Raw genomic sequence first — 55,819 nt, 5'->3', positions numbered from 1 at the left:
GGTTAGTGGTTAGTGGTTAGAACAAAGTAAAACTAATATCATCTATAGCAAGCTTTTTGTTTAATTAAACAAAAATAAAACCACCCTCTCGATCAACTGATATCTAACTTCTGAAATCTAACTACTAAAAACCCCGCTTCGCGGGGTTTTTAGTTATTTTTCTGGAGTTAGCCCAAAATGTAAATAAGCGATGTCTGAAACAAGTCGTCCGCGTGGGGTGCGTTGTATAAAGCCTTGTTGAATTAAAAATGGCTCTATTACATCTTCAATGGTTTCTTTTTCTTCACCAATTGCAGCCGCTAGGTTATCAAGGCCAACGGGGCCGCCCATAAATTTTTCGATAATAGCTAACAGGTATTTTCTATCCATGTAGTCAAAACCGCTTTTATCAACATCAATCATATCGAGGGCTTGCTCTGCAACTGTGGCATTCACTTTACCGTCTGATTTCACTTGGGTGTAATCACGAACGCGGCGTAATAAACGGTTTGCTATGCGCGGTGTACCGCGTGAACGCTTGGCGATTTCTGTTGCACCTTCATCACACATGGTTAAGTCTAAAAAGCTTGCTGAACGGGCAACAATTTTTGATAAGTCTTCAACCGAATAAAATTCTAATCGCTGTACGATGCCAAAACGGTCTCTAAGTGGTGAGGTGAGTGAGCCAGCACGCGTTGTTGCGCCAATTAAAGTAAATGGCGGTAAATCAAGCTTTATTGAACGTGCTGCAGGGCCTTCACCTATCATGATATCCAGCTGATAATCTTCCATTGCTGGATACAAAATCTCTTCGACTTGCGGGCTCAAACGGTGAATTTCGTCAATAAACAGTACGTCACCTTCTTCAAGGTTCGTTAAAAGTGCGGCTAAATCCCCTGCTTTTTCAAGCACTGGCCCCGACGTTGTTTTAATATTAACGTTAAGCTCGTTGGCAACAATGTTTGCAAGTGTGGTTTTACCAAGACCCGGTGGACCAAATATTAATAAGTGATCCAGCGCTTCGCCACGATGGCGAGCAGCCTCAATAAAAATTTCCATTTGCTGCTTAACATGCGGCTGGCCTGTGTAATCGGTTAACAGTTTTGGTCGTATGGCACGATCAACACTGTCTTCGTTACTTTGTTCACTCGCATCTATTAAGCGATCTGCTTCAATCATGGTTTACTCACAACATTGATTTTAGAGCTTCTTTAATTAGAACCTCAGTCGTCATATCTGGTTTGTTCACTGTTTTAACCGCTTTTTGTGCTTGCGGTAGCTTATAGCCTAATGCCACAAGTGCTGATACAGCATCATCAGCAGCATTATTTGCCACTAGGGTATCATCACTTGATGGCTCAATGACGGCATTATCGCTAAATGGTGTAAATAAGTCATTACCCCAATTTTTAAGCCGGTCTTTCATTTCGAGCACTAAACGCTCAGCCGTTTTTTTACCAACGCCCGGCAGTTTGACCAATGTGGTCGCATCTTCATTGTTTACACAGCTTACAAATTGCTGCGCCGACATACCCGATAAAATAGCTAGACCAAGCTTTGGCCCTACACCATTAGCTTTTAAAAGCTCTCTAAATAAAGCGCGTTCGGTTTTGTTGTTAAAGCCAAATAATAGCTGGGCATCTTCACGTACCACAAAATGGGTATAAATAATCGCTTGCTCACCCACTGCCGGTAAATCATAAAAGCAAGTCATGGGCATTTGCACTTCGTAGCCTACACCACTTACTTCGATAAGAATTTCTGGTGGCTGCTTTTCAACAAGTAAGCCATTTAATCGACCAATCATATTACTTCCTTAATCGTCCTCTTACGGTTTTGCTCGCACTGCCCGCAAGTTTTATTAAATTTTGTTCTGAGTGTGCATGACAAATAGCAATTGCTAAAGCATCTGCGGCATCGGCTTGAGGGGTACCTGGCAGCTTTAAAATGTTTTTAACCATATGCTGTACTTGAGACTTATCGGCTCCGCCATTGCCTACAACGGCCTGCTTAATTTGCCTAGCTGAATATTCATAAACTGGCAGCTCTGCCATTGAAGCACCAACGATAGCAGCGCCACGTGCTTGACCGAGTTTAAGCGCTGAGTCTGGGTTGTGTGCCATAAACACTTTTTCGATAGCAAAACTATCTGGTGAGAATTGCTCTACCAATTGACTGATCCCTTGGTAAATCATTTTTAAGCGTATCGGAAAATCGTGATCGGCCAATTTAATGCAGCCACTGCCTAAATAAGTGAACTTAGCCCCTTGGTGAGCAATCACGCCGTACCCTGTTAATCGTGAACCAGGATCAATCCCTAAAATAATCGCCAACTAACTGACTCGTCTATTATCATTATTATCTGCGGTTAATAATGCCAGAGCACTGTATAAATTACCAGTAACCAATTGCAATTCATAAAAAATGCCCGCAATTGCGAGCATTTTATAGTCAACCTTTAATTAAGACATTTACGCGAGCGAGCGTAATAAGCCTTGGGTATTTTTTCGCATTGTGCGGGCTATCATCAAATAACCTAAACATGCCACAAATAAGCCCCCGACTGCTGGGCCAATAACCCAAATATGAGGGTGGAACTTACCTGCTAAATCGAACATTTGTTTTTGCACTATTAACAGAGCGATGTCACTGACAATGGCAGCGACTAAACCTGCAGTAACGCCTAATAATAAAAACTCATATAAGGTGGCATTTTTAATTAAGCGCCCTTTCGCACCTAAAGTTCGCAAAATAACAATCTCTTGCATTCGCTCACCCAAACTTGCTTGTACTTGTGAAATAAGTACTAAAGCGCCACAGGCAACCACAATCGCTAGTACAAAGCCAATCGCTAACGATACTTGCTCTATGGTTGAGCGAATTTGTTTAATGAAGCTTTCAACATCTATCACGTTAACCGTTGGGTATTGACGCATTAGCTCATTAAACTCACGTTTTTTCTCTGCTTTTACATTCACTGAAGAAATATAAGTAGCCGGGAAACTCGCTAGCACATCAGGGCTTAAAATAATAAAGAAGTTAGGTTTAAGCGTGGTCCAATTAACCTTACGTACACTGGTAATTTTTGCGTCAAACGACTGCGCGCCAATTAAGAAAGTAAGCGTATCGCCTATTTTTACATCAAGGCGCTCAAGCATCGACTCTTCGACCGATGCCTCGGCTACTGAGTCTTCACTAAACCATGTACCGTCGATAAGCTCGTTTTGATTTGGTAAGTCTTTACGCCAAGTTAGGTTTAACTCACGGCCAATACCAGAGCGGGCTTCTTCGTCTTTCTTTTCGTTGTCTTCTTGCGATACTTCGCGGGCAACCAACTCACCATTTACGGCATTTACACGGCCACGAACAACCGGATAGAAATCAGACGTTGGCATATCGTTTTGCGCTAAGAAGCTAGTAATAGGCTCTAACTCTTGCTCAGTAATGTTCACTAAAAATGAATTAGGGGCATTTTCAGGAAGCTGCGACTGCCAATCCGAAATCATGTCGTTCTTAAGTACAATTAAAAACAGTAATAGCTTGATAGCCAAAGCAAAGCTAATTAATTGTACCGCATTCACATTGGCACGCTTTTGAATTGACGCAATCGCCAATGACCAACTGTTGCCCGGGCTTAAACCAAGTTTGCGGCCACCACCAAAAATAACCTTTGATAAACCAAATAACACCGCAATTAAAAATGCCGTCGAAAGGAATAAAATTGCACTAATTTTGAGGTTGTTACTAAATAACCACATCAGTAAAAACACAGTAAGCGCCGACATAGTAAGGTGCACTTTACTTACTAATAAACGGTCGCCTAAGTTACGGCGAAGCACACGGAGCGGCGGAATATCAAATAAATCGAGTAGCGGTTTAATTGAAAACATAACCGCACAAATCACACCCGTGCTAATCGCAATGATCCAAGGTTTTGCCGATGCACTTGGCAGTGCTGAACCCATGGTTTGTGCTAAATAATCAGTGGCAATCGCTTGTAAACCATAACCAATCAGTAAACCGACTATCACCGACATTGAACATACAAGGCTCAAATGTAATAAATAGATTTTACGGATCATAGCGCGGCTACCGCCAAGCGTTTTCATCATAGCAACTGGGTCGTACTGACGCTCACAATAACGTTTTGCCGATACCGCAATAGCAACGGCAGCTAAAATAATCCCAAGTAAACCAGCTAGCAATAAATAGCTTTCGGCACGATTTAAACTATTAGAAATAGGTGACTGGCGATCTTTAACACCATACCAACGCTGGTTTTCTTTCATTTGTGGTTTTAACCAAGCATAAAAGGTATCTAAGTTGTCTTTGTCGCCAGCATAAAGTTGGCGGTAAAACACCCGGCTGCCCGGCTGAATTACCTCGGTTACAGCAATGTCTGCTTCATTGATCAAGATCCGCTGGCTGCTCGAAAACACATTAAACGGCGCATCTGGCTCTTCAGCTACAACATGACTAGCCGTAAACGTAGCTGCGCCAAGCTCTACTTTATCGCCCACTTTAATATTCAGCGCATAAAACACCGATTCACTTAACCATACTTCACCACGGCTTGGGATCTCGGTTGTTACTTCTGGTTGGCCAGTCAGGCTGGTTTTTACTTTTAACTCACCTTTTAACGGATAAGTGTTTGATACCGCTTTAACCGAGCCAAGCTGCATTTCGTCACCGGCAAATAACATGGTATCGAAGTAGGTTATTTTTGCGGTGCGTAAGTTTTCTTGGTTGGCTTGTTCTAAAAACTCAGCAGGTAAAGTATGGTTACTTGCTAAAACGCGATCAGCGGCAATAAAGGCACTGCTTTTTTCTTCAATACTTTGACCAATTCGGTCGGTAACCATAGACAGTGTTAAAACAGTGAGAACAGCTAAGGCTATTGCTGCACTGATCACTGTTAATTCGCCACGCTTAAACTCACGTGAAAACAGTTTTAGTGCTAATTTAGCCCACATTCGCTTGCACTCCTTCGTTTTCTTTAACAGTTACTAGCTGCCCTGCTTCAATATGTAAAATTTGCTGGCACTTTTGTGCAAGCTGCTCATCATGGGTTACTAAAATAAGTGTCGTGCCGTGCTCTTTATTTAGTTCAAATAATAAAGACTCAATTAATTTACCGTTTTTGCTATCAAGGTTTGCTGATGGTTCATCGGCAAATAAGATTTTCGGTGTGCCTATAAATGCACGAGCAATTGCTACACGTTGCTGCTCACCACCAGATAATTGCGATGGGTAATGACCCACACGATGGCTTAAGCCTACTTTTTCAAGTAGCTCTAGGGCTTGTTGTTTAGCGTCTTTGCTTCCTGCAAGTTCAGCGGGAAGCATTACGTTTTCAAGGGCTGTTAAGCTTTGTACAAGCATAAAAGACTGAAATACAAAACCTACTTTTTCAGCGCGAAGTGCTGCGCGTGCTTCTTCATCTAATTCGTGTAATGCGGCTCCATCTAAATGGATACTACCACCGGTAGATTGGTCAAGGCCGGCCAATAAACTCAATAAAGTAGACTTACCCGAACCTGAGGTGCCTACTACAGCAACTGAGTCGCCCGACTTGACATTAAAGCTGATGTCACTGAGGATGGTCAGGTCGCCCTCAACCGTGGTGACCGTTTTAGAAAGTCCTTTAACTTGAATGATGTTTAATTGAGAAAGCGCTGACATATGATGCATCCAATCCTACGTTTTATATTCGTTTTACTGTTAGTAATCAAACCACTTACGGCAGCAGCTGACAACACAATTTTAATTTTAGGTGACAGTTTAAGCGCCGCTTACGGTCTTAAACAAGAGCAAGGCTGGGTTAAATTGTTACAAGATAAGTACGATGAAAAAGACCAATCTGTATACCTAGTAAACGCCAGTATTAGCGGTGAAACCACAGGCGGTGCTCTAAGGCGACTCGACGCGTTACTGAGCGAATTTGAACCCACTCATGTACTCATTGAGCTTGGCGGAAACGATGGTTTACGAGGTTTCCCTATTAAACGCCTGCAAGCTAACTTACGTGATTTAATTGCAAAAAGCCAAAAAATTGGGGCGAAAACCGCCATAATGGAAGTACAAATTCCACCAAACTATGGCCCGCGTTATACCAAACTTTTCACCGATAGCTTTAAAACCATTGCCGATGAAACAGATTCTGAGCTCATGCCCTTTTTCATGCTTAGTATTGCAGGCCGTCCAGAACTTATGCAAAACGATAACTTGCACCCTAATGCCGATGCTCAACCATTAATACGCGACTTTATGTACAATACGATCAACGATTGGCTAGATTAACCTCTAGTCCATTGATTTAATACCGATTGCCTGAACAATTAACAAGCAATCGAACAGCGGAGATATTGATTTTTATAAAAAAAGCCGTACTATGGCTTGCAACGTCGGCATATAGCGCAGCTTGGTAGCGCACTGTCATGGGGTGTCAGGGGTCGCAGGTTCAAATCCTGCTATGCCGACCATTTTTCTACACTCTATTCAATAAGTTACTTGAATTTACTTTCCTGTAAGTTTACTTTTTAAAGTATGTTCTCTTCTACCTTGATGTAATTAAACATCAAAAGGTATTTTTCGAGTTAAAATATTAACATTAATAAGACATGTAACCAGTCATCGATAAGTGGAGCAATTAGCCTAAAAGGCTAAGTTGAATGGAATCAATGAAACAAAATCTACATTGGCGTTATTATCTTTCGCTAGAATCAGATGTATATGCAATGTCGCGTTACATTCACTTCACTAGTGATAACTTTAAAACATATTCCATTGAACTAGCTAAGCTCTATTTCGCTATTTGTGCAGAGGTAGAAGTCGTTCTCAAAGAAATATGTAGTATTTGCCCCTCTAAAAAATCTAAAGAAGCAAACATAGCGATTTATCGTGATTATGTAGTTGAAAATCAAAAAGGGCTGATAACTGAAAAAGTACAATCTTTCGAGTTCGAGTTGCAATTTATCCCATGGGAAGATTTTAACGAAGGCAAGTCTCCTCCATGGTGGAGTGACTATAACTGCTTAAAACATGAACGCAGAGAGCATTTTAATAAAGCGAATTTAGGTAACGTGTTACAAGCACTAGCTGGTCTGTTTATAGCAAGTTTATACTTAGGAAAAGTTTTATCAAACAGAGAACAAAATATTGGTTTTATACTTGATATTGAAGAAGTTTACGCTACTTTCCCTAAAGGTAAAAAGCTTTTCCACCCTATAGGAATTCAATCAAGTATTGAAAATCTTCATTACACATTGTAATTGTGTAATATTAGGTAATTAACATTGTGTAAATCAATTTGTGCAGTTTCACTAGCAACAATAATTTAAACATCCAATAAAATGGGAGTCTTGTCTTTAACTCCATTAGAGTCATCTAAAAATTAGTAATTACTAACTGAATATCTTCAACATAGCCAAGTATTAACAGTCAAGTCAATGAAGTATTCTTAAATTTTGAATGCTGCTTAATTTATTAAATCATTACTCCAAACGACAATTGCGGATAGTGGTCAAACTCGATTTCTAAAGCCTCTAATCGAGCTTTACTGTTTTCTAAAGGCGCATATGGTTTAATGCATAGCTATGCCCACAAAAGAATGGTTGATATAAGGTTTAAGGTTAAAGTATGAAACGGCCTATAGACCGTTTCACAAGAGATGGGACATTTTAGACCAGAGATAACTAAAGTCTATCTCGATTCTTGATTGGCCTTTAAGCTCTCCAACTCAAGTTTTAACTTAGTGACTTCAGATTCAAGTTGCCTAATCCTTGAATCTTTTTTATTTTCATGTTTAGGGAGGGTATAAGCCATTTCAAGCTCATCTTTGTAAGGCATTATAGGCTGATATAACCTATGGAATGCGGTTCCTACTGCTCCTCGAAACAATTCAAGGTCAGGTTGATTATCACCTGATTTTAAAATATGAGTAGTGGCAATACCAGGGTACGGGTCAATAAAGTAAATTTTTGAAATACCTAGCTGTGAAGCTTTTTTAGCACATAACTCGCAAGGGCTCGCTGTTGTAAATAAAAAACCACCCTTTACTTTTTGTCCGCCGTACTTAGATATTTGTAGAAACGCATTTTCTTCAGCATGAAGTGATCGTGTGTGAACTTGATTTTTTTCACCTTCAATTTCATTTTGAATATCTTTAAAACAAAAAGATGGATTCATGCCTTCTTTGTCCGCATCATTAATTACATCTATGTATTTAAATTCAATTTTTTCCCTAAAGTTTTTATCATTTTTTTCGTATTCACTATAGGCATTTTTATCAGCACCATTGATCAAATCTTCGGCACTTCTTAAAATGCATGGAACTTGCCCTTGGGCTGTATTATTCCAGCCAACTGATTTGATCGAGTAATGCTCATCTGTAACAGCCGCACCAACTTGTCTAGAAATACAACCGGAGCTTTTTTTTACGCTAAAAGCTATTTGCATACAATTTTCAACTGACGTTGGCATAATTAACCCTGGGTGCATCATAAGTGATACATACCATGCTAGCTGACTTGCCAACTCACTACTTTCAAAATTATCAGCCCTAGGGTTATTAATATGAATATCCGCATTTTCTATACATTTTTGAATGTTTTGAGATATAAACTTGTTGTGCCCAGCTAATTTTTTCGGATACTCTTTTTTATCCAATTCAGTAATCTGTTGATCACTAAACTTATGGCTTTCTCGCAAATGCTTAAGGCGATTTTCATTACTAGTGTTTACTGACATTAGATAAAAATCGGCATACCTTTCTCTTAGGTACATAGCCTCATAAGGGTTCCTTATAGCATCAATAACAATGTAACATGGCCTAGACTCAGTAGTGGCTTTATGTCTTGCCGCCTTTATTACTTTATTTATAGTCTTGGGAAACTTGAAAACCTTTTCGGGATCAAATTCAGCCCTATCAGCTCTACCCGAAGAACGAACATTATCGCCAACTTTTTGATATAACGTTGTATATGCACTTATACTTAAGTTGCCTAAGCTGGCCTTCAACTTTTGCGAAAATTCAGGTAGCATTTTGAAGTAAATATTGTAAGCATGAGTCTTTTTATCTTCCTCTGTTTCACCAAGAAAGGCTACTAACTTTTCATGATACTCCCCATATGTTTCTCGAAAGTCTTCTAGCTTAGTTTTAACTTCTTGCCTATCAATTTTGACTATGTCAGATACTAATTTACAGAACTCAGAATAATTCAATTCCAATACAAAACGGCTTAATACACACCTAACTTGTAGCCATTCAAACTTACTCCATGTTTTATCAATATACTTCTTTACTATTTTATATTTCCTAGCTTCATTACCCTTGAAGTGAGAGTCTAAAGGGGATGGTAGAGGTAACTTGTCTCCACTCAATAGCTTTGCGCATGTCGAACATCCTGAGCCAGTTCGACCAGTTAATCCGATAATGATAAAGTCACTTGACTCTTTTAAAACAGTCTTCAATGCCGAAGAAACAGTATTTTGTTTACTCATTTTTCCCTTGCTTACATTACATATGTTATAGAAGTCGTAATAATCATAAATGACAATAAGCTATTTACAATACTTTCTTTGCCCACTTAGTCAATACAGCTCTTCTTTTATCCATATACTCCTGTAAGTTATAAACCTTTTACATCCCTTCAACTAGTGGATAAGAATCTTCTCAACCACAATCGGGTAAGCGCCAATATCATCAACTAAGCATTTAGCCATAGTTATTCGTAAGTCATAAAGTACAAACTTTGGAACACACAGCTCTTTTTGTTTGTGATTTACTGCTCTTAAAGTGAATGACGAACAATTGGCTGTTCTCCATGACCACTATTGATGCATGGAATGTTCTCTATCATTAATTGGCTTACCAATATTCAGATTGAAACCTAAGAATTCAGTGTCGTTTATTTTAGTAATTTCTCAAGGAATGTTATTTAGTACTGACTCCGTTAATTTTGCTCTGATTGACCCCATTTTTCTTCACACAAACTCCCTTTCAATTATTTATCACTCTGTACTTCAAACTCCTTAAAAATACTGTTCACATTCACTTTTGCGCCTAGCTTTGCAGCGATTAAAAACAGGCCTGCTAGCTTTCTGTGAACGAACAAGGCATCTACTGGTGGTGCGTGCCAATGCTCTGAGGCGGTGCTCATTTTAAGGCCGAGTTCTTTGATACGTTTTGGTAAGTCGCTATTCGCAAAATCATACTCACCTTGGTGGCGCAGTGGCTCGCAGGCGAGCAGAAATATATCGACGACATTATCTATATATTCTTGAGCAAGCCCTTTTTGAAAATAGCCAATGTGCTGTGCAGCTGTAGCCACATCTACTCTGTCGTTATTAATCGCAGCAGATAATAACTGTAAGTAGCCATCACTAATATGCTGAGGTAGTTCGCGGGTGGCGCCAAAGTCTAAAAGCACTAAGCGTTGATTGTCGATTTGATACTGATAATTGGCAAAGTTTGGATCAGTTTGAACTAGTTTAAAGCTAAATAATTCATGTAAAAATAGGCTGAGTAACTGTTCAACCGCTTTATTACGTAAAGCTTGCTCTTTACTTGCCAGTTCATCTAGCTCATGCCCTTCAACAAAACTCATGACTAAAACTTGAGAAGAACTAAGCGAATCAACCACATTTGGAATAAGGTAATTGTCATCACCCTTTAAACACTCGCTGTAGCGTTTTAAATAATTAGCTTCTAACTCGTAGTCAGCTTCGTTTATAAGCTGCTGTTTTGCTTCATCGATAAGAGGCTGTATTTCTACCTTTTTAGGTAATAAGCCACTGAGCTTCAGAAAGTAAGCTAAGTTTTCAACATCACTGGCGATGCCTTTTGCAATACCTGGGTATTGCACTTTAACTGCTAACTTTTCGCCCGATTCTCGATAAGCAATATGCACTTGCCCTATTGATGCCGCAGCAAATGGTCTAAGTTCAAAGTGCGATAATTGCTCTAACCACGCATCGCCCCAATGCTCTCGCATTACTTTAACTAGCTGCTTTTGTGGCATGGGCGTCGCTTCTGAACGTAGCCTTGCTAAAATTGCTGACAGCTCAGGAGTAAGTAATTCGCCACTATCCATGGATAACAGTTGCCCCAATTTCATTGCAGCCCCGCGAAGATTTGCTAGCTGCTCAGCAAAGCGCTGAATATTTTTTGGCTGTAACAATAACTCTTGTCGTGATGTTTGCTTGCCAGTCGCCCATGCTTTTGTGCCTTCAAACAGCATATTACTCGCAACTTTACCTGCTAAAGAACCAAGCCGAGCCGCTCTTGCTAAGCGTGATGTTGGAACAGACTTTTGTTTATCACTCATATTACTTCACACTATTAACTTAATGCTTTGAATACGTTGGTTGTTCGAGTTTAGATCGACTTTAGCTTTACTATCACTTGTCTTCTAGCCAAAAGCAAAAAGCCGCATGGTTAGCTTATTTGCTTCCCGATGCGGCTATTTATTTAATTAACAAGCCAATAAATTGTTTTATTGAGAGTTACTGCTTTCCAGACATCAACTGTTCCATTAGCTGGCTAAAGTCGAAGCTTGCTGCTTTTTGCAGTGGTGGATACTCTGATAGCGATTTTATGTGTTCGCCAAGTAGATGTTGCACAGGCTCATTCAGCCATTGCTTAGCTTGTACTATGTCTGAGCGGTCGGTTAAACCATCAAAGCTTTCAAACGGATCCATACGTATGTTATAGAAAATTGGGAACTTTTGCTTTTCATAAGGAGCATAATAATTTTCGCTCGTTTCAAAGTGCAGCTTCCATTGCTTGTAGCGAATCGCTTTTATACTTGATTCGTAATAGTAGAAAAAGTGATCACGGGCGCTTTGGTCAGTTTTGCCAAGCCAGTAATTCAAGTTATTTACGCCGTCAATCGGTTGCTTATGCTCTTTCAGCGCTTTTTTAGCAATATTAGGTTCACCTGCTGCTGCAGCCAAGGTTGTGTAAATATCCATGTGCGATTGAATACCGTTTAATACTGTATTTGCAGGTACTTTACCTGGCCAGCGAACAATCATAGGCACACGTACACCACCTTCATAGGTCGTCATTTTCTCACCACGGAAAGGCGTTGTACCACCATGTAATCGAGCACTGTGCTCTGGGCCATTATCTGTAGAATAAACAACAATAGTGTTATCAAGCACACCCATATCATCTAGTGCAGCCATTAACTCGCCCACTTGTTGATCATGTTCAATCAGACCACTGCCGTATAAATCATGCTCTGTGGTGTATTCTTCTGCTAAATAACGGCTCTCATCACTTAAACGCGTGTACATATGCATTCGGCTTGGGTTAAACCAAACAAAGAAAGGTTTGTCTGCTTTTTTCGCTCGTTTAATAAAGTCTATGCTTGCGTCCATAAACTCTTTATCAACGGTTTTCATACGCTCACGAGAAAGCTGACCAGTATCTTTAATTTTTTGCTTACCTACTTTACCAAAGCGTGGATCAACTGTTTTGTCATCTACATTTGTGGCGTAAGTATGTAAAACGCCTCGCGTACCATATTTTTTGAAGAATTCAGGATCTTTCGGGTAGTCTCGTTGCTCAAACTCTTCTTGAGTATTTAAGTGATATAAATTCCCGAAAAACTCATCAAAGCCATGCACGGTTGGTAAGTGCTCGTTGCGATCACCTAAGTGGTTTTTACCAAATTGCCCTGTTGCATAACCCTGCTCTTTTAATACCTCTGCAAGGGTATAAGAACCAGCTTTTAAACCAAGCTCTGCGCCAGGTCGTCCCACTGTAGTCATGCCACTACGAATTGGATATTGGCCTGTAATAAGTGCAGCGCGCCCTGCAGTACACGATGGTTGCGCGTAATGATCGGTAAACATTGCGCCTTCGTGGGCGAGTTTATCGATGTTTGGCGTTTTATAACCCATGGTACCAAGTCCATAAGCACTTACATTTTGCCAGCCAACATCATCGGGGAATATAATTAGAATATTGGGTTTGTCTTTAGCAAAAGCGACAGAGCTTGCTAAATATAAAGCAGCGGATGCTACGGCGAGTAGTCTTTTCATAACAGCAGTCCTTCGTGTATTTTAATAAAATACTATGTAGTTTAGTTTTTAAACTTGTAGTACTTTTTTTAGTCTACTAAAAATACTGTGTACCGCAATTATTATTAATGCTAGGCATAAAAAAACCGTATTTTCTGATCAAAATACGGTTTTTAAAACGTTATTAACTTAAACGTTATTTAATAACTTCTAAGCCACCCATGTAAGGGCGTAATACTTCTGGTACAACAATCGAGCCGTCTGCTTGTTGGTAGTTCTCTAAGATTGCTACCAGTGTACGACCAACTGCTAAACCTGAACCATTTAATGTATGAAGTAGCTCTGGCTTTTTCTCACCTTGACGACGGAAACGCGCTTGCATACGACGCGCTTGGAAATCAACCATGTTTGAACATGATGAGATTTCACGATAGGTGTTTTGTGCAGGTAACCATACTTCTAAATCATAAGTTTTTGCTGCACCAAAGCCCATATCACCCGTACATAAAATCACTTTACGGTATGGAAGTTCTAATGCTTGTAAGATTTGCTCAGCGTGACCTGTTAGCTCTTCTAGCGCTTGCATTGAATCTTCTGGTTTTACTAGTTGTACTAATTCAACTTTGTCGAATTGGTGCTGACGAATAAGACCACGTGTATCACGGCCATAGCTGCCTGCTTCACTACGGAAACAAGGCGTATGCGCTGTTAAACGAATTGGTAAGTCGCTTTCGTCGTAAATTTCGTCACGAGCACTGTTCGTAAGCGGTACTTCAGCTGTAGGAATTAAGCTAAAACCTGGTTGTTGCTGACCGTCGTCATCCACTAAACCTAATGTGTGGAATAAGTCACCAGCAAACTTAGGTAATTGGCTTGTGCCGTATAAGCTTGCGCTATTAACAAGGTAAGGCACATACATTTCTGTATAGCCGTTTTGCTCTGTGTGCGTATCAAGCATGAACTGCGTAAGAGCACGGTGCATACGTGCAACTTGACCACGCATAACAGTGAAACGCGCGCCACTGATTTTAACGCCCATTTCAAAGTCTAGGCCGTTTACGTCTTGACCAACATCAACGTGATCTTTTACTTCAAAGTCGTATGACTTAGGCGTACCCCAGGTTGAAATTTCAACGTTTTGATCTTCGTCTTCACCTACAGGAACAGACTCATCAGGTAAATTTGGAATAGCAAGTGCAATTTGCTTAAGCTCTTCAAGTACTGCGTCTTGCTCTGCTTTTACGCTGTCTAGTTGATCGCCAAGGTTACTGACTGAATCAAGCAGTTGTTGTGCTTTTTCGTGCTCGCCTTTCGCTTTTGCTTGGCCGATAGCTTTGGAACTTGCATTACGCTCGCTTTGAAGTTCTTGCGTTTTTACTTGTAATGTTTTGCGTTTTTCTTCAAGTGCAGTTACCGCTGCAGTATCAAGTTCGTAACCGCGTGATGCTAAACGTGCAGCCGCTTGTTCGATATCTTGACGTAAATATTTAGAATCTAACATGTTCGATTTTTAACCTTTTTGCATTACCAGCTGAAGGCCCAGCCAAGCCATAAATATACACACCACCACGTTTAAGGTGATATTGAGGGCCATTTTAAAAAAGTGACCTTGTTGCAAGAGCAACAACGAATCCATTGAGAATGTTGAAAAGGTGGTCAATGCACCTAAAAAGCCAATACCAATTAAGGTTTTAGCGGGGCTAACAGCGATTATTTCTTTTTCAATCAAGCCGTATAAAATGCCCATTAACAATGAACCAAGAATATTAACTGTCAACGTGCCAAAAGGGAATCCCCTACCGAGCAGTTTTAGCATGGTTTCGCTAAGAAAATAGCGTAAACATGCCCCTGAAGCGCCACCCATTGCAATCATCATGTAAAGTTTCAAACTATTCATAACGTTTAATATCACTTTGCTCGTTACGCTGAGTTAAATAGTCCAGCTTTTGTTTTATTTTTTGTTCAAGCCCGCGGTCGGTTGGGAAGTAATACTGGCGATCATTAATTGCCTCAGGGAAATACTTTTCGCCTGCAGCAAATGCACCTTCCTCATTGTGTGCATACCGATATTCAGCGCCATAACCTAAGTCTTTCATTAAGCTGGTTGGTGCATTGCGTAGATGCTCTGGCACCGGGTGGCTCGGCTCATTTTTAGCATCTTGCATTGCTTGATTAAACGCCATATACACAGCGTTACTTTTCGGGGCACTGGCTAAATAAATGGTGGCTTGTGCAATAGCGCGCTCACCTTCACTTGGGCCAACGCGTTGAAAAATATCCCACGCATTGAGTGCGACTTCCATTGCTCGCGGGTCGGCATTACCGATATCTTCTGTAGCAATCGCTAATAAACGCCGAGCTACATAAAGTGGGTCACCGCCGCCAGCTAAAATACGGCAATACCAATATAAAGCGCCATCAGGTGAACTACCTCGCACTGACTTATGAAACGCTGAAATCAAGTCGTAGAACTCATCGCCGCCTTTGTCGTACTTGGCTAAGTGAGTTGGTAAAACTTGGCTTAACACATGTTGATCAACAAGGTATTTGCCCTGCTGCTCAGTGGTTAAGTCAACCGCTTGTTCTAACAGGTTAAGCACTTTACGCGCATCGCCATCACTTGCTTGGCAAAGCGCTTGCTTAGCGTTATCGGCAATATCTATATTTTTTTGGCTGAGCTCTACGTCTTCACGTAAGGCGCGCTCAATTACGTTAAATAAATCAGTTTGCTCAAGTGCTTTTAAAACATATACACGAGCACGAGACAGTATCGCGTTATTAAGTGCAAATGATGGGTTTTCGGTGGTCGCGCCAACAAAAATAAAAGTACCGTCTTCAATATGCGGTAAAAATGCATCTTGCTGAGATTTATTAAAGCGATGCACTTCGTCAACAAACAATAAGGTGCGCTGCCCTCGACCAGCAAGGTTTGCTTTTGCTTCGCTTACGGCCTCACGAATATCTTTGACACCTGCTGTGACCGCCGACATTTGAATAAGGCTGGCATCGGCATGGTTTGCAATAATCTGTGCTAAGGTGGTTTTACCAACGCCTGGCGGCCCCCACAAAATGAGGCTGTGGCATCGACCTGCAAGAATCGCTTGGTAAAGAGGTTTATCGGGGCTTAAAAGGTGCTGCTGACCTATGTAGTCATTGAGTGTTTCGGGTCGCATGCGCGCCGCAAGTGGGCGCACATCAGGACCAAAATTAAATCCGAGATTACTCAAGCCTTAATCACCTTGGCTTTGGTCGTCAACTTCAACGCCTTCAGGAATGGTAAATTCAAAGGTTTGAGTTGCAAGTTCTTCGTTCACTTTAGCCTCTTTAAAGGTAAATAAAGACTGCTGACCAGAGGTATCTAATACTGTCAGTGATGCTAGGCCTTGCTCTTGAGCGTTAAAGCTAATGTCTAACTTTTCAACTTGGCTCTCAACGCCTTTGTTTGGCGTGACGCTAAAACCTGCATCAGTTGCCACAACTTGGTATTTTGCCCACTGCTCTGGATCTTTTGAGGTCAACAATACAAATGGTGTTGAATCAATCAGGCTGTGGGTATTCATAATCGTTACTTGCTCAGCAAAGCTGTCGAAGTAATACGTTTTGTCGCCATTTGATACAAATAAAGTATCGTCTGGACTTTGTTGCTGCCAGCGGATCATCATAGGTTGCTGCAAGGCTATATTCCCCTCACCTTGCATGATAGCTTCGCCTTGCGAATCGGTAACCTGCTGTGAAAACTCTGCTTTAAAACTTTTAATCGCAGCCAGTTGTTGTTGCAACGCTTCGCTGTCGTCAGCAAAACTTTGACCGCTTAATAAACAACCCATAATTAGGGCTAGGTATTTAATTTTTTTCATTAATTTGCTCCACCATTTGGCACTAAGACTTCGCGGGCACCGTTATGTCCTGGTGCGCTAACAATGCCTGATGTTTCCATTTGTTCAACTAAGCGCGCTGCGCGGTTATAACCTACACGAAGCTTACGCTGTACACTCGATACCGACACTTTGCCGGTTTCAATGACAAATGATACTGCTTCATCGTAAAGCGGATCTGACTCTTCATCACCGTCTTCACTGGTTTCTCCTGGTAGTAAAATTTCTTCTGTGGCATCGCCACTTAAAATTTCATCAATATAATTTGGTTTGCCACGTTTTTTCCAATCGTCTACAACCGCATGTACTTCGTGGTCGTCAACAAACGCACCATGCACACGCACTGGCACACTGGTACCCGGCGGTAAGTAAAGCATGTCACCCATACCAAGTAAGTTTTCAGCGCCTTGCTGATCTAAAATGGTACGCGAGTCAATTTTACTTGAAACTTGGAACGCCATACGGGTTGGAATATTCGCTTTAATCAAACCTGTAATTACATCAACCGATGGGCGTTGTGTTGCTAGCACTAAGTGAATACCTGCAGCACGGGCTTTTTGCGCGATACGTGCAATCAGCTCTTCCACTTTTTTACCCACGATCATCATCATGTCGGCAAATTCGTCAATAACCACCACAATACTTGGCAGTTTATCTAGCTCTTCAGGGCCATCGGCCATGCCGTCGGTGTCTTTAAACAGTGGATCTAGAATCGGTTGACCCGCTTCTTTGGCATCCAACACTTTTTGGTTGTAACCTTTTAAGTTACGCACCCCAAGTGCCGACATCAGCTTATAACGACGTTCCATTTCGCCTACACACCAACGCAATGCATTGGCTGCTTCTTTCATGTCGGTCACAACTTCACATAATAAATGTGGGATGCCTTCGTACACAGAAAGTTCAAGCATTTTCGGGTCAATCATGATCATACGAACATCATCAGGGCCCGATTTGTACAGTAAGCTTAATATCATTACATTAACGCCCACTGACTTACCTGAACCTGTGGTACCCGCAACAAGTAAATGTGGCATTTTGCCAAGGTCAGCACATACCGGCTCGCCAGCAATGTCTTTACCTAACACCATAGTCAGTGGTGATGGGTTTGATTCGAACTTAGGCGCGTTAATAACTTCACTTAAGCGCACAATTTCACGGTGTTTGTTAGGCAGCTCTAAACCTACATAGGTTTTACCCGGAATAACTTCTACCACACGTACGCTTACAGCAGACAGTGAACGTGCTAAATCTTTCGCTAGGCCAGTGATTTTAGCTACTTTAATACCCGGCGCTAAATCAAGCTCAAAGCGCGTTACAACCGGACCTGGGTACACACCCACAACCGCAGCTTGAATGTTAAAATCAAGTAGTTTGGTTTCAACTAGACGCGAAATACCATCAAGCTCTTCTTGAGATAATGGGTTTTTCGCTTTATCTGGGCGGTCTAATAAATCAAGAGATGGTAACGGGTTTGCAGGTGGCTGCTCTTCAAGCAGTGCTTCAAACTTTTCTTTTGCCGTTGGCGGTGGCTGGTACGCAGGTTTTGGCTTAGGCATTGGGCGCGCAGGCGAAACAACCGTTGTGACAGGTTTTTCTGGCTCAACAACTGGGCTCTGATCAAGCGCATTCAGTGCCGATACGGTATCGAATGATTCATCATCAAGGGCACTGAAACCAATTTCTTGGTCAAGAATATCGTCTAGTTCATCAAAGCCTTTAAAGTCATCATCGGCTTTTTCAGCAGGCTTTTGCTTAGGCTTAGTAGGCTTTGGTGCTTCTACATCATCGTCATTAAAGCTAATTGCTGGCTCGTTTTCTGGCTCTACAAAGTTAGCGTCTGGCTCTGTAGTGGCGATATCTTTAACAGCTTCTTTTTCACGATGTAACCAAGCAGAAAATTGCTCACGTAAAAAGTAAAATGCTTTCATTACCCACTTACCGACAAAATCGACAAATTGCACCCACGAAATACCGGTTAATAGGGTTAAACCGGCAAAGAAAAAACACAGTAGTAAAATGGAGGTGCCAGTAAAATTAAAGGTTGGCATCATTGCTGTAGCAATAACATCTCCCACTACCCCACCAGATGAGAAGTTATAAATATCATCAAAATTAATACTGCTGATGGCAGTTGCTGAAGTAATAAACAGCGCAAAACCAATAACACGTAAGGCAAGCGTGGTGTAATCAAGCTGGAAAATACGGTGTGGTTGTTTAAATAATAAATAACCGAACAATTGAATAGCAACAGGCACTAAATAAGCAAGCCAGCCAAAAGTGAGTAATAGGATATCTGCAACCCAAGCTCCCGCTGTGCCGGTAATATTCTTAACATTAACAAATTCACCGGTTTGCGACCATGAAGGGTCCGCAGGATCAAAACTGATTAATGCACATAAAATAAATACTGCAGCAAAGGTGCTGATGATTAGCCCCGTTTCTAACAGTCTTTGAACACCATTTAGGCGCATAGCTCCCTATTCCTTATTATTCTTTACTGATCGATTAGCAGTGAAATACCTTAGCAGGAAATGCCGTTTGATGCACTTTATCTTAGCCTTGATGGACTGATAATGAACAAGTTTTTGTTACTCAATGTATATTTTAACAGTTTAGGCAATATATGGGCGAATAATGACCCCTTCTTCACCTTTTACTTCTTCCATTACCACATAAGTTCGGCTTTCACTAACATTTGGTAGTTTTAGTAGAATATCACCCAGTACATTTCGATATTCCGACATATCATTTACCCGCGTTTTTAATAAAAAGTCGAAATTACCCGACACTAGATGGCATTCAATTATTTCGTCGTGCTTTTTAACCGCAGCGTTAAATTCTTCAAAAACATCTGGTGAGGTTTTGGTGATAGTGACTTCTACATAAACCGACAAACCTTGGCCAAGCTTAGCAGGATCCACTACTGCTTTATATCCGAGTATATAGCCCTCTCTTTCGAGCTTTTTTACCCGTTCCAAACAAGGGGTGGCACTTAATCCTACACGCCTTGCCAGCTCTACGTTAGAGATCCGACCATCGAGCTGTAATTCCATTAAAATTTTACGGTCTATTCTGTCGAGTAATTGATGCATAAGCCAAACCAGAGTTTTGCACTGTTTAAAATATATTTTTAGATTATATCACTAGAATACCACTTAAAAAAGGTGAGACACACTGGCTGGTCATGAATATAATAGTCAAAAATTTTATCCCGTTCTATTAAGGCGAAAAACTATGATTATTGGTGTACCTAAAGAAATCAAAAACCATGAATACCGTGTAGGTATGGTTCCTGCAAGTGTTCGTGAACTAGTAAACCATGGCCACCAAGTGTTTGTTGAAACTGATGCTGGTATGGGCATTGGCTTCACTAACGAAGATTATGTTGCAGCTGGTGCTGAAATTTTACCTACAGCAGCAGACGTTTTTGCTAAAGCTGAAATGATCGTTAAAGTAAAAGAGCCACAAGCTGTTGAGCGTGCAATGTTACGCGAAGACCAAATTCTATTTACTTACCTTCACTTAGCACCGGATCTTCCACAAACTGAAGACCTAGTTAAAAGTGGCGCAGTGTGTATCGCTTACGAAACAGTAACTGATTCACGTGGCGGTTTACCTCTTCTTGCTCCTATGAGTGAAGTTGCTGGTCGTATGTCTATCCAAGCTGGTGCACAAGCGCTTGAAAAATCAAACCACGGCCGTGGTATGTTACTTGGTGGTGTACCAGGTGTTGAGCCAGCTAAAGTTGTTGTTATCGGCGGCGGCATGGTTGGTCGTAGCGCAGCGCAAATGGCTGTTGGCCTAGGTGCTGATGTTGTTGTTCTTGACCGTAACATCGACGTATTACGTGCATTAGACGCACAGTTCGGTAATAAAGTTAAAGCTATCTACTCTACTGCTGACGCACTAGAAAAACACGTATTAGAAGCTGACCTTGTGATCGGTGGCGTACTAATCCCAGGTGCAGCAGCGCCTAAACTAGTAACAGCTGAGCACATCAAAGCAATGAAGCCTGGTTCTGCAATCGTTGACGTTGCAATCGACCAAGGTGGTTGTATCGCAACGTCTAAAGCGACAACTCACGCTGATCCTACTTACATTGTTGATGACGTTGTTCACTACTGTGTTGCTAACATGCCAGGTGCTGTTCCACGTACTTCTACGTTCGCACTTAACAATGCAACATTACCGTTCATCATCAACCTTGCTAACAAAGGTTATAAGAAAGCGCTTCTTGACGATGCTAACTTCTTAAAAGGCTTAAACGTAATCAAAGGCCAAATTACTTATAAAGAAGTAGCTGAAGCTTTCAACATGGAATATGTTGACCCACGTACAGCAGTCGAAAATGCTTAATTAGCATTGTGAAACAAAAAAAGCAGCGAAATCGCTGCTTTTTTTATGCCTGTTTGCAAATAAATTAGTTTATCTGCAAACAATTATATTTCTGATTAACGACGCTTAGTTTGTTTAGCGCGTTGATTGTGCTTTTTAACCGCCTTACGGATTTGGTTGATTTTGGCACGTTTGTCTTTACGCTTTTCAGGAATAACCGACAGCTTAGTTTGCGTTTCGCGGCCTAGTTGTACTGTTTTGCGTAAATAGTTAACCGTCTCTAAATCAAGTTCAGCCCAACCACCTTGTGGCAAGCGCTTATCAAGCTCTAACTTACCGTAACGAATACGGATAAGACGCGATACTTCAACATCTTGTGATTGCCATAAACGACGTACTTCGCGGTTACGACCTTCTGTTAAAGTCACATTGAACCAACGGTTGATACCTTCACCACCCATAGGTTTGATGTTTAAGAATTTCGCAGGACCATCTTCAAGCTCAACGCCTTTTGTTAGAGTGCGTAGCGTTTCGTTAGTCACTTCACCAAACACACGAGCTGAGTACTCACGCTCTACTTCGTAGCTTGGGTGCATTAAACGGTTAGCAAGTTCACCGTCGTTAGTAAACAGCATTAAACCTGCGGTATTAATATCTAATCGGCCAACTGCAATCCAGCGTTCGCCATCAACACGTGGTAAACGGTCAAATACCGTACGACGGCCTTCAGGGTCTTTACGTGTACATAACTCGCCTTCTGGTTTGTTATACATAAGTACACGACAAATACGGTCGGCTTTGTCTTCAATTTTTACTACGTGACCGTCAACACGAATTACATCGGTTGCTTCTACGCGGTCGCCTAAACGAGCCACTTTACCATTCACGCTCACGCGGTTGGCATCGATGTATTTTTCCATTTCACGACGTGAACCCACGCCAGCACGGGCTAATACTTTTTGTAACTTTTCAGTTTCTACATTACTCATTCAGATAGTTCTCTCACAGAAGGATCGCTCAATAACTGGTTGATTTTACTCTCCTGAAGTTCAGGTAACGGCGGTAATTCATCTAAACCAGCTAATGAAAAATAATCTAAGAAAGCGGATGTTGTGGCAAACAACGCTGGGCGCCCGGGCACCTCTTTATGGCCAACAACCCTAACCCACTCTCTTTCTAATAAGGTTTTAATAATTCCTGAGCCAACAGCAACCCCCCGTACTTGTTCAATTTCACCACGGGTAATAGGTTGTCTATAGGCAATCAAGGATAAAGTTTCTAGTAGTGCTCGTGAGTATTTAGGTGCGCGCTCTTGCCATAAGTTTGCCAGCCAAGGCGCTAAACTAGCGCAGGCTTGAAACCTGTAACCGCTGCCTACTGCAACAAGCTTAATGCCTCGGGTTTGATAATGCGTTTGAATTTGTTCAATTGCATTATTAATGCGCGGCATAGATACGCTTAAATCAGCTAATACTGTCTCTTTTAAATGACGTTTAGACACAGGTTTTCCAGCAACAAAAATCGCGGCTTCTATGATTTCGACTAACTGTTCATCACTGATACGTTTTGTGGCCATTGCTACTAAAGGTCATTTTAAATCACTAACGCTCTATTATGACAGAAGTCGGCCAAGGTTGGAAAAATTATTGTAAAAAAGCCAGTGTAAAACACTGGCTTTGGGGGATATTTATAAATGAATTTTGAAATTAGCTATTTTTAACCATTTCAAGGGCATCATCTTCGGCAACGTCGCTGCCATATTTGCTAATGTAATTAACAAACTCAGTGCGGCTTATACGCTTATCTTTGTTGCTATCCATATAGCCAAAGTGATTTGCGATATCGTCGTCATCGGCTTCTTCAATTGAAACATAACCATTTTTGTCGTTATCTAACGATTTAAAGTCATTTTCGATTGGGTCAAATTTAGCGATTTCAGCTTTAAATGCTGATTCAGATACCTCACTATCAGCTGCCACCTTGCCTGTATTTAATTGCATGTATGCATTAAATTCAGTACGGCTGATTTGCTCGTCCATATTGGTATCGATGTTTGAAAAATGCTCCCAAATTGCATCATCGTCAGCTTCTACCTTAGAGATATAGCCGTCATTGTCATTATCTAGACTGCCAAAATCGCTGTCGATTTTTGCTAAAGAGTTACTTGCAGAACATGCTGAAAGACTTAGTGCTGCTAAAATTGTAGATGCTAAAGTTAACTTTTTCATAAGACATTTCCTTGTAGTCGATTAGATTCAATTAGACTATTTCAAGTTGAATGCCAAAATGCCTTATTGACTAAAATCAAGCACTTACAATCTAGTTAAGTTACTGTTAAGCCTATGATTTAGCAAGCTTTTCATAGGTTGCTGTAATTTTTTCATAAAAAAAGCGCTCCGAAGAGCGCTTTTTACAAATAAGTATACTGTCGCTATTAGATAGCTGCGTTTTGGTAACGCTTAACGAAGTCTGTTACTGCTTCGCCATTACATTTTAACGTGTTTAAGTTGCCAATTTTTTCACGCACAGGTGTTAAACCTTTTTTAAGTGCAGTGATGCAAAGTTGAGTTTCTTTTTGCTCATTTTTAGCAAACACTTCAATCGCTGCTTTTGCTACTTCTTGTGATTGTGCTTTTTTTGCAATTTCACGAATGTCAGTACCGTTACATAAAATGCTTTTTGAAAAACGTGACATTGAAATGCCATGCTTTGCTGCTTCTTTGCGTGCAGCGGTAAACCCTTCGTTTGCACTTAAGCTACATAACTTCGATTCAATACTGTTATCAGCTGAAAAGTAGTGCGGGTTGCTTGCTAATGAGCCAAATGAGATACATGCAAGAGAAAGCATCACTAATTGTTTTTTCATGGTTTACCTTTAAATAGTACATAATATGAACGGGTGGTTTGCGCGCATTATATAAACAAAAATAAGCAGATCAACTGAATTATTTATTTAATTTAATAATTAATAGTGAGTTAACAATGTTTTTAAATTAAGCAGCAATTGATCAACATTTACCCAATTTGATTTTCGTAATTAGCTCATGAATAAGCCCTAGTTTGATGATAGAATTGCGCTAAACACTGAAACAAAAATAATAGGTGCACCATGAAGGTAATCTCATTTAACATTAACGGCCTGCGCGCTCGTTTACACCAATTGCAAGCCGTAATTGATAAACATCAACCAGATATTATTGGCTTACAAGAAATCAAAGTACATGATGAGGCCTTCCCTCTCGAAGATGTGCAAAAAATGGGTTATCACGTTTATTTTCACGGTCAAAAAGCACATTACGGCGTGGCAATGTTATGTAAACAAGAGCCAAAATCAGTTGTTAAAGGCTTTGCAACCGATACCGACGAATCACAGCGTCGTATGATCAGTGTTACCGTGACACAAGAAAATGGTCGTGACCTAACGGTGATGAATGGCTACTTCCCGCAAGGGGATAATATTTCCCACGAAACCAAATTCCCTTATAAGCGTCAATTCTATAAAGATTTAATGACTCACTTAGAAGATAACCACACGCCAGAGCAAGATGTTATTGTGATGGGCGACATTAATATTTCACCGACCGATCTCGACATTGGTATTGGTGAACCAAACCGTAAGCGCTGGTTAAAAACAGGTAAGTGTTCTTTCCAACCTGAAGAGCGTGAATGGTTAAGCACTTTATTAAACTGGGGCTTTAAAGATACCTTCCGTGAACTTTACCCAGAAAAAACTGAGCAATACTCGTGGTTTGATTACCGCTCAAAAGGTTTTGATGACAACCGTGGTCTACGTATTGATGTGATCTTAGCAACTCCAGCTCTTGCTGAGCGTTGTGTTGAGTCTGGTATCGATTACGAATTGCGAGGTATCGAAAAACCATCTGATCATGCGCCAATTTGGTCAACATTTAACGCATGATAGACACACTGCAATGGCAGCTCCCTTTGTGGAGCTGTGTGGCTATAATACTTTGGCTCAGCTTTGATAAGCAAAGCGCATCACAATTATTGGCAACGCCAATAAGACAAGTGGGTGTGCTCGCATGTGCTTTAGTACTTGCGGTACTGTGGCGCATTAAAGCGGGGATATTGCCAGGCCTCGAATTGCATATTTTAGGGGTTACTGCAGTGACCCTAATTTTAGGTTGGCGGCTGGCTATTTTTGCAAGCCTTCTTGCAAGTTTACTCTTGGTATTAGTCGCTCAGTTGCCAGTATCAATACTGCCAGTGCATTTATTGTTTACTGCTTTTTTACCAATTACATTGAGCTATTTGTGTTTTGTGCTTTGTTATAGCTACCTGCCGAGACACTTTTTTATTTATATCTTTTTATGCGCGTTTTTAACCGCTGCTGTTACCGCCTGTATTAAAATACTTACCAGCGGTGTGTTTTATTACTTGCTTGGTGATTACAGTTTTATTGAGATTTCAGAAAATTATCTGATTCTGTGTGCCATAATTTGGTTTCCTGAAGCAATGCTCAATGGTATGGCCATTACCTTGATGATCACCTATCGCCCTCATTGGGTTAAAACCTTTTATGATAAGGACTATTTAGACTCATGAGTCTTCACTACCACTGCCCGCTTTGCAAACTTGAACTCACTCTAAACGACAAAACTTACCGTTGTGACAATAACCACAGTTTTGATATCGCCAAAGAGGGTTATGTCAATTTACTTCCCGTGCAAAATAAAAAGTCGAAACAACCGGGCGATAACCTTGAAATGGTGCAGGCTCGCCGCGCTTTTTTAAGTGCCGGACACTATTTGTTTTTACAGCAGGCTTTAGCTGAGTTAGTGGCATCTCTCGAACCAAGTTCAGTGATTGATTTAGGCTGTGGTGAAGGTTTTTATACTCAAGCTATAGCAGCGCAGTCGAGTGCCGATGTATATGGTGTCGATATTTCTAAGCCCGCGGTAAAATACGCCGCTAAGCGCTACGAAAATGCGCATTTTAGTGTCGCGTCGATTAGCCAAGCCCCTTTTGCAGATGCGCAGGCTGATGTGCTTGTTAGTGTGTTTGCCCCTTTATTTGCACAAGAGCTTGCCCGCCTTGCCAAGCCGCAAGCTAGTTTAATTGTTGCAAGCCCTGGGCCTTGGCACCTTAAAGAGTTAAAAGCGTTTATTTATGCCGATGTAAAACCGCATACTGAGATAGAACCACCAGCAGGCTTTAGCAAAGAGTCGATAAACTTATTAGAGCAACAGGTGCTGTTGTCTGTCGATGAGATTAAACATTTAATTATGATGACGCCGTTTGCTTGGAAGTTTCGCCCAGAGCATTGGCAACAGATAGAGCAACAAGGCCCACAAAAAGTAACGTTATCGTTTTATGTGAGCCAGTTTGTTCGCGATTAGAAGTGCTCTTTAGTGAAGGCTTTATCCATTTTTTCGAACATGTCTTTTAATAATTGAGCTAAGTCAGTGTAGCGTGGTTTTTCAGTCGTTAATTGTGACTGATAACCATGCGCCTTCATTTTACTGTGCAGCTCGGTATACCAACTTAGCATTGCTGGCTCTAAACGGGTTTCTGCACGGCGGCCTAGCCACAACAAACCTTGCAGCGGTAATGATAAAAAGAAAAGCGCGATCGTGATAGCTTGTGGAAAATAATCACTACCTAAGTAATTAACTTGCATAAATACGGTCAGCATTGCCAATATTGGCATCACTGTAATTGCCAGATCAGTGGCCTTGATCACTCTAAATTCGGCAAACAATGGAGCGAGCTCTTGTCGCATCGGCCATTTTTTAGCGTACTGACGACCTGTTTGCACTTGTGACATGACACCTTTTTGCATCATCACTCCTAGGGTTTTCAACTTGTTTCACAACCGAGTGTAACACACTCCCGGATACAATCCCTGCAAAACCTGTCCTAGTTTTAATACCAAATTAATGGTTAGGAGACTAACGTTTAAAGTCTAAATGAGATAAAATGTTATCGGCTTAAGTCAACCAGACTTTAGTATAATTACAGCCTAGCTTTGTTAAGTGTAGCAACAAAATACTTATTTACTATACTGGCAAAGAATTCTAATTATCAAGCCTTAATATACACTGACTGATATCGTACTTTTAGGACCTAGCTATGTCGACGCCCCTTTGCTCACCACAACATGTTTTAGTACTGAACTGTGGTAGTTCAAGTTTAAAATTTGCCATTTTAGATGCCGCCACTTCTGACGAAGTTATTTCTGGTTTAGCTGAGCGCCTTGGCTCAGACACGCCTTCAATCAAATATAAATATAATGGTGAAAAACAACTTATTGAGCTTGCAAAGGGCCAAGCCCACGATGCAGCCATTGCTGAGCTTGTGAAGCTAGTTAATGAGTTAGGCCTTGCGGATAATTTAATTGCTGTGGGTCATCGTGTTGTACACGGTGGTGAGCATTTCACTGAATCTGTGCTTATCGACGATGATGTACTTGCAGCTATCGAAAAAACAGCCGCACTTGCACCACTTCATAACCCAGCCAACTTATTGGGCATTCGTACTGCACAGCAAGCGTTCTCAGCGCTGCCACAAATTGCGGTGTTTGATACAGCATTTCATCAAAGCATGCCAAATATTGCTTACTTATACGCCCTGCCTTACTCGCTTTATAAAGAGCACGGCGTAAGACGTTATGGCTTCCATGGTACAAGCCATTATTATGTTGCAGGTGAAGCGGCAAAAATGCTCGGCAAAGAGCGCGACCAAACCAATGTGATCAGTGCACATTTAGGTAATGGTTGTTCGGTATGTGCGATTAAAGATGGTAAGAGTGTTGATACCAGTATGGGCCTTACACCGCTTGAAGGCTTAGTGATGGGTACCCGCAGTGGTAGTATCGACCCGGGTTTATTCACGTTTTTAACTCAGCAACTTAATTATTCAGTGCAAGAAATTGATGACTTACTTAATAAGCAAAGTGGCCTGTTAGGTATTAGTGAACTATCAAATGACTGTCGCACTATTGAAGAAGCCGCTGTTGAAGGCCACCCGCAAGCGAACCTTGCGCTCGATATTTTTTGCTACCGTTTAGCAAAACAAATCGCCGCATTCTTAGTGCCTGTGCAGCGCCTTGATGCGCTTATTTTCACCGGTGGTATTGGTGAAAACTCAGATATCATTCGAGACAAAGTGATCACCCAATTAGGCTTTTTAGGCCTTGAGTGTGACGAAGCTGCAAACTTAGCGGCACGTTTTGGTAAAGAAGGCTTAATTTCAAAAGGCCAAACGCATGCTAAAGCGTTTGTGATCCCGACCAACGAAGAATGGGTTATTGCTAACGATGCAGCCCGCATTGCAAAGGAGGGTTAAGTAAATGGCACGTAGAATTATGTTGATCCCTATTTCGACTGGGGTTGGTTTAACATCTGTTTCTGTTGGTTTAGTGCGTGCGCTTGAGCAAAAAGCGCTCAAAGTGAACTTTTTCAAGCCAATTGCACAGCCACGTTCTGGCGATACAGGTCCTGAAAAGTCGACGCAAATTGTTACCCATGGCTCACCAATTAATCCGCCGACACCATTTGAGCTTAGCTATGCAGAGCAAATGATTGGTGATGGTAAAGGCGACGATTTACTAGAAGAAATCGTAGAGCGCTTTGAAAGCACTATTAAAGAAGACGAAATTGCTATTATCGAAGGTATGGTGCCAACACGTCGTCAGCCATATGCTGGTCGTGTAAACCGTGAAATCGCGCAAACACTGGGTGCTGATATAGTTTTTGTTTTAACACCTAGTAACGACAGCAATGACCAAATTGAAGACCGTTTAGAAATCGCCTCAGGCAACTATGGCGGTGTTAACCACCCTCGCGTGTTAGGCTGTATTTTCAATAAAGTTAATGCACCTTTAGATGACGAAGGTCGTGCCCGTGCAGACCTTGTTGAAGCCCATGAGCCTGAACAACTTGAAAACGAATTAAACCGTTTAGCATCGCTGCCTATTTTCAGAAAGCACCCATTTAAATTATTAGGTTCAATCCCGTGGGATTTCGACCTAGTAGCGCCGCGTGTGCGTGATTTATGTGAATACCTAAAGGCTGAAGTTATTAATGAAGGCGACATGGCTCACCGTCGTTTACGTCGCGTTACTTTCTGTGCTCGTACTGTATCGAATATTTTAAGCCACTTTACCCCAGGTGCATTACTGGTCACTCCGGGCGATCGCTCTGATGTACTCGTTGCCGCTTGTTTATCGGCTATGAATGGTACCAAGCTTGGGGCTATTTTATTAACCGGTGGCTTTAAACCTGAAGATCGCATCATGAAATTATGCGAACAAGCGATGGATACTGGCCTGCCAATCCTAGCAACACAAGAAGATACGTGGCGCACGTCTTTATTACTGCACAACTTCAATATGGAAGTACCGTGTGATGATGACCAACGTATCGATAAAGTAAAAGATCACAACGCCAGCCATATTGACTCTGACTGGTTAGACAGCCTGGCACAAAGTGTTGGTCGTACTCGTAAAATGTCTCCACCAGCGTTTCGCTTCTTACTGACAGACAAAGCTCGTCAAGCGAATAAAACGGTTGTTTTACCAGAAGGTAATGAGCCGCGCACAATTAAAGCTGCGGCAATTTGTGGTCAACGTGGCATTGCAAAAACAATCTTACTTGGTGACAAAGAAGAGATTTTACGTATTGCTGAGCAACAAGGTGTGGAGCTTAACGATAACGTAACTATTGTTGAGCCAAGTGATGTGATCAACGATTACGTTGCGCCTATGGTCGAAATTCGCAAAAACAAAGGCTTAACAGAAGTGGTTGCTCAAGAGCAATTACTGGATAACGTGGTGCTTGGTACTATGATGCTTGAACAAGGCAAAGTAGATGGCCTAGTGTCGGGTGCGGTTAACACTACAGCAAATACGATTCGCCCGCCGTTACAATTAATTAAAACTGCACCGGGTTCATCGTTGGTATCGTCAGTGTTCTTTATGTTGTTACCTGATCAAGTTCTGGTTTATGGTGACTGTGCAATCAACCCAGACCCAACAGCAGAGCAACTGGCCGATATCGCGATTCAATCAGCTGATTCAGCGGCTGCGTTTGGTATTGAACCGCGTGTTGCAATGATAAGCTACAGTACGGGTACCTCGGGTTCAGGTGCTGATGTAGAAAAAGTGCGTGAAGCCACTAAACTTGCCCAGCAAAAGCGTCCTGATTTAGTGATTGATGGCCCGCTTCAGTACGACGCTGCAATTATGGAAAACGTAGCACTTAAGAAAGCACCAGACAGCCCGGTTGCAGGTAAAGCAACAGTGTTTGTATTCCCTGATTTAAATACGGGTAATACAACCTATAAAGCCGTTCAACGGAGTGCCGATTTAATTAGTATTGGCCCTATGCTGCAAGGTATGCGTAAGCCGGTAAATGACTTGAGCCGTGGTGCATTAGTAGACGATATTGTTTACACCATTGCCCTTACAGCGATTCAAGCTAAGCAAGTTGAAAGCTTAGAAAATTAACCCTTCAAAATTTAGGCTAATTTATAAACCCTTTATAAATTAGCCTATTAGCTTCTTTATACTGACCTATTCCCATATTTATCCACAGAATCTGTGGACAACCTCAACAGCGATATTGAGTAAAACCTCAGCAATCAAAATTATTGCGCTTTATCTTAACTTTGTTTACCTATACTATAAATTCAAAGGCTTCAAAGATAGGATCGCAGATGTCAAAACAAACGTTACAACTTCATAGTGAAGAACTTACCATTCATAGTTTAGATGTCGATGCGACGATTGACCCAGCCTTACTCCAACAAGCTATTTTCTTTATTGCAAAAACGGCTGATGAGCTGTCTATTGTCTGCCCTAGTAGTTTCCAGCTCGACAGTCTGGACCAAGAAACCGACTGGCAAGCACTGGAAGTCATTGGCCCACTTGGTTTTTCATTAACAGGTATTATGGCGAACATTTCTGGCGTACTAGCAAAAGCGTCAATTTCGATTTTTGCTTTATCAACTTACGATACCGATTATGTATTGGTGAAAAAGCAAAGTATGGCCAAAGCCATTACAGCTCTGAAAAAAGACGGTTACCATGTGCTAGGTGATGTTAAATAAGCCATGACTAACGAAGTTCAATACTTACCCGAACGCAGCCTCAGAAAAGCGCGCTGCATGGCCATTAAAAGCCCATTTACTGGGCGTGTAAAAAGCATTAGCGAGCACCCTGAGCCATTTTTTCGTTTTGCCACCCTTGGCCCAGGCATTAGTGTTGAACTAACCAGCCACAACATAATCGCGCCATTCGATGGCACCTTATTACAAGTTAAAAATGCCGGTAAAGAATACATTTTACAGGCAAAAAACGGTTTAAAAGTTTTATTAAACTTATCGTTTTCATCGGTTGAAGAACATATCAACCACACCAATATCGCTAAATTAAACGGCAGTAAAATTAACCAAGGTGAACGATTGGCCTATTTTGATTTACGCGAGCTGAGCAGCCCTATGCTTGGCACCCTATGTGTTCTCAATAGCCAACATCTTGGACCCCTATATTATTCACTATCTCAGGTCACTGCTGGGGTAGACACATTACTCACTGTAACTAAAAAGTAGAATTTATGACTATCATGTACGGTATCAGCAATTGCGATACAATCAAAAAAGCCAAGAAATATTTAACTGATAACAATCAAGAATTTACTTTCCATGATTACCGTAAAGACGGCATTAGTGCTGAGCTAGTTAATGAGTTTGCAGCGCACATTGATTGGCAAGATTTAGTTAATAAACGCGGCACAACTTACCGTCAATTATCTGATGAGCAAAAGCAAAACCTAGATAAAGAATCTGCATTAGCATTGCTGGTTGAGCAACCTGCGATGATCAAGCGCCCGGTACTTGTGCATAACGGCCAATACCACTTAGGTTTTAAAGCCGCTCAATACGATGAGATTTTTGCCTAATGACTCACCCTGTTATTGAACTTGCTCAAGCGCTTATTCAGCGTGAATCAGTAACGCCTGAAGATGCTGGTTGCCAAGCGTTAATGAACGAACGCCTTGAAAAACTAGGCTTTAATATTGAATCACTGTTTTTCACTGATACCTTGAATACTTGGGCTCGTAAGGGAGATGCGTCACCGCATTTTTGTTTTGCTGGTCACACAGATGTTGTACCAACAGGTCCTGCAAAAAATTGGCAGTACCCGCCTTTTTCAGCACTGGTAAAAGACGGTATGTTACATGGCCGCGGTGCAGCCGATATGAAAGGCTCTTTAGCTGCTATGGTGGTTGCCACAGAGCGTTTTGTGACTAAACACCCAGATCATAAAGGGTCAATTTCGTTTTTAATTACGTCTGATGAAGAAGGCCCGTTTATCAACGGCACAACCCGTGTTATCGATACTCTTGAAGCACGAGGTGAGAAGATTGATTTATGCCTAGTTGGCGAACCCTCTTCACGTGATGTGCTTGGTGATGTAGTAAAAAATGGTCGTCGCGGTTCTTTAACTGGCTTTTTAACTGTTAAAGGTGTGCAAGGCCATGTTGCTTACCCGCATTTAGCGCAAAACCCAATTCATTTAGCTGCTCCTGCGTTAACTGAACTGAGTCAAACCGAGTGGGATCAAGGTAACGAATTTTTCCCTGCAACCAGCTTTCAAGTTTCGAATATTAACGGTGGCACTGGTGCCGGTAATGTGATCCCAGGTGAGCTTGAAATTCAATTTAACTTTCGCTTTAGCACCGAAGTAACTCACCAACAGCTACAGCAACGAGTGGTTGATATTGTTGAGAAACACAACCTCAATTACGAGCTAAATTGGATTGTTAATGGACTACCGTTTTTAACCGACCATGGCCCGTTAGTTGATGCCACCGTGCACGCTATTAAGCAGGTAACTGGACGCGACACCGCACTTGAAACTACCGGCGGTACTTCTGATGGTCGCTTTATCGCACAAACGGGTGCCAAAGTCATTGAGCTTGGTCCGCGTAATGAAACTATTCATAAAGTAGATGAATGTGTTAGCACCGATGATTTAATTCAACTAGCTGATATTTACGAAGTCATTTTAGAGCAACTGCTTACATGAACCAAACCGAGCTTAAACAATGCGCCACGGGGTTAAGTAGCTCACATTTAGTTGAGCTACAAAATCATCGCTTGCATCGTGATATTGTTAATGATTTTTTAGCTCTGCAGCAAGGGGCAAAAGAAGCAGGTATTGATCTGACAATTGCCTCAAGCTTTCGCGACTTTCATCGTCAAAGTGCTATTTGGAATGCTAAATTTCAGGGCCTTCGACCGGTTTACACCCTTGAGCAACAAACGGTAGATTTAGCAAGCCTAAGTGATACTGAAAAGTGCCACGCTATTATGCTTTACTCAGCACTTCCGGGGGCAAGCAGGCACCACTTTGGTACCGACCTCGACATTTACGATACCCACCCTATTGACGATGATTACCAGCTGCAATTAACGCCTGATGAGTATTCACCCACAGGGCCCTTTGCCAAGCTTGCTGCATGGCTTGACGATAACTTAGAAAAGTATGGTTTTTATCGCCCTTACCAAGAGTACAAAGGTGGAGTTGCCCCTGAGCCTTGGCATATCAGCCATATCGGTGTATCAGCTAAGATGATGCAGTATTTGTCAGTTGCAACATTACAGCAATCTATTGAACAAAGTGAGCTCAGCGGTAAACAAGCGATACTAGCCGAACTAAACACCCTGTATGAACGCTACGTATTAAATGTTAATAAGCCCTAATCTAGACACTGCGCTTTTTAGCCATCAAAAACACCAGTACAGCGCCAAGAATTAAGGCGCTGGCTACAACTAAACGCGCTGTTAATTGCTCATCTAAAACCACCACCCCAGCTAATGTGGCAAGCACAGGCACGGTTAGCTGCACCACCCCTGCTTGGCTACTTTTAAGCCTAGGTAATGCTATGTACCAAATGCTATAACCAAACCCAGATGCAAGCGCTCCTGAAGCTATCGCCAAATAAACGCCAGTTGCTGTGATACCCTGCCAGTCAACCACGGCTAGAAAGACTAAAATTGGCACAAGTATTAAACTTCTTAGAAAGTTAAAGCTGGTTGCTTGCAAAGGTGAGCTGCATGATTTTCCGCGAATACTGTAAACACCCCACGCTACGCCACTTAACGCCATGAGCATTGCTGGCATGAAAGAAGGCACGGTGGCTGAGGGCAGCATTAAGTAAATAAAACCCGCAAAAGCGATAAACAAAGCCCCCCACTGCACTTTACTGAGTGGTTCTTTATTTAAAACACTATGACCTATCATAGTTAACTGCACTGCCGAAAATAAGATAAGTGCGCCTGTGCCTGTGTTTAAATCAACATAGGCAACTGAAAAGCACAGCGCGTAAACAAATAAACTAAGCGCACTGATATTATTACCTTTATCGGTTAAAGGTTTAGCTGATTGTGATTTTGTTTGCTTTAGCTTTGTTTGCCATAAAAGTAAGCCAAGCAGCATAAACGCGCCACTTGCTAAGCGAATGGCAGTAAAACTTAACGGATCAATATCACCACTTTGCAATGCCATTCGGCACAGCAAAGAGTTAGCTGCAAACGCACAAAGTGCAATCAAGGTATACAGTACAGTGCTTAACAAATGCGGTGTTCCTTTAACATAAAAAATATAAAGACCAGAAAGTTGTCTATTAACTTACGATTTTTTACATAATTTATCATATAAGGTTAAGCCGCGTATGCTAATCTGAGTACATTGTTTAAAAGGAGTGTTCAGTGCATCGACGTTTATTTATTGGAGCTGCTTTACTGTTATCTGGTTGCAGTACCATAGGTATTACTGATCTATTCCAAGATTATGCGACGCAGCTAAGACCTGTGCGCCAAGCTGTTTCTCAAAATAACATAGCAAGTGCTCAGCAGCTTTTGCCAAGTAACAGCCGAGGCCATAGTAACTATTTGTTAAATCAGCTTGAAACGGCCCGTCTTGAGTTTTTGGCTAAACAAAATTCTCAGGCCAATGAGACCTTTGAAGCTGTTTATCAAAATATGGAAAAAAAGCGTCAAGCAGCCAAAGTACAGCTAAGTGCAGGCCTTGAGCAAACAAATTCATTATTAACCAATGACTCAGTGATTGGTTATGAGCCAGCAGCCTATGAAATGACCATGCTGCATAGCTACAAAGCACTGAGTTATGTATTTGATAAACAACTTGAATCTGCATTAGTTGAAGTTAGACGCGCTAATAAAGTGCAAGAAGATGCACTAAAAGATAATCAAGCCGCACTTGATGAACAAGCGGAAAACTCCGCTCAAGGCTACCCTGATATGGCCGAGTTAATTGGTAATGTCAAAAATGGCTTTCAAAATGCTTTTACGTTTTATTTATCGGCCCTACTTTATGAGGCAGATAAACAATTTGATGATGCCTATATCGACTATAAGAAAGCGCTCGAAATAAACAGTGAGAATAGCTACTTACAGCAAGCAGTGTTACGCCTTGCCAAAAAACAAGGTTTTGATCAGGACTTTGAAGAATTTAGCAAACGCTTTGGCAAATTAAAGCAAGCTCAAGCAAACACAGGCCAAGTAATTGTAATTGCAGAGCAAGGTTTAATACCAGCAAGGCAAGAGTTTAATTTACGGTTACCTATTTATACTTCGCGTGGCGATGCACGCTTTTATAGTGTTGCCATGCCAGTTTATCGCGCTGCGCCCTATGCGGCCAGTGATAAAACAGTGACTCTCGATGGCGAAAATTTGCCACTGACGCCCATTGTTAGGCTCGAAGCGCTAGCGGCGAAGACATTAAAGGATCAAAGTGCTGGCAGAATAACCCGACAAGTAATACGTCTGGTAGCAAAAGAAAAGGTACGTGCAGAGTTAGCAAGAAGTGGCGGCGATGTTGGTAACATTTTAGCCAACATTTATAACGTTGCATCTGAGCAAGCTGATACACGAAGCTGGTTGACTTTACCAAGCCAACTTAGCATTGCTCAGCACCCAATGCCCACAGGTCAGCACACTTTAACTGTGCCAGGGCATGGCGAAATAACTTTTACGGTTGGTAAGCAAGGGTTAACCTTGATTTTTCTAACTTCCATAAATAACTACTACGACACACACGTTGTACAACTCTAGGAGCAATGATGAAATACTTAGTGCCACTATTAACCATTTTACTTGTTGCGGCTTGCTCCTCACGCCCTACCACTTCTGGCATTGGGGTTGAGCAGGCATCACAACAGTATAACCAACAACTGATTGTTAATAACCCTGAACTTGGCAAGAAATTAGCCATTACAGATGTAAAAACACGCCAAACGAACGGCTTAACTGATGTGGTTGTGACACTGGCAAGCCAATATAAAAAGTCTCAATACTTACAATATCAATTTACTTGGTATGACGCTGATGGCTTTGTTATTCGTGGCAACCACTCACCTTGGCAACCCATTACTTTATTTGGATTTGCTAAAACTCAATTACCGGGCCTAGCCCCGACAGCAAATGCTGTCACCTTCTCGCTTGCAGTGCGTGAAGTGTCAACAGAAGCACAAGAATTTGAAGATTAAGGATACTACAATGAAATTACTTTCTGTTAAGTCGGCTGCGGCCGTTGCAATGACAAGCGCTTTGTTACTATCTGGCTGTGCTAATAAAGCCGTTGTTAGCTATGGTGATGCGCAAGCTGTTGAAACCACAGATATCAATTTTGGCTCAACGGATCTACAAAAAGTAGCAAGCCAAATGACAGACTCGTTACTTGCTTCACCTGTGGTTGGCACCATGACAGCAAATACTCGCCCTATCGTGTTTGTTGAGCGTATTAAAAACAAAACGAGCGAGCATATTGATACTGAATCAATTACTGATTCAATCTCAACACAGTTATTACGCAGTGGTAAGTTCCGCTTTGTTGATATGACCCGTGTTGAAGCTGTGCGCGAACAACTTAATTTCCAAAACGTCGATCCACTAGTTGATCCAAATACCGCTATTGCCTTTGGCCAGCAAGTTGGTGCGCAATATATGTTATACGGCAACTTATCGAGCATTGTTAAATCAAATGCTGACAAGGCTGATGTGTATTACAAATTCACTATGCGTTTAATGGATTTAAAAAGCGGCTTAGTTGAATGGGCTGATGAAACTGAAATCCGTAAAACACGTGAGAAATCAACCTTTGGCTGGTAGTCAGGAGGGGTTATGAAATACCTAGTAGCAATCCTAGCAAGCTGTTTATTACTGAGCTCGCCTAGTTATGCTGACTATCAGCGTAACAAAGCAGTACCAGTACAACAGGTGTTATTTGGCTCAGTACAATCAGTACGAACCATTACCGAACAAGAACTGGTCAAAGACAGAACCAACGGCTGGGAAACCTTTGGTGGTGCGCTTATTGGCGGTGTTATCGGTAATCAGTTTGGTGGCGGCAGTGGCCGCACTGTAGCAACCATTTTAGGTTCGATGATTGGTGGCTCTGTTGCTCACAACCGCCAACAAAACAGTCGCGTCTTACAATATCAGCTCGTTGAATTGATGATCAAAGTAGAAAGCGGCGAACAGTTTATGGTTGTGCAAGACAAAGATAACCAAATGCTGTTTAACCAAGGTGATAAAGTACGCTTGGTGTACCTCACCGATAACACGGTGCGTGTTGATAAAGCGTATTAAAAAAGCGAGCCTCGGCTCGCTTTTTTTAGCTTTGTCGATAATCAGCGAAAAATCGCTGCATCTTACTCATGGCTTCTGTTAAATCATCTTTGTTTGGTAAAAACACCAATCTGAAATGATCAGGATCTGGCCAATTAAATGCACGGCCATGCACTAATAAGATTTTCTCCGCTTTGAGTAAATCTAAAATCATGCGCTCATCATCTTTAATATTAAAGTGCGCGGTATCTACTTTCGCAAATGCGTAAAGCGCCCCTTTAGGCTTTTTACAGCTAATACCATCAATGGCATTTAAACCACGCCATGCAATATCACGCTGAACATAAAGCCGACCACCTGGGTTTATCAGGTTATCGATTGACTGCACACCACCTAAAGCTTGTTGAATAGCATATTGTGCTGGTACATTGGCACATAAGCGCATTGATGCCAGCATATCTAGGCCACGGCTCAAATCGTCCATCATGCTAGTGCGACCGCTTAGCACCATCCAGCCCATTCGCAATCCCGCAGCGCGGTACGTTTTTGCTAGGCCATTAAAGGTGATAATTGGTACATCATCACACAGTGCGCCAATTGAGCTGTGGCTGACACCGTCGTACAAGATTTTCTCGTAAATTTCATCGCTCAATAACAATAATTTATGCTCGCGAGCAATGTTGATCAGTTCCATCAACAGATCATCGCTATATACCGCACCGGTTGGGTTATTTGGGTTAATAAGCACCAATGCTTTGGTCTTTGAGGTGATCTTCGATTTAATATCAGCAATATCAGGAAACCAATCTTGTTCTTCATCACAAAGATAATGCACAGGGTTACCCCCTGCTAATTTAACCGATGCAGTCCATAGCGGATAATCCGGTGCAGGAATAAGCACTTCATCGTCATTATCAAGTAGTGCTTGCGTGGTCATTTGAATGAGTTCGCTGACCCCATTGCCGATATAAATATTATCGACATCAAGGTTATATAAGCCGCGTTGCTGATAGTGCTGATAGACTGCCACACGGGCTGAGTAGAGGCCTTTAGAGTCACAGTAGCCTTGGGCTGAATATAAGTTACGAATGATATCTTTGTGCATATCTTCAGGCATATCAAAGCCAAAGGCAGCTGGATTACCAATGTTTAGCTTTAATACTTTTTGCCCTTCGTCTTCCATTTTTCGAGCTTGTGCAAGCACAGGCCCACGTATGTCATAACAGACACCGTCTAGTTTGTGACTCTTTTTGATTTGTGACATGGTTACCTCTACTAATTAACCTTAAGACTAACCTAGTAAGGGGCCACCACGCCAGAGGATTTTTGCGGTTATAACTGAAATAAATTCAAGTTTTTAGCGAGTAGCGAACCAAGCTTGTAATTTTTCTACAGAGCCAGAAACTTGCTGATCGATACTTGCACTGTTTTGCTGTGCTATATCAGCATTCCCTTCATTGAGTGCATGCTCAATTGATTGAGCGAGCTCAGATAGACTTTGGGCTCCAAATTGGGCGGCATTTGATTTTAAGCTATGAGCATGACGCGCTGCAGCTTCGTTGTCTGAACCAAGATTAGCGTGCACCTCAGAGCCTAACCTTTGAAACTCGCTACAACAAAAAGAAAGCGTGTCAGCAAATTGATCACCCAGTAGCGACTCCATTCCTTCAAGCGCACTTTCATCGATAGTGATAGTCGTCATCTTTATCCCTTAATAAAACCAAATATTTAAATCGCAATTTTAGCTGTCTGCTTTAAAAATGCAAAATTACAGCTCTAGCTCATGTATACTAAAGAGACTTCAAATGTATACAAGAGTATCTATGGCTAGAGAATTATGCTCACATTGTGGCTTTTCAATTAAAACCTGTTTATGTGATTCAATAAGCATAATCAATAATAAACTAAAAATCATTATATTACGCCACCCAAGTGAGGAAAAAGTCACTAAAAATACGGCCAATTTACTGAATTTAGGTTTAGAAAATTGCCAGATCATCGCTGGTGAGTCAGAGCAAGACTTTTTACAGCTTGCAACATTGCCAAAAGCAACAACAGCGGTTCTTTACCCTACTGAGGATGCCTTAAGTCTAGATGAGCACACTGCCACTACAGATGCTTTCAAACAGTCTTTAAATCATTTAATCGTAATTGATGGTACATGGAAAAAAGCCTACAAAATGCTGCAATTAACCCCTAGCCTCCGTGCATTTCAAACGGTGAGTTTTAAGCACATACCACAAAACAAATACGTCATCCGTAAAGCACCTCGAGCAGATAGTTTATCAACTTTAGAAGCTGTAGCTCATAGCCTTAAATTAATTGAAGGCATTGATGTAACACCACTATACAGATTATTAGCAGCACTGGTCGATAAGCAAACTCAGCATATGCCGGATGATGTTAAGGCACGCTATCTATAATGCGTGTATCAAAACGACTAAGCGCAGGTTTTCATCGTAAGGGACCCGATTATCGCTTTGATGATCAGGTCGATTTTGACGATATTCGCGACACCTTTGGTTTTCGCACTATGGTGGTTGGTAATTGGGTTAATAAGCAAGAACGGCTATTAGCGGCGAATTTAATTTACGATGCTTTAGCCGATCTTGCGCAAATACTGACTTTACCGCCAACGGCAATTGGCCTTAGAGGGAAACTCAATTTTGCTTTTGGTCATGGCGGACAAAAAGGTGTGCAGGCTCATTATAATGCTCACAGCCAAACCCTTGCGCTGGCTAAAAATGCAGGTGGTGGCGCACTCGCCCATGAATGGTTTCATGCTTTTGACCATCATATTTGTCAGCACTTATTTAGCGGCAGAAAGAGCATGCAATTCTGTTCGGCGCTGTGGCTCGAACAGTCACCAGACTTGAGTCATCCACTTAATCAACGCTTAAATGAGTTTTATCATCAGGTATTTTTAGATAACTCTGGTAAAAATCCAAATGAATTCGTAAAACAATCTATCGCTTTTGATAAGCAAGTAAAGCAACTTTATATGAGTATGCCTGAGGAACTAGCTGCCCGCTGTTTTGAAAAGTGTATTAGCGTCCACCCTAACATCAAAAATAGCTTTTTAGTGAGTGGCTTATCGAAAAGTGGCTTAATCTACCCGGATGAGCAGCATACGATGAATTGTTTTGAAGCCTTGCTTAAATATTTTAATCAGCTAGGTTCGCTGTTGCATCAAGATTAAGGTCAAGTTTTTTTACCTCGCTTATCCAGTCTAAATAATCATCTGCAGCAAGGGGTTTTGAAAAATAATATCCCTGTCCAAACTGGCAACCATAGCTTTGTAACATAGCGAGGCTTTGCTCATCTTCAATACCCTCAGCAACAACATGTGCACCTAAAGTAGTGGCGATATCACAGGTTGCCTTACAGATACTTTGATCATTAACCGAAAACGGCAGATTTAACACAAATTGTTTATCTATTTTGACTTCATCAAAACCAAGTTGGCTTAAATAGGCAAGTGATGAGTAGCCTGTACCGAAATCATCAATAGCGAGTTTTAAACCTATTAAACGGTAATCATCAAGCATGGCTTTAATTTTTTTACTTTCTTCTAAGGTCGCTGATTCAGTGAGCTCTAACATCACTGATTCAGCCGCCACATTTTGCTCATTTAAAATGGTAATTAGCAGCACAGGTAAATTTTTATTTAATAAATCCTTTGCAGAAATATTGATGGAAATAACATGATCGGGTATCAGTTTGCAAAACTTCGCTTGCCATTCAACCCCCTTTTCAACGACCCACTCTGTTAGCTGATTGATCACCCCTGCTGACTCTGCAATTGGAATAAATATCTCAGGACTAACAATACCAAAAATTGGATGTGTCCAGCGCAGTAATGCTTCACAGCCAACTACTTTGCCCGTTTTCAAACATATCTGCGGTTGAAAGTGCAAACTTAGCTGATTTTCATCAATCGCAATTTTAAGCGCTGCCGCAATGGATAACCTTTGTTCAGAAAGCCGCGCACTTTCTGAGTCGAACATACGCCAACGTTCACCTTGTAGGCGCTTTTCAGTCATTGCTTGTATTGCACATTGCAATATTTGTTTCGCGGTATTGCCATGCATCGGGTAATAAGCAACACCAATATCAACACGGTCGACTAAGTTAATTTCTTCATGAGTAAGGCCCTCTTCAAACACACCATGGATCATGCAGGCAAATTGCTCAATATGGCTTAATTCTAGTTCGCCCAAGATCAAACACCCAAATGTACTATCGTCAATATGAGCAAGCCATGTGCTTCTGGTGGCTTGAACTTCCAACTTTAATGTATTCATGGTCTGCATCTGAATGTTTAATATACTTAGTTTTTCATTGATACAAATATTAGCTTGCTCAAACCCAAAGGTAGAACGTGCATTTGAGAGTACATGAGGTTTAAATAATAAAACTGAAAAATGTTGCTTTTGCGACACTTTTTTCATCATTTGCGCGAGTAAAAATTGTTTATTTGGTAGCTTCGTATCCGCATCGTGCAGCATCGAATAACTAAATGCTGAAATTTGCTGACGGTCTTTTAATAACAGTACGGAGCAGATCGCCAATGATGTGAGCAATAAAATGGTGTTATGAATTCCATGGTAGCCAATACCAAATCCATTCCATAAAAACAGACTTAACGCCTGAATAACAATAATTAGAAGCATAAAAATACGCAGATGAGTACGATTACCCTTACGCTTAATCAAACTATAAAATATTACAGAGGCAAAGCACAAAAAGCCCAAACAGCTGACTATAAATAACCACTGACGATTAAAATGAGGCAATAGTGATGACAATAAAGCTGCACTGAATAAACACAGCATCATTGCTTGCCAGGCCTTTTTAAACTTTGCTGTATAGGTATGGATCGCTAAAAAATGATATAAAAAATAGCTCACAAAACATAATGCGAACTCATTAACAGGCCATTTAGATTCCCAATTAAAACCACCAATTAGATAATTTATTAATCCGTTATCGATTAAAAACCCAATGGTGACCAATATAAAATAGGCATTTAGGACTAAGTATTTTGTTCGCTGGGATACAAAAAAGTAAACACCACAAACAAACATACACAAAATCAGCCCCCCTAAAATCGCACCGTAACTCAAAATAGTTTGATGTAAGTCAACTTCAAAACTTTTTGCTGTTTCGACACCTAGTTCTAATGTTAGCGATCTTTTGTGCACGAAGTTAACTAGCGCCCAGCGAGCTCCTTGGCTGTGCTCTATTAACCAATGAGGTCGCACATTCGATAAACTTTCTAGAGAAGCAAGCCGCTGATCATTGGTGGACTGATAATTTTCATCTAACAGATAAAACTTTGCCCACGTTAAGTTAGGCTCACTAAGATAAACAACATAGTTTTTATTTTCAGGCAATTGCTGTAAATCGATAATTAACCAATAGGAGGTTTGTGCTGCGAGGCGAACCGTATTGTTTTCTAAAGCATTTAAAGGCTCAGCATTTTGCAGTGATACTTCGAGGGTCTGACTAAGTTTGGCTAAAGGCTGTTCTGAATCAAGTACCCATACCGGTAAGTTATTGCTTGCAGCATTAATACTGGCACTATGAAGCGATACGCAGCCCAGTAAAACGAGCAAAATTTTTATAACCTGATGGATCAGCTTGCCAATAAAGTGCATTTTAGCTCCGTGCTTTAAACACCAGCTAAAAGTATGGGATGAATACGCTTAAATTGCCAATTTATGAGAATGCAAATAAGTAAAAAGTTGAACAAATAATGATATGTGGCCCAAAGACCACATGTTGAAGGATTATTTATTATCGTCACTAATGCGGCTTGCTACTGCCGTATTTTGATCTTTATATTTAGCATCTTTACGTGTGTTATAAGGGCTCTGTGCTGGGCTTGTCATGGTTTCAAAACTCATGGCACCAATTTTCATCATTGGACGAAGCGCAAGTGGCAGCTTGCCTGAGTTATAAAACTCTAAAACGATATTACCCGACCAACCTGGATCAATACGATGCGCTGTTACATGTACCATCAAACCAAGGCGTGCTAACGACGAGCGACCATCTAACCAACCAACAATATCTGCTGGTAAAGTAACTTTTTCATGAGTAATAGCCAATGCTAATTCACCTGGATGAAGGAAAAAAGCTTCTTCTTCATCAAGCACAATTTCATCACTCATGATTGATTCCATTGCCTTATTAAGCTGATCTTTAGGGCCACTTAAATCAACATACGCAGCAGTATGATCTTGGAAAACACGAAACTTATTGCCCAAACGCAGGTCAACCGTGACACCCGAGATCATTTCATTACTTGGTGCTGGCTCTATAACAATGCGGCCTTCGTCAATATATTGCTGAATATGGGTATCTGATAATCTCATTTATTATTCTACCTAAACAACTTAAACATTTGATTTAAAGTTGGAAAAAACGATAACTTTAACAAAAAACACAAACCTTTTGCGTCTACGAAAAGCTAATTATAGTGGACTTAGTGAGGCATATATTACACAAATCAACTGTGCGTTGCTTCAATAATTATTAATTAATTAAAATAGATAATAAAAAGCCGCTCAACGAGCGGCTTTTGTTCCTTTTGAGATCACATATTAAAAGCTATAACGGGCACCGATTGTGTAACGTGGTCCATATTGACGAGCAAATAAGAACTGCTCTTCGTAACGGCCATAGCCACGCTCAGTTTCGTTGTTAAGGTTTATACCTTCAAAGAAAACAGTCGTGTTTTCGTTAATGTCGTAGTTAACACTCAAGTCCCACTGACCATATGTATCGCCAAATTGTGGCGGCGCATCAGATGAGCCTTGTGCTTGACCAACACCAATTAAGTAAGAGTCACGCCATGCGTAAGTCACTTTCACAGATAAACCATCTTTATCGTAAAAAGCTTGGAAGTTAGCTGAGTCACTTAAGCCAGATAAAGGAGCTTGTTGAGTTAAACTTGCTACATCAAATTCAACATCACCATCAACAAACGTAGCATTAACCCCTAAACCAAAGCCGCTTTCACCAAATAAGTGTTGAACAGCTAGTTCAAAGCCATCAACCGATTTACTATCCGTGTTTTGTGGTTGAGAAATATTCCATACCATCAGTGGATCAGAACTCGTTGGTTCAATAGCACCATCCGCATTACCATAACCTAATGCCAGCATTTCATTGAACACAGCGTCACTTGTAGCTTGCTCACCACGAGCTTCTACAGATGCCACAGCTTCAAGGTAACGAGGACCATTTAAGATATCGTATAAACCATCAATGGTTGTTTCAGTTATTTGCGTTTGAATAAAGTTATCTACGTCTTTTTTGAAGTAACCAACCGAAGCATAGCTACCTTCGCCGTAGTAATATTCAAGGGATAAATCGAGGTTAGTTGATTCAAATGGCAACAGATCAGTATTACCTTGGCTACCTGTACGCGAACCTGGTTTCGGGCTACCCGTTAAGCTACGGCCACCAGCCAAATTACCCAGCGGCGCACGTGCCATGGTTTTACCCCATGAAACACGACCAACAAGCTCGTCTGTAATTTCAACTTTTACGTCGATGTTCGGCAACCAGATATCATAGTTACCTTCTTCTTGATAAAAGTTATCTGTACCGCCAGTTTCGTACTGCATGATCCACTCAGATGCACTCACCCAGTTAACTTGGCTTTCAACACGTTGACGAACCGTACTGGTCACATCCGTTTCTTCATAACGAAGACCTGCGTTAATCTGTACGAAGTAATCAGATAATTCAAACTCCCATAAGCTGTTCACATAGAAGCTTTGCGTTTTCTCTTCTACGTAGCTTTCACTGTCGATACCATCAAAGAATGGATCAATTGAGTATTGATTATCGCCCAATAAGTCTTCATTCAAATAAGCAAGTTGACGCGCTAACGCTTCTTCAAAGCTATAGGTGTAATAGTAATTTGGTTCAAGGGCACTACCACCACCAGAGAATTGATCTAGCATGTCGCCTGTATCATTATAAGTGAACATGCCATCAGGGAAGATTTCGGTGAATGATGGGTTAAAACCAGGGCCGCCACGTAAGCCACTCCATGCAGTAAAACCGCCCATAGTTTGCTTAGTATTGGCAGCACCGAATTTCACTTTAACAAGTGGAATTTCAAAGCTTTCATTAAACCAGGTTGCATGAAGCTGAGCTTGCTCAACATTAGACTCACCTGGCGAGTAAATAAACTGACTGAAGTTTGAATCAATCTCACTTGGATCAAGCACCGTTGTGCCATTGTTCCAGTTAACGTAAGCATGCGGAACTTCACCAGTGCGATAATCATATACTTTGCTCTGTAACTGATCTGAGCCAAGAATGATTTGACCATCAGAACCTAAGCCATCATCTGCGCCGTTATCTGTTTCGTTTTTCGAATCGTGATAATCGAACTCAACTTCCCACTGGTCGTTAATTTGCCACTCTAGGTTTAAACCAATTGAACGTGCTTTAACTTCAGTAGTGCCACGGCTTGCTGTAAATGAACCATCATTACCACTGATATCGGCATAAATCGCTGTACCATTTTCATCAAGCTCATAGCTGTTAATGTTACTGCCAAACTCATTCCAAATACCCCAACCCACGGTATTCACACCGGTGATTGCACGACTCGCCGTGTAATCAACCGTTGCAGTGAAGCTTTCAATTGGCGAGTACTGTAAAGTTACTTGGCCATTAGTGCGCTCACGTTCAACATCAGCAATGCTGTAGTTCATGTCTTTCGGAAAGAAATGATTACCTACACGGTTGCCTTCGCTATCGACTGCACGTGGGTCAATATAGTCACCTTCATCAAGGGTCGGTAAATCAACATTGGCTTGCCAACCTTGAATATTGGCGTTTTGCTGTTGAAAATCACGTTCTTGATGTGAGAATGATGCCGCAAAACCAAATGTATCATCAGCATAAGTATTGCTGTACATTGCTGAAAACTCTGGGGTTACATCATCACCGGCTTCATTAGATGAATCGTGAATAGCCTTAATAGACGAGCTAAATTTCTCGCCTGGGCTATTTAATGGGCGCGTAGTAATAATATTTACCGTAGCACCTAGACCACCACTTGGTACATCTGCTTGCCCTGATTTTGCTACTTCAAGTGCACTTACACCATCAGCGGCAATATTCTCAAGTGCGTATGAACGGGTGTAACCCGTACCTGGCATTTGACGGCCATTCAGCATCACGAGGTTAAACTCAGGACCAAAACCACGTACTGTAATTTCGCTACCTTCGCCGTTTGAACGGCTCACTGATACACCAGTAATACGCTGTAATGATTCAGCTAAGTTAGTATCTGGGAATTTACCCATCTCTTCTGCTGAAATCGCATCTACAACACCTGTTGCATCACGTTTCATATCCATGGCGCGGATCATACTGCCACGAATACCTTTAATTTCGATAACTTCAATATCGTTATCAGCTTTCTCTTGCTCATCCTGTGCGTAAGCAGACATAGTGCCTAGCCCTGCGGTTAAGATCATCGCAACTGACGCTGCAAGAGGTGTTTTAATAAATTTTGTGCTTTTCATGATTTACCTGCTTTTGCAATATATTGTCATGGATACTGGGTGCCGTATTCAGCACCCATCACTTGTTGCCAATGTTAATTACGGGTTTGCAATAACTGCATTATCAATACGGAATACAGCTCCCTCACCTTGACTCCACGCAGGAAATACCATGATGACATCAATTGAACTTATGTCTAAACCGGCTTGTAACAATGAATTGACCGTAAAAGTATAGGTTTGCCACTCACTTGCAACAGGGTCAACACCTTCTATGCTGGTATTAAGGTTAACTTCAACTGCAGTACCAGCATTATCAGGGCCACCACTAGATTCTACTTTAACAAACCAAGCTGCATCCGGTGTTGATGATAAAGAGGTGATCTTCATCTCAAATTGCAATACACCCTCATCAATTAAAGATGATGCATCAAATTGACTGCCACTGCCGCCTGATGTAGTACGGTTGTTAAAGCCAACAACGGTTGGTTTTGGTCCAATCGAAAATTCAGCAGTCAAACCATGTTGCTCATCATCGACGGCCTCAATAGGTGCTAAATCACCACAACAGTTCCAAAGTGGCCAATCAAGATTCATCTCGTCAGCAAAAAGAGTTAATGTTGCAGGAGGTGCATCATTTGTGATCTCTACATTATCAACACGATAAACAGCACCATCACCTTGACCCCACGCAGGGAAAATCATGATCACATCAATCAGCGATACATTTAAACCCGCATCAGCTAATGTTTGCAGTGGGAAGGTATAAGTTTGCCATTCACCGGCAACTGGGCTAACACCTTCTGTACTTGCACTTAGGTTTAGCTCAACGGCTGTCGCGCCTTCATCACTTTCAATTTTGAAAAGCCAAGGTGCATCTGGAGTAGAAGGTAATGAAGTCACTTGCATATCAAAACGCACAAAACCATCTTCTAACATAGCGCTGGCGTCATAAGGAGACGCTTCACCATTTTCATCGGTAATAAAGAGAGCACGGCTAATAAAGCCATTTACTGTAGGTTTTGCACCTACAACAAACTCAACTACATTACCACGCTCTGCATCTTCAACAAGCGCAGGTGTTGATTCACCGCAACAATCCCATGCAGGCCAGTTAGGGTTAAAACTGCTATCAAAAATAGTAAGCGGCGTTACCGTGCCATCACTTGGTGGTGTTGGAGCCGGAGCTTTGCCTTGCACAAGTGCATCGTCTAAGTTGTCGTAACCCGGGCGCACGGTTTCACAGCCTTTACCTGTGTCAGGGTCTTGTGCACATTCGTAAACACGTACATAGTCAACTTCAAAAGTTTGACCATTTTCGAATGCAGTTGTATCAATACCGGTTGCATTAACGTTTTCAGGCCAATCACCACCCACTGCGAAGTTCAGGATTAAATAAAATTCTTGATCGTAAGGAGATGCATCCCAAAAAGTCGTTAACTCTCCGGTTGTTTGATCGAAGTACTCTGAATACCAGCCTCTGTGCTTAAGTGCAATCTCATTGCCCTTCGCATCATAAAGCACTTCTGATTGGCGCTGTGTAGCATATAAATAATCATCTACGTACCAACGAATTTCCCCCTCTTGCCACTCGATAGCATAAGTATGAAAGTCATCAGCAGGATTAGAATCTTGCGCGAAGGTATAAGCTTTGCCACTGCTATCATTATTTGGCCACTCTTGGCCGTAATGTAATGTGCCGTAGATATTTGATTCTACACCGTCTTCGGTTGGTACTTTTAAATTAACCGACTCAACAATGTCGATTTCTCCTGAACGAGGCCATCCACCATAAACTTCATCGGTAGGCATCATCCAAAACGCAGGCCAAGAACCTTGCCCACTAGGCAGCTTTGCGCGTACTTCAAAGCGACCATATTTAAAATCAGCTTTGTAACGAGTATTAATACGCGCAGAGGTATAAGGCTTATCAGCCCCTTCTTCCGCAGGTAACGCAACGATATTAAGAATACCGTCTGCAATAAAGGCGTTTTCGTCACTGTCGGTATAACATTGTTTTTCGTTATTACCGCCACCCGCACAGTTTATTTCGAAACTCCATTTTTTGTCATCGATAGCATCGCCATCAAAATTATCTTCCCAAACCATCACCCAGTCTGAAACAGGCTCAGTTGGGTTGACAGTATCAATTTTCGTATCTGTGGCAGAGCCGCCGCAGCCAGCTAATGTCGCTACTGAAAGCGCCATTGTAAGTTGTGTTAAGTGTGTTTTGAATCTGTTCATTGCATTGAACCCTAACATTATGTGTTTGTTAGTACTCAACTGATTTATATGAATATTATTCTAACCAGTCAATTGTAAGCGCTTACATTTAAAGGTAAATAAAAAGCCCCGTAAATGTAAGCGCTTTCATTAGACTATGATAAGGTTATTAAAACGTCAATAAAATATTAACATTTGTGGCGATTTTGTTTTTTGGACATGTTTAACGAAAATGTAGGCTATATACGGCTAAAAGAGGGGTTTAAGAGCAAAGTTAATGATAAAGAACCACCCAAGATTTTGTTAATAAGAAAAATCCATTAACAAAATCTTTGCAACAATCAATCTTCAGTAATGACTATTTCAACTGCGCTTGTGTGCGCCTGTTGATAATACAAGCTACTGGCAAGTACACGGGCAGCGGTTTTGTAGGTTTCGCTTATTTGAGCCGCGTTGTCTTTGGCAATTAAATCGCCCTGCTCCGAGCTTTCACGAATTTCAATGGCCAGTGGAATATTTGCCAGCACAGGCACACCATGACGATGTGCTAATTTTACGGCACCATCTTTACCAAATACATGATTAGGCTCACCACAATGACCACATAAGAAGTAGCTCATGTTTTCAATTAAGCCAAGCACAGGCACGTTCACTTTATTGAACATGGCAATGCCCTTTTGTGCATCGGCTAGGGCTAAATCTTGAGGCGTGGTGATGATCACCGCACCACTGGCTGGCACTTTTTGGCTCATGGTTAATTGAATATCACCCGTGCCTGGAGGCATATCAACGATGAGATAATCAAGCTCTCCCCAAGCGGTTTCGTTCATTAATTGATTAAGTGCACCTGATGCCATTGGTCCGCGCCAAACGGTTGCATCATCGCTTGGTACTAAAAAGCCAATCGATTGCGCTTTGAGGTTATGCGCCTCAAAAGGAAGTAAGTTTTTATTATCGGCTGTTTTCGGCTCAGCCCCTTGTAGGCCAAGAAGCAGTGGAATAGATGGGCCATAAATATCGGCATCGAGAATACCCACTTTGGCACCCTCTTGCTCTAAAGCCGAGGCAAGATTCACTGCTGTGGTTGACTTTCCAACGCCCCCCTTTCCTGAAGCAACGAGCACAATATGTTTGATTTGCTTAAAACTAAATGTGCTTGGTAATTTCACTTTAGCGCTAATTGACACAGGCACTGATAGTTTATCGGCGACAAATTTTTCAATGTCGTTGATTTCGCCCAAGCCTGCAAAAGGGAGGTTTAATTTGACTTGCCAGCTTTTATCGCTGTTTTGATTAAGCTCTTCGAGCCAATCTTGCTCAATACCAATGGCAAATGCGCTACTACGATAAGCGGCTAAGGCAGCAATGATAGGTGCTTTTTCAGCCGATTTACTTGAGAATAGTTTTGACAGTCCAAACATAGCAATAAATTAGCGTTTCTTTGATGAAAAGTGCTGCGGAATTATGTAACATTCAAGGCATTAAAACCAGACAATTAGATAATATCATTGCTTTAGGTTGCATATAAGCAACTCACAATGAATTAAATAATGATATTCGAGCATATTTGCATCGAACTAATCTCAACTCGGAATGATTATGGCACAGCGAAAGATCCTGATTACTAGCGCATTACCTTATGCCAATGGCCCGACTCACTTAGGTCATTTACTAGAATATATCCAAACTGATATTTGGGCGCGTTTCCAAAAACAACAAGGTCATGAAACCTATTACGTTTGCGCGGATGATGCTCACGGCACACCAATTATGCTTAATGCGCAAAAGCAAGGGATCTCGCCAGAAGAGATGGTTAAAAACGTGAGTGTTGAACGTCAACGTGACTTTGCTGATTTCAACATTGAGTTTGATAACTATCACAGCACGCACAGTGAAGAAAACCGTCATTTCAGCGAGTTAATCTACAACCGTTTAAATGAAGCGGGTCACATTAAAAAGCATACTATTTCTCAACTTTTCGACCCAGAGAAAGGTATCTTCTTACCAGATCGTTTTGTAACAGGTACTTGCCCAACGTGTAAGTCAGAAGATCAAAACGGTGACAGCTGTGATTCTTGTGGTGCAACTTACAGCCCAACTGAGCTTATTAACCCACGCTCTGTAATGTCGGGTGCTGAGCCAATTTTAAAAGATTCTGAGCATTACTTCTTCGACCTACCTGCTTTTGAAGACATGCTTAAAGAATGGTTACACTCAGGCACGATTCAACAAGAAATGGCGAACAAGCTTGATGAATGGTTTGCAGATGGCCTACAGCAGTGGGATATCAGCCGTGACGCACCTTACTTTGGTTTTGAAATCCCTGGTGCACCGGGTAAATATTTCTACGTGTGGCTCGATGCACCAATCGGCTACATGGCAAGCTTTAAAAACCTGTGTGATAAAAAAGGAATTGATTTTGATGCATTCTGGAGCGAAGACTCAGATGCAGAGCTTTACCACTTCATTGGTAAAGATATCATCTATTTCCACAGCTTATTCTGGCCTGCAATGTTAGATGGCGCAAAATTCAGAAAGCCAACAAATGTATTTGCCCACGGTTTTGTAACTGTGAATGGCGCGAAGATGTCTAAATCAAAAGGCACTTTTGTTAAGGCGCGTACTTACCTTGATAACCTAGATCCTGAATATCTTCGTTATTACTACGCAGCAAAACTAAACAACGGCATCACTGACCTTGATTTAAACCTTGAAGACTTTGCGCTACGTGTAAACTCAGACTTAGTAGGTAAAGTGGTTAATATCGCAAGTCGTTGTGCAAGCTTCATCACCAAGAAGTTTGACGGCAAGCTTAGCGACACCGTAATGGACGAAGCGCTATTAGGTGAGTTCCAAGCGGCTTCTGCAAGCATTGCAAATCACTACGAAAACCGTGATTACAGCCGTGCAATTCGTGAAATCATGGCCCTTGCTGATAAAGCAAACCAATTCATCGACGCTAAAGCGCCATGGGTGTTAATTAAAGACGAAACAAAACAACAAGAAGCACACGATGTATGCTCACTTGGTTTAAATATGTTCCGTGTACTTATCACCTACTTAAAACCTGTTCTACCTGGTATGGCTGCAAACGTTGAAGCCTTCTTAAACGACGGTTTAACATGGCAAGGCGCGCAAACAGCGCTGGTTGGTCACGCAATTAATAAGTTCAAACCGTTAATGCAACGTGTTGAAATGGATAAAGTAAACAAAATGATTGAAGAGTCAAAAGAAAGTCTAGTTGCTGAAAAAGACAAGATTGATCCAAACAGCCCACTCGCAAAAGAACCTATCAGCCCAGAAATCGAATTTGATGATTTTGCGAAAGTTGATTTACGCGTAGCAAAAATTGCTAAAGCAGAACACGTTGAAGGCGCAGATAAGTTATTAAAACTAACTTTAGATTTAGGTGGCGAAACGCGCCAAGTATTCGCAGGTATTAAATCGGCGTATGCACCAGAAGACATCGAAGGCAAGCTAACGGTAATGGTAGCAAACCTTAAGCCTCGTAAGATGCGTTTTGGTATGTCTGAAGGCATGGTATTAGCAGCAGGCCCTGGCGGAAAAGAAATTTATATTCTTAACCCTGATGAAGGCTCAGAGCCTGGCATGCGTGTAATGTAATTACACAATTGCTAGTTAATATAAAGAACCGTTGTGTTTCAGACACAACGGTTTTTTTGTATTTAATGAATGCTTTAGATTAATGTTGTTAGCTTAAGAGCTGGGGCATGCAGGATATTCAGCAAGCACTTGTGTAATTATTTGCCCAAACTGCTGGTGTTGCTGTTCGGTAATCGCAAAAGCAGCATTGTAAGCTAGGGTATCTGCAAGCTCACCTGTTATAACTTCATAAAAAGTCATCGCGGTCAGTAAGTGCCCTGCGTTTGATGCATGATTACCATCTGCGCTGTAAAAATTAAGCTCAGGTAATGCGGCGATTGCTTTGTCCCAAACTAAGCCGATTGGTGCAACACAGCTTGCCTCTTTTTCGCTAATCGACAAATGCAATTGATAAACAAGCTCCCCTTCTTTGCTATCACCTCTTTGCGGATGCTCAGGAAACAAAATAGGTGTAATTTCCAGCTCTTTTGCACTGGCAATTAATCGTTCAGCCTCATTTGTAGAATAATTAACAGAGCCAGACTGAGAATACTTTTGACCTTGAAAAATAGCATGGCTCCAATTGGCTTGCTGTAGCTTTTCAACATTGCCCGATGTGTTCACTATTTCATCTAAAAAACCACCACTGACGGTAAGCGTTGAAACTTGAGCGTTGGTTAACTCACTGGAAATAAGCTGTTCAAGCAAATCCCCTAATCTAGCACTATGGCTATTGCCATAAATAATAATTTTATAGTCAGCACTACCACTGTTATCGACAAGCTCAACACCTGTATCCGGTGTTGAGCTGTTAGTGTCATCAACTTTTGTAGATTCGTTTTTTGAGCTCGAACCACATGCAATGAGGCTAGTTGAAAAGACGAGTAACAAATAAGATCGAATTAATCTCGCACACTTATCATTTATCATACTTTACCTTTTGGCTTATTATTTTTATGTCGTTAATATTGAAACATAAAATTCTAAATTGCCAATTTTTGTACGATTTTTATCTAGGGTGCTAAGTATAAATCATGTAAAAGCCGTTCTTTTCGAGGTAAGTAATAGTCATCATAATCGAGTGACACTATAACTCTTTTAGCTTTACCTAATAACTCACTGCGAGGCACTAGCCCAATCACTCGCGAGTCTGCACTGTGGTCTCGGTTATCACCCATCGCTAGATACATATCCTTTGGAATAACGACAGGGGCAAAATGCTGCATCACCGAGGGCGTTTTTGATATCTGAATAGCGTGCTGAACACCGGCAAGATTTTCAATGAGTGTTTGCTGCTGTTGCTTGTCATCAGCTAATAAATAATCAAGCGCTTTACCGTTAATGATCAATTTATTATCGACTAAAGTCACTGTATCGCCCGGCACGCCAATAACACGCTTTATCAAACGGTTATTTGCAGCCTTAGAATCAAATACAATAATATCGCCGGCTTTTGGCTCATCAGTACGCATTAGCGAAATATGACTAAATGGTACACGCAGATCATAAGCCATTTTATCCGTTAAAATACGGTCCCCTTCAACGATGGTCGGATTCATAGAACCTGTTGGCACTTCATACCAATCAGCCACTGCACTTCTAAACACACTCATCAAGCAGATAAATAAAATCAATGAGCGGTTATTTTTCCATACCTTTAAAAGCCAGTTCATATTCGTTCCTTATTTATTGTTTGTGTCATTAGGAGTCTGAGCGGTACAAATTAGTTCTTAACTAAATGTAACGAAATGCGTCAATGATAAAAATACCATACATGATGTTAAAAATATTTGACACAGCAAGCAATGAGTAGTTTACTTAACACCAAGTCAAATATTTTTTACATAGGGTGGAAGAAAATGAGCTACAAAGAAATGACAATTTGGGGCACCTTGGTGGTAACCATAGGCCTGTTAAGCTATTACCTGTTAGGTATTAATTCACTACAAGCCGCGGGTGCTCTAAGCGAAGAGACCATGGTGTCTTATTTGTATAGGGTTGCCGTAGTTGCGGTGATCCTAGAGATAATTATGCAATCTGTACTTGCTGGTATTAAACACAAAGAAGCAGACTTAGGGGATGATGAGCGTGATAAGCTCATTGACCTAAAAAGCACCAAGCTTGGTCACTGGTTTTGCTCTGCAACTATCTTAATATGTGTATTTTTAGCGACGCAAATTGAGCGCGTATCTGGACGCATGCTGTTACCTGAGGTCTCAGATCTATATAATATTATGCACTTTCTTATTATTGGTTTTTTAGTCAGTGAAATTATTACTATTGCCAGCAAAGCGTATTTATATCGAAGAGACAGCTAGATGACAAAACAGCTCAGTAATACCATTCGGGAACTTCGATTTCATCACAATGAAATGACTCAGCAAGCATTGGCAGAGGCTGTTGGAGTTTCAAGGCAAACCATAGTAGCGATTGAAAAAGGTAAATACTCACCGTCGCTCGAGGTGGCTTTTAAGATTGCTCAACTGTTTGATAAAAAACTAGACGACGTGTTTTCGTATCAGTAATTAACAAAAAAGGTTAGCCGAAGAGCTTAATGCTGATCAGTTAAGAATATTTTTATGATCACTTGACTGATCTTTTCATAGCTTCAAAATC

General features: G+C 41.3%; 51 protein-coding genes and 1 tRNA gene. 23 read left to right on the top strand and 29 right to left on the bottom strand.

The genetic code is table 11. The features are described from left to right. Positions 1-153: 153 nt before the first annotated feature. From ruvB to CWB80_RS05425, 5 genes are all read right to left on the bottom strand, one after another. On the bottom strand, positions 154-1,158 hold the full coding sequence (ruvB, locus tag CWB80_RS05445; protein ID WP_054553011.1) for a Holliday junction branch migration DNA helicase RuvB: 1,005 nt from the start codon (positions 1,156-1,158) through the stop codon (positions 154-156). A 7-nt stretch (positions 1,159-1,165) separates the two neighbouring features. Further along, complete coding sequence (gene ruvA, locus CWB80_RS05440; RefSeq protein WP_054553010.1) at positions 1,166-1,786, bottom strand: Holliday junction branch migration protein RuvA; 621 nt, start codon at positions 1,784-1,786, stop codon at positions 1,166-1,168. Between the two features lies 1 nt (position 1,787). After that, positions 1,788-2,312 carry a crossover junction endodeoxyribonuclease RuvC gene (gene ruvC / locus CWB80_RS05435; protein WP_054553009.1) on the bottom strand — a complete coding sequence of 175 codons (525 nt, stop codon included), beginning with the start codon at positions 2,310-2,312 and terminating at the stop codon, positions 1,788-1,790. 138 nt (positions 2,313-2,450) lie between these two features. Then, positions 2,451-4,952: an ABC transporter permease gene (locus tag CWB80_RS05430; protein ID WP_054553008.1), complete on the bottom strand. Its 2,502-nt coding sequence runs from the start codon at positions 4,950-4,952 to the stop codon at positions 2,451-2,453. Beyond that, complete coding sequence (locus CWB80_RS05425; RefSeq protein ID WP_054553007.1) at positions 4,942-5,661, bottom strand: ABC transporter ATP-binding protein; 720 nt, start codon at positions 5,659-5,661, stop codon at positions 4,942-4,944. Before CWB80_RS05425 ends, CWB80_RS05430 begins: the two co-directional genes overlap by 11 nt. On the opposite strand from CWB80_RS05425, the gene CWB80_RS05420 reads away from it, so the two are divergent. The 3 genes from CWB80_RS05420 (at position 5,662) to CWB80_RS05410 (ending at position 7,250) form a co-directional block, all read left to right on the top strand. Continuing rightward, positions 5,662-6,279: an arylesterase gene (locus CWB80_RS05420; protein ID WP_138600074.1), complete on the top strand. Its 618-nt coding sequence runs from the start codon at positions 5,662-5,664 to the stop codon at positions 6,277-6,279. It begins immediately after the preceding gene. 105 nt (positions 6,280-6,384) lie between these two features. Continuing rightward, positions 6,385-6,461, top strand: a tRNA-Pro gene (locus CWB80_RS05415). A 189-nt stretch (positions 6,462-6,650) separates the two neighbouring features. Continuing rightward, the gene (locus CWB80_RS05410; protein WP_138600075.1) at positions 6,651-7,250 is read left to right on the top strand and encodes a hypothetical protein; all 600 of its coding nucleotides are present in this window, start codon (positions 6,651-6,653) and stop codon (positions 7,248-7,250) included. A gap of 430 nt (positions 7,251-7,680) precedes the next feature. Here CWB80_RS05410 and CWB80_RS05405 read toward each other — a convergent pair whose 3' ends face one another. The 9 genes from CWB80_RS05405 to lrp all read right to left on the bottom strand — a co-directional run bounded on the left by CWB80_RS05405 (position 7,681) and on the right by lrp (position 19,978). Continuing rightward, positions 7,681-9,480 (bottom strand): anti-phage dCTP deaminase, encoded by a 1,800-nt coding sequence (locus CWB80_RS05405; RefSeq protein WP_138600076.1) that lies wholly within the window; start codon positions 9,478-9,480, stop codon positions 7,681-7,683. A 503-nt stretch (positions 9,481-9,983) separates the two neighbouring features. Further along, positions 9,984-11,306: an ABC1 kinase family protein gene (locus tag CWB80_RS05400; RefSeq protein ID WP_138600077.1), complete on the bottom strand. Its 1,323-nt coding sequence runs from the start codon at positions 11,304-11,306 to the stop codon at positions 9,984-9,986. 178 nt (positions 11,307-11,484) lie between these two features. Beyond that, positions 11,485-13,029: an arylsulfatase gene (locus tag CWB80_RS05395; protein WP_138600078.1), complete on the bottom strand. Its 1,545-nt coding sequence runs from the start codon at positions 13,027-13,029 to the stop codon at positions 11,485-11,487. A 175-nt stretch (positions 13,030-13,204) separates the two neighbouring features. Beyond that, a complete protein-coding gene (gene serS, locus CWB80_RS05390; RefSeq protein ID WP_054552975.1) occupies positions 13,205-14,509 on the bottom strand; it encodes a serine--tRNA ligase in 1,305 nt (434 codons plus the stop codon). 9 nt (positions 14,510-14,518) lie between these two features. Then, positions 14,519-14,905, bottom strand: a complete 387-nt coding sequence (gene crcB / locus CWB80_RS05385) for a fluoride efflux transporter CrcB (protein ID WP_082389253.1) — start codon at positions 14,903-14,905, stop codon at positions 14,519-14,521. Continuing rightward, positions 14,898-16,235: a replication-associated recombination protein A gene (locus CWB80_RS05380; RefSeq protein WP_138600079.1), complete on the bottom strand. Its 1,338-nt coding sequence runs from the start codon at positions 16,233-16,235 to the stop codon at positions 14,898-14,900. Before CWB80_RS05380 ends, crcB begins: the two co-directional genes overlap by 8 nt. A 3-nt stretch (positions 16,236-16,238) precedes the next feature. Further along, a complete protein-coding gene (gene lolA, locus CWB80_RS05375; RefSeq protein WP_138600080.1) occupies positions 16,239-16,865 on the bottom strand; it encodes an outer membrane lipoprotein periplasmic chaperone LolA in 627 nt (208 codons plus the stop codon). Beyond that, a complete protein-coding gene (locus CWB80_RS05370; RefSeq protein ID WP_138600081.1) occupies positions 16,865-19,357 on the bottom strand; it encodes a DNA translocase FtsK in 2,493 nt (830 codons plus the stop codon). The genes lolA and CWB80_RS05370 overlap by 1 nt, the downstream gene beginning before the upstream one ends. 141 nt (positions 19,358-19,498) lie before the next feature. After that, on the bottom strand, positions 19,499-19,978 hold the full coding sequence (gene lrp, locus CWB80_RS05365) for a leucine-responsive transcriptional regulator Lrp (protein ID WP_054552971.1): 480 nt from the start codon (positions 19,976-19,978) through the stop codon (positions 19,499-19,501). A gap of 142 nt (positions 19,979-20,120) precedes the next feature. On the opposite strand from lrp, the gene ald reads away from it, so the two are divergent. Then, positions 20,121-21,242: an alanine dehydrogenase gene (gene ald / locus CWB80_RS05360; protein ID WP_138600082.1), complete on the top strand. Its 1,122-nt coding sequence runs from the start codon at positions 20,121-20,123 to the stop codon at positions 21,240-21,242. Between the two features lie 95 nt (positions 21,243-21,337). Here ald and rluB read toward each other — a convergent pair whose 3' ends face one another. The 4 genes from rluB to CWB80_RS05340 all read right to left on the bottom strand — a co-directional run bounded on the left by rluB (position 21,338) and on the right by CWB80_RS05340 (position 24,087). Further along, positions 21,338-22,210, bottom strand: a complete 873-nt coding sequence (rluB, locus tag CWB80_RS05355; protein ID WP_138600083.1) for a 23S rRNA pseudouridine(2605) synthase RluB — start codon at positions 22,208-22,210, stop codon at positions 21,338-21,340. Continuing rightward, positions 22,207-22,797: an SMC-Scp complex subunit ScpB gene (gene scpB, locus CWB80_RS05350; protein WP_138600084.1), complete on the bottom strand. Its 591-nt coding sequence runs from the start codon at positions 22,795-22,797 to the stop codon at positions 22,207-22,209. The genes rluB and scpB overlap by 4 nt, the downstream gene beginning before the upstream one ends. A gap of 130 nt (positions 22,798-22,927) precedes the next feature. Beyond that, positions 22,928-23,449: an EF-hand domain-containing protein gene (locus CWB80_RS05345; protein WP_138600085.1), complete on the bottom strand. Its 522-nt coding sequence runs from the start codon at positions 23,447-23,449 to the stop codon at positions 22,928-22,930. 206 nt (positions 23,450-23,655) lie between these two features. Then, positions 23,656-24,087, bottom strand: a complete 432-nt coding sequence (locus CWB80_RS05340) for a hypothetical protein (protein WP_054552966.1) — start codon at positions 24,085-24,087, stop codon at positions 23,656-23,658. 243 nt (positions 24,088-24,330) lie between these two features. Between CWB80_RS05340 and xthA the strand changes: the two genes are divergently transcribed. The 3 genes from xthA to CWB80_RS05325 are packed head-to-tail and all read left to right on the top strand — an operon-like array spanning position 24,331 to position 26,581. Further along, positions 24,331-25,140, top strand: a complete 810-nt coding sequence (gene xthA, locus CWB80_RS05335; protein WP_138600086.1) for an exodeoxyribonuclease III — start codon at positions 24,331-24,333, stop codon at positions 25,138-25,140. After that, positions 25,137-25,787, top strand: a complete 651-nt coding sequence (locus CWB80_RS05330; RefSeq protein ID WP_138600087.1) for an energy-coupling factor ABC transporter permease — start codon at positions 25,137-25,139, stop codon at positions 25,785-25,787. The genes xthA and CWB80_RS05330 overlap by 4 nt, the downstream gene beginning before the upstream one ends. Continuing rightward, a complete protein-coding gene (locus CWB80_RS05325) occupies positions 25,784-26,581 on the top strand; it encodes a putative RNA methyltransferase (RefSeq protein ID WP_138600088.1) in 798 nt (265 codons plus the stop codon). Before CWB80_RS05330 ends, CWB80_RS05325 begins: the two co-directional genes overlap by 4 nt. On the opposite strand, the gene yfbV is transcribed toward CWB80_RS05325, so the two are convergent. Then, on the bottom strand, positions 26,578-27,024 hold the full coding sequence (gene yfbV, locus CWB80_RS05320) for a terminus macrodomain insulation protein YfbV (RefSeq protein WP_054552963.1): 447 nt from the start codon (positions 27,022-27,024) through the stop codon (positions 26,578-26,580). The genes CWB80_RS05325 and yfbV overlap by 4 nt on opposite strands. Positions 27,025-27,314: 290 nt before the next feature. Between yfbV and CWB80_RS05315 the strand changes: the two genes are divergently transcribed. The 7 genes from CWB80_RS05315 to CWB80_RS05285 all read left to right on the top strand — a co-directional run bounded on the left by CWB80_RS05315 (position 27,315) and on the right by CWB80_RS05285 (position 33,950). Continuing rightward, the gene (locus CWB80_RS05315; RefSeq protein ID WP_138600089.1) at positions 27,315-28,529 is read left to right on the top strand and encodes an acetate kinase; all 1,215 of its coding nucleotides are present in this window, start codon (positions 27,315-27,317) and stop codon (positions 28,527-28,529) included. A gap of 4 nt (positions 28,530-28,533) precedes the next feature. Then, positions 28,534-30,690 (top strand): phosphate acetyltransferase, encoded by a 2,157-nt coding sequence (pta, locus tag CWB80_RS05310; RefSeq protein ID WP_138600090.1) that lies wholly within the window; start codon positions 28,534-28,536, stop codon positions 30,688-30,690. Between the two features lie 209 nt (positions 30,691-30,899). After that, on the top strand, positions 30,900-31,292 hold the full coding sequence (locus tag CWB80_RS05305) for an ACT domain-containing protein (protein ID WP_054552960.1): 393 nt from the start codon (positions 30,900-30,902) through the stop codon (positions 31,290-31,292). A gap of 3 nt (positions 31,293-31,295) precedes the next feature. Next, on the top strand, positions 31,296-31,793 hold the full coding sequence (locus tag CWB80_RS05300; RefSeq protein ID WP_138600091.1) for a PTS glucose transporter subunit IIA: 498 nt from the start codon (positions 31,296-31,298) through the stop codon (positions 31,791-31,793). A 5-nt stretch (positions 31,794-31,798) separates the two neighbouring features. Continuing rightward, on the top strand, positions 31,799-32,143 hold the full coding sequence (locus tag CWB80_RS05295; RefSeq protein ID WP_054561266.1) for an ArsC family reductase: 345 nt from the start codon (positions 31,799-31,801) through the stop codon (positions 32,141-32,143). Further along, positions 32,143-33,273, top strand: a complete 1,131-nt coding sequence (dapE, locus tag CWB80_RS05290) for a succinyl-diaminopimelate desuccinylase (protein WP_138600092.1) — start codon at positions 32,143-32,145, stop codon at positions 33,271-33,273. The genes CWB80_RS05295 and dapE overlap by 1 nt, the downstream gene beginning before the upstream one ends. Next, positions 33,270-33,950, top strand: a complete 681-nt coding sequence (locus CWB80_RS05285) for a M15 family metallopeptidase (protein WP_138600093.1) — start codon at positions 33,270-33,272, stop codon at positions 33,948-33,950. Before dapE ends, CWB80_RS05285 begins: the two co-directional genes overlap by 4 nt. 1 nt (position 33,951) lies before the next feature. On the opposite strand, the gene CWB80_RS05280 is transcribed toward CWB80_RS05285, so the two are convergent. Then, positions 33,952-34,824: a DMT family transporter gene (locus tag CWB80_RS05280; RefSeq protein WP_249362523.1), complete on the bottom strand. Its 873-nt coding sequence runs from the start codon at positions 34,822-34,824 to the stop codon at positions 33,952-33,954. Between the two features lie 134 nt (positions 34,825-34,958). Here CWB80_RS05280 and CWB80_RS05275 point away from each other — a divergent pair, with 134 nt between their 5' ends. The 4 genes from CWB80_RS05275 to CWB80_RS05260 are packed head-to-tail and all read left to right on the top strand — an operon-like array spanning position 34,959 to position 37,859. Beyond that, complete coding sequence (locus CWB80_RS05275) at positions 34,959-36,323, top strand: COG3014 family protein (protein WP_138600094.1); 1,365 nt, start codon at positions 34,959-34,961, stop codon at positions 36,321-36,323. 8 nt (positions 36,324-36,331) lie between these two features. Beyond that, positions 36,332-36,757, top strand: a complete 426-nt coding sequence (locus tag CWB80_RS05270) for a YcfL family putative periplasmic lipoprotein (protein ID WP_054552954.1) — start codon at positions 36,332-36,334, stop codon at positions 36,755-36,757. Between the two features lie 10 nt (positions 36,758-36,767). Then, a complete protein-coding gene (gene lpoB, locus CWB80_RS05265) occupies positions 36,768-37,379 on the top strand; it encodes a penicillin-binding protein activator LpoB (RefSeq protein ID WP_054552953.1) in 612 nt (203 codons plus the stop codon). 12 nt (positions 37,380-37,391) lie between these two features. After that, on the top strand, positions 37,392-37,859 hold the full coding sequence (locus tag CWB80_RS05260; RefSeq protein WP_138600095.1) for an outer membrane lipoprotein: 468 nt from the start codon (positions 37,392-37,394) through the stop codon (positions 37,857-37,859). A gap of 25 nt (positions 37,860-37,884) precedes the next feature. Here CWB80_RS05260 and CWB80_RS05255 read toward each other — a convergent pair whose 3' ends face one another. Beyond that, on the bottom strand, positions 37,885-39,102 hold the full coding sequence (locus CWB80_RS05255; RefSeq protein WP_138600096.1) for a pyridoxal phosphate-dependent aminotransferase: 1,218 nt from the start codon (positions 39,100-39,102) through the stop codon (positions 37,885-37,887). A gap of 93 nt (positions 39,103-39,195) precedes the next feature. Beyond that, complete coding sequence (locus CWB80_RS05250) at positions 39,196-39,540, bottom strand: Hpt domain-containing protein (protein WP_054552950.1); 345 nt, start codon at positions 39,538-39,540, stop codon at positions 39,196-39,198. A gap of 121 nt (positions 39,541-39,661) precedes the next feature. Here CWB80_RS05250 and CWB80_RS05245 point away from each other — a divergent pair, with 121 nt between their 5' ends. After that, the gene (locus CWB80_RS05245; RefSeq protein WP_138600097.1) at positions 39,662-40,261 is read left to right on the top strand and encodes a tRNA-uridine aminocarboxypropyltransferase; all 600 of its coding nucleotides are present in this window, start codon (positions 39,662-39,664) and stop codon (positions 40,259-40,261) included. After that, positions 40,261-41,037, top strand: coding sequence for a CLCA_X family protein (locus tag CWB80_RS05240; protein ID WP_138600098.1), 777 nt, complete (start codon positions 40,261-40,263; stop codon positions 41,035-41,037). The genes CWB80_RS05245 and CWB80_RS05240 overlap by 1 nt, the downstream gene beginning before the upstream one ends. Here the strand turns inward: CWB80_RS05240 and CWB80_RS05235 are convergent. From CWB80_RS05235 to apbC, 5 genes are all read right to left on the bottom strand, one after another. Then, positions 41,003-43,498 carry an EAL domain-containing protein gene (locus CWB80_RS05235; protein ID WP_138600099.1) on the bottom strand — a complete coding sequence of 832 codons (2,496 nt, stop codon included), beginning with the start codon at positions 43,496-43,498 and terminating at the stop codon, positions 41,003-41,005. The genes CWB80_RS05240 and CWB80_RS05235 overlap by 35 nt on opposite strands. A 132-nt stretch (positions 43,499-43,630) precedes the next feature. Further along, entirely contained in the window at positions 43,631-44,218 is a 588-nt protein-coding gene (gene dcd, locus CWB80_RS05230) for a dCTP deaminase (protein WP_054552946.1), read from the bottom strand. Positions 44,219-44,446: 228 nt separating this feature from the next. After that, entirely contained in the window at positions 44,447-47,398 is a 2,952-nt protein-coding gene (locus CWB80_RS05225; protein ID WP_138600100.1) for a TonB-dependent receptor, read from the bottom strand. Positions 47,399-47,476: 78 nt separating this feature from the next. Further along, positions 47,477-49,621, bottom strand: a complete 2,145-nt coding sequence (locus tag CWB80_RS05220) for a glycoside hydrolase family 16 protein (RefSeq protein ID WP_138600101.1) — start codon at positions 49,619-49,621, stop codon at positions 47,477-47,479. A 320-nt stretch (positions 49,622-49,941) separates the two neighbouring features. Next, positions 49,942-51,021: an iron-sulfur cluster carrier protein ApbC gene (gene apbC, locus CWB80_RS05215; RefSeq protein WP_054552943.1), complete on the bottom strand. Its 1,080-nt coding sequence runs from the start codon at positions 51,019-51,021 to the stop codon at positions 49,942-49,944. Positions 51,022-51,199: 178 nt separating this feature from the next. On the opposite strand from apbC, the gene metG reads away from it, so the two are divergent. Continuing rightward, complete coding sequence (metG, locus tag CWB80_RS05210; RefSeq protein WP_138600102.1) at positions 51,200-53,224, top strand: methionine--tRNA ligase; 2,025 nt, start codon at positions 51,200-51,202, stop codon at positions 53,222-53,224. A gap of 93 nt (positions 53,225-53,317) precedes the next feature. Here the strand turns inward: metG and CWB80_RS05205 are convergent, their stop codons facing one another. Next, positions 53,318-54,133 (bottom strand): hypothetical protein, encoded by an 816-nt coding sequence (locus CWB80_RS05205; protein WP_138600103.1) that lies wholly within the window; start codon positions 54,131-54,133, stop codon positions 53,318-53,320. Between the two features lie 83 nt (positions 54,134-54,216). Beyond that, a complete protein-coding gene (gene lepB / locus CWB80_RS05200; protein ID WP_138600104.1) occupies positions 54,217-54,876 on the bottom strand; it encodes a signal peptidase I in 660 nt (219 codons plus the stop codon). A 186-nt stretch (positions 54,877-55,062) separates the two neighbouring features. On the opposite strand from lepB, the gene CWB80_RS05195 reads away from it, so the two are divergent. Together CWB80_RS05195 and CWB80_RS05190 are read left to right on the top strand one after the other, a co-directional pair. After that, positions 55,063-55,521, top strand: a complete 459-nt coding sequence (locus CWB80_RS05195) for a hypothetical protein (RefSeq protein WP_138600105.1) — start codon at positions 55,063-55,065, stop codon at positions 55,519-55,521. Continuing rightward, complete coding sequence (locus CWB80_RS05190) at positions 55,522-55,728, top strand: helix-turn-helix transcriptional regulator (RefSeq protein ID WP_054552938.1); 207 nt, start codon at positions 55,522-55,524, stop codon at positions 55,726-55,728. It abuts the gene before it with no gap. The last annotated feature ends 91 nt before the right edge of the window (positions 55,729-55,819 follow it).

The organism is Pseudoalteromonas sp. S1650, assembly GCF_005887195.1.
Taxonomy (GTDB): Bacteria; Pseudomonadota; Gammaproteobacteria; order Enterobacterales; family Alteromonadaceae; genus Pseudoalteromonas; species Pseudoalteromonas simplex.
This window is presented reverse-complemented; position numbering and strand designations above follow the sequence as displayed.

Bases quoted from the DNA above. Each gene is read 5' to 3' on its own strand.
- ruvB (WP_054553011.1), bottom strand. From the start codon at position 1,158: ATGATTGAAGCAGATCGCTTAATAGATGCGAGTGAACAAAGTAACGAA.
- ruvA (WP_054553010.1), bottom strand. From the start codon at position 1,786: ATGATTGGTCGATTAAATGGCTTACTTGTTGAAAAGCAGCCACCAGAA.
- CWB80_RS05430 (WP_054553008.1), bottom strand. From the start codon at position 4,952: ATGTGGGCTAAATTAGCACTAAAACTGTTTTCACGTGAGTTTAAGCGT.
- CWB80_RS05425 (WP_054553007.1), bottom strand. From the start codon at position 5,661: ATGTCAGCGCTTTCTCAATTAAACATCATTCAAGTTAAAGGACTTTCT.
- CWB80_RS05420 (WP_138600074.1), top strand. From the start codon at position 5,662: ATGATGCATCCAATCCTACGTTTTATATTCGTTTTACTGTTAGTAATC.
- CWB80_RS05410 (WP_138600075.1), top strand. From the start codon at position 6,651: ATGGAATCAATGAAACAAAATCTACATTGGCGTTATTATCTTTCGCTA.
- CWB80_RS05405 (WP_138600076.1), bottom strand. From the start codon at position 9,480: ATGAGTAAACAAAATACTGTTTCTTCGGCATTGAAGACTGTTTTAAAA.
- CWB80_RS05400 (WP_138600077.1), bottom strand. From the start codon at position 11,306: ATGAGTGATAAACAAAAGTCTGTTCCAACATCACGCTTAGCAAGAGCG.
- CWB80_RS05395 (WP_138600078.1), bottom strand. From the start codon at position 13,029: ATGAAAAGACTACTCGCCGTAGCATCCGCTGCTTTATATTTAGCAAGC.
- serS (WP_054552975.1), bottom strand. From the start codon at position 14,509: ATGTTAGATTCTAAATATTTACGTCAAGATATCGAACAAGCGGCTGCA.
- crcB (WP_082389253.1), bottom strand. From the start codon at position 14,905: ATGAATAGTTTGAAACTTTACATGATGATTGCAATGGGTGGCGCTTCA.
- lolA (WP_138600080.1), bottom strand. From the start codon at position 16,865: ATGAAAAAAATTAAATACCTAGCCCTAATTATGGGTTGTTTATTAAGC.
- CWB80_RS05370 (WP_138600081.1), bottom strand. From the start codon at position 19,357: ATGCGCCTAAATGGTGTTCAAAGACTGTTAGAAACGGGGCTAATCATC.
- lrp (WP_054552971.1), bottom strand. From the start codon at position 19,978: ATGCATCAATTACTCGACAGAATAGACCGTAAAATTTTAATGGAATTA.
- ald (WP_138600082.1), top strand. From the start codon at position 20,121: ATGATTATTGGTGTACCTAAAGAAATCAAAAACCATGAATACCGTGTA.
- rluB (WP_138600083.1), bottom strand. From the start codon at position 22,210: ATGAGTAATGTAGAAACTGAAAAGTTACAAAAAGTATTAGCCCGTGCT.
- scpB (WP_138600084.1), bottom strand. From the start codon at position 22,797: ATGGCCACAAAACGTATCAGTGATGAACAGTTAGTCGAAATCATAGAA.
- CWB80_RS05345 (WP_138600085.1), bottom strand. From the start codon at position 23,449: ATGAAAAAGTTAACTTTAGCATCTACAATTTTAGCAGCACTAAGTCTT.
- CWB80_RS05340 (WP_054552966.1), bottom strand. From the start codon at position 24,087: ATGAAAAAACAATTAGTGATGCTTTCTCTTGCATGTATCTCATTTGGC.
- xthA (WP_138600086.1), top strand. From the start codon at position 24,331: ATGAAGGTAATCTCATTTAACATTAACGGCCTGCGCGCTCGTTTACAC.
- CWB80_RS05330 (WP_138600087.1), top strand. From the start codon at position 25,137: ATGATAGACACACTGCAATGGCAGCTCCCTTTGTGGAGCTGTGTGGCT.
- CWB80_RS05325 (WP_138600088.1), top strand. From the start codon at position 25,784: ATGAGTCTTCACTACCACTGCCCGCTTTGCAAACTTGAACTCACTCTA.
- yfbV (WP_054552963.1), bottom strand. From the start codon at position 27,024: ATGCAAAAAGGTGTCATGTCACAAGTGCAAACAGGTCGTCAGTACGCT.
- CWB80_RS05315 (WP_138600089.1), top strand. From the start codon at position 27,315: ATGTCGACGCCCCTTTGCTCACCACAACATGTTTTAGTACTGAACTGT.
- pta (WP_138600090.1), top strand. From the start codon at position 28,534: ATGGCACGTAGAATTATGTTGATCCCTATTTCGACTGGGGTTGGTTTA.
- CWB80_RS05305 (WP_054552960.1), top strand. From the start codon at position 30,900: ATGTCAAAACAAACGTTACAACTTCATAGTGAAGAACTTACCATTCAT.
- CWB80_RS05300 (WP_138600091.1), top strand. From the start codon at position 31,296: ATGACTAACGAAGTTCAATACTTACCCGAACGCAGCCTCAGAAAAGCG.
- CWB80_RS05295 (WP_054561266.1), top strand. From the start codon at position 31,799: ATGACTATCATGTACGGTATCAGCAATTGCGATACAATCAAAAAAGCC.
- dapE (WP_138600092.1), top strand. From the start codon at position 32,143: ATGACTCACCCTGTTATTGAACTTGCTCAAGCGCTTATTCAGCGTGAA.
- CWB80_RS05285 (WP_138600093.1), top strand. From the start codon at position 33,270: ATGAACCAAACCGAGCTTAAACAATGCGCCACGGGGTTAAGTAGCTCA.
- CWB80_RS05270 (WP_054552954.1), top strand. From the start codon at position 36,332: ATGAAATACTTAGTGCCACTATTAACCATTTTACTTGTTGCGGCTTGC.
- lpoB (WP_054552953.1), top strand. From the start codon at position 36,768: ATGAAATTACTTTCTGTTAAGTCGGCTGCGGCCGTTGCAATGACAAGC.
- CWB80_RS05260 (WP_138600095.1), top strand. From the start codon at position 37,392: ATGAAATACCTAGTAGCAATCCTAGCAAGCTGTTTATTACTGAGCTCG.
- CWB80_RS05255 (WP_138600096.1), bottom strand. From the start codon at position 39,102: ATGTCACAAATCAAAAAGAGTCACAAACTAGACGGTGTCTGTTATGAC.
- CWB80_RS05250 (WP_054552950.1), bottom strand. From the start codon at position 39,540: ATGACGACTATCACTATCGATGAAAGTGCGCTTGAAGGAATGGAGTCG.
- CWB80_RS05245 (WP_138600097.1), top strand. From the start codon at position 39,662: ATGGCTAGAGAATTATGCTCACATTGTGGCTTTTCAATTAAAACCTGT.
- CWB80_RS05240 (WP_138600098.1), top strand. From the start codon at position 40,261: ATGCGTGTATCAAAACGACTAAGCGCAGGTTTTCATCGTAAGGGACCC.
- CWB80_RS05235 (WP_138600099.1), bottom strand. From the start codon at position 43,498: ATGCACTTTATTGGCAAGCTGATCCATCAGGTTATAAAAATTTTGCTC.
- dcd (WP_054552946.1), bottom strand. From the start codon at position 44,218: ATGAGATTATCAGATACCCATATTCAGCAATATATTGACGAAGGCCGC.
- CWB80_RS05225 (WP_138600100.1), bottom strand. From the start codon at position 47,398: ATGAAAAGCACAAAATTTATTAAAACACCTCTTGCAGCGTCAGTTGCG.
- CWB80_RS05220 (WP_138600101.1), bottom strand. From the start codon at position 49,621: ATGAACAGATTCAAAACACACTTAACACAACTTACAATGGCGCTTTCA.
- apbC (WP_054552943.1), bottom strand. From the start codon at position 51,021: ATGTTTGGACTGTCAAAACTATTCTCAAGTAAATCGGCTGAAAAAGCA.
- metG (WP_138600102.1), top strand. From the start codon at position 51,200: ATGGCACAGCGAAAGATCCTGATTACTAGCGCATTACCTTATGCCAAT.
- CWB80_RS05205 (WP_138600103.1), bottom strand. From the start codon at position 54,133: ATGATAAATGATAAGTGTGCGAGATTAATTCGATCTTATTTGTTACTC.
- lepB (WP_138600104.1), bottom strand. From the start codon at position 54,876: ATGAACTGGCTTTTAAAGGTATGGAAAAATAACCGCTCATTGATTTTA.
- CWB80_RS05195 (WP_138600105.1), top strand. From the start codon at position 55,063: ATGAGCTACAAAGAAATGACAATTTGGGGCACCTTGGTGGTAACCATA.
- CWB80_RS05190 (WP_054552938.1), top strand. From the start codon at position 55,522: ATGACAAAACAGCTCAGTAATACCATTCGGGAACTTCGATTTCATCAC.